Origin of the sequence: Dyadobacter jiangsuensis, assembly GCF_003014695.1 — a bacterium.
In the GTDB taxonomy this organism is placed as follows: Bacteria; Bacteroidota; Bacteroidia; order Cytophagales; family Spirosomataceae; genus Dyadobacter; species Dyadobacter jiangsuensis.
In genome coordinates this window covers 173,014-230,684 of record NZ_PYAS01000006.1, presented here as the reverse complement: position 1 = coordinate 230,684, position 57,671 = coordinate 173,014, and the positions used below count along the sequence as shown (strand labels likewise).

At 50.2% G+C, this 57,671-nt stretch carries 43 protein-coding genes and 1 pseudogene (2 of these 44 only partly in view); 28 read left to right on the top strand and 16 right to left on the bottom strand.

What is annotated here, in order from left to right; genetic code table 11:
* The 13 genes from CLV60_RS14295 to ppk1 all read left to right on the top strand — a co-directional run.
* Positions 1-752: the 3' end of a SusC/RagA family TonB-linked outer membrane protein gene (locus CLV60_RS14295; RefSeq protein ID WP_106596043.1), read on the top strand. It extends 2,341 nt beyond the left edge of the window; the window shows 752 of its 3,093 coding nt (coding positions 2,342-3,093); the start codon falls outside the window, past its left edge; the stop codon is at positions 750-752.
* 17 nt (positions 753-769) lie between these two features.
* Positions 770-2,320: a SusD/RagB family nutrient-binding outer membrane lipoprotein gene (locus tag CLV60_RS14290; protein WP_106596228.1), complete on the top strand. Its 1,551-nt coding sequence runs from the start codon at positions 770-772 to the stop codon at positions 2,318-2,320.
* A gap of 110 nt (positions 2,321-2,430) precedes the next feature.
* Positions 2,431-5,724: a VCBS repeat-containing protein gene (locus tag CLV60_RS14285; RefSeq protein ID WP_106596042.1), complete on the top strand. Its 3,294-nt coding sequence runs from the start codon at positions 2,431-2,433 to the stop codon at positions 5,722-5,724.
* A 331-nt stretch (positions 5,725-6,055) separates the two neighbouring features.
* The gene (locus CLV60_RS14280; RefSeq protein ID WP_106596041.1) at positions 6,056-9,160 is read left to right on the top strand and encodes a SusC/RagA family TonB-linked outer membrane protein; all 3,105 of its coding nucleotides are present in this window, start codon (positions 6,056-6,058) and stop codon (positions 9,158-9,160) included.
* Between the two features lie 13 nt (positions 9,161-9,173).
* On the top strand, positions 9,174-10,751 hold the full coding sequence (locus tag CLV60_RS14275; RefSeq protein WP_106596040.1) for a SusD/RagB family nutrient-binding outer membrane lipoprotein: 1,578 nt from the start codon (positions 9,174-9,176) through the stop codon (positions 10,749-10,751).
* Positions 10,752-10,892: 141 nt separating this feature from the next.
* Complete coding sequence (locus CLV60_RS14270; RefSeq protein WP_211302241.1) at positions 10,893-14,207, top strand: VCBS repeat-containing protein; 3,315 nt, start codon at positions 10,893-10,895, stop codon at positions 14,205-14,207.
* Positions 14,207-15,520: a vanadium-dependent haloperoxidase gene (locus CLV60_RS14265; protein ID WP_106596039.1), complete on the top strand. Its 1,314-nt coding sequence runs from the start codon at positions 14,207-14,209 to the stop codon at positions 15,518-15,520. Before CLV60_RS14270 ends, CLV60_RS14265 begins: the two co-directional genes overlap by 1 nt.
* A gap of 120 nt (positions 15,521-15,640) precedes the next feature.
* Entirely contained in the window at positions 15,641-16,339 is a 699-nt protein-coding gene (locus CLV60_RS14260) for a porin family protein (RefSeq protein WP_229210970.1), read from the top strand.
* A 174-nt stretch (positions 16,340-16,513) separates the two neighbouring features.
* Complete coding sequence (locus CLV60_RS14255; RefSeq protein ID WP_106596226.1) at positions 16,514-17,395, top strand: ThuA domain-containing protein; 882 nt, start codon at positions 16,514-16,516, stop codon at positions 17,393-17,395.
* Between the two features lie 43 nt (positions 17,396-17,438).
* On the top strand, positions 17,439-20,603 hold the full coding sequence (locus CLV60_RS14250) for a PVC-type heme-binding CxxCH protein (protein ID WP_106596037.1): 3,165 nt from the start codon (positions 17,439-17,441) through the stop codon (positions 20,601-20,603).
* A 195-nt stretch (positions 20,604-20,798) separates the two neighbouring features.
* Entirely contained in the window at positions 20,799-22,493 is a 1,695-nt protein-coding gene (locus tag CLV60_RS14245) for a hypothetical protein (RefSeq protein ID WP_106596036.1), read from the top strand.
* 252 nt (positions 22,494-22,745) lie between these two features.
* Positions 22,746-24,701 (top strand): DNA topoisomerase (ATP-hydrolyzing) subunit B, encoded by a 1,956-nt coding sequence (gyrB, locus tag CLV60_RS14240; RefSeq protein ID WP_106596035.1) that lies wholly within the window; start codon positions 22,746-22,748, stop codon positions 24,699-24,701.
* Between the two features lie 169 nt (positions 24,702-24,870).
* The gene (gene ppk1 / locus CLV60_RS14235; protein ID WP_106596034.1) at positions 24,871-27,195 is read left to right on the top strand and encodes a polyphosphate kinase 1; all 2,325 of its coding nucleotides are present in this window, start codon (positions 24,871-24,873) and stop codon (positions 27,193-27,195) included.
* Positions 27,196-27,198: 3 nt separating this feature from the next.
* On the opposite strand, the gene CLV60_RS14230 is transcribed toward ppk1, so the two are convergent.
* Genes CLV60_RS14230 through CLV60_RS14220 form a run of 3 tightly spaced genes read right to left on the bottom strand, consistent with a single transcriptional unit; the run spans position 27,199 to position 31,701 of the window.
* Positions 27,199-29,673, bottom strand: coding sequence for a bifunctional UDP-N-acetylmuramoyl-tripeptide:D-alanyl-D-alanine ligase/alanine racemase (locus tag CLV60_RS14230; RefSeq protein ID WP_106596033.1), 2,475 nt, complete (start codon positions 29,671-29,673; stop codon positions 27,199-27,201).
* Positions 29,674-29,709: 36 nt separating this feature from the next.
* Positions 29,710-30,840: a magnesium/cobalt transporter CorA gene (gene corA / locus CLV60_RS14225; RefSeq protein ID WP_106596032.1), complete on the bottom strand. Its 1,131-nt coding sequence runs from the start codon at positions 30,838-30,840 to the stop codon at positions 29,710-29,712.
* A 9-nt stretch (positions 30,841-30,849) separates the two neighbouring features.
* Complete coding sequence (locus CLV60_RS14220) at positions 30,850-31,701, bottom strand: universal stress protein (protein WP_106596031.1); 852 nt, start codon at positions 31,699-31,701, stop codon at positions 30,850-30,852.
* Between the two features lie 477 nt (positions 31,702-32,178).
* On the opposite strand from CLV60_RS14220, the gene CLV60_RS14215 reads away from it, so the two are divergent.
* Both CLV60_RS14215 and CLV60_RS14210 read left to right on the top strand, forming a co-directional pair.
* Positions 32,179-33,579, top strand: coding sequence for a dicarboxylate/amino acid:cation symporter (locus tag CLV60_RS14215; protein ID WP_106596030.1), 1,401 nt, complete (start codon positions 32,179-32,181; stop codon positions 33,577-33,579).
* Positions 33,580-33,605: 26 nt separating this feature from the next.
* Complete coding sequence (locus tag CLV60_RS14210; RefSeq protein WP_106596029.1) at positions 33,606-33,962, top strand: ArsC family reductase; 357 nt, start codon at positions 33,606-33,608, stop codon at positions 33,960-33,962.
* Here the strand turns inward: CLV60_RS14210 and CLV60_RS14205 are convergent.
* Positions 33,955-35,181 carry a THUMP-like domain-containing protein gene (locus CLV60_RS14205; protein WP_229210969.1) on the bottom strand — a complete coding sequence of 409 codons (1,227 nt, stop codon included), beginning with the start codon at positions 35,179-35,181 and terminating at the stop codon, positions 33,955-33,957. The two genes, CLV60_RS14210 and CLV60_RS14205, sit on opposite strands and share 8 nt — an antisense overlap.
* A gap of 247 nt (positions 35,182-35,428) precedes the next feature.
* Here CLV60_RS14205 and acs point away from each other — a divergent pair, with 247 nt between their 5' ends.
* A complete protein-coding gene (acs, locus tag CLV60_RS14200; RefSeq protein WP_106596027.1) occupies positions 35,429-37,318 on the top strand; it encodes an acetate--CoA ligase in 1,890 nt (629 codons plus the stop codon).
* A 129-nt stretch (positions 37,319-37,447) separates the two neighbouring features.
* Here acs and CLV60_RS14195 read toward each other — a convergent pair whose 3' ends face one another.
* The 6 genes and pseudogenes from CLV60_RS14195 to CLV60_RS14170 all read right to left on the bottom strand — a co-directional run.
* Complete coding sequence (locus CLV60_RS14195) at positions 37,448-37,606, bottom strand: FeoB-associated Cys-rich membrane protein (protein ID WP_106596026.1); 159 nt, start codon at positions 37,604-37,606, stop codon at positions 37,448-37,450.
* A gap of 17 nt (positions 37,607-37,623) precedes the next feature.
* Entirely contained in the window at positions 37,624-38,160 is a 537-nt protein-coding gene (locus CLV60_RS14190) for a YfiT family bacillithiol transferase (protein ID WP_106596025.1), read from the bottom strand.
* A gap of 227 nt (positions 38,161-38,387) precedes the next feature.
* Entirely contained in the window at positions 38,388-39,182 is a 795-nt protein-coding gene (locus tag CLV60_RS14185; protein WP_106596024.1) for an inositol monophosphatase family protein, read from the bottom strand.
* Entirely contained in the window at positions 39,148-40,377 is a 1,230-nt protein-coding gene (locus CLV60_RS14180) for a lipoprotein N-acyltransferase Lnb domain-containing protein (protein WP_106596023.1), read from the bottom strand. Before CLV60_RS14180 ends, CLV60_RS14185 begins: the two co-directional genes overlap by 35 nt.
* Complete coding sequence (gene rsmI / locus CLV60_RS14175) at positions 40,367-41,071, bottom strand: 16S rRNA (cytidine(1402)-2'-O)-methyltransferase (protein ID WP_106596022.1); 705 nt, start codon at positions 41,069-41,071, stop codon at positions 40,367-40,369. Before rsmI ends, CLV60_RS14180 begins: the two co-directional genes overlap by 11 nt.
* Positions 41,068-41,319: pseudogene (locus CLV60_RS14170) on the bottom strand (4a-hydroxytetrahydrobiopterin dehydratase); the annotation flags it as partial. The gene rsmI and the pseudogene CLV60_RS14170, both read right to left, overlap by 4 nt.
* A 296-nt stretch (positions 41,320-41,615) precedes the next feature.
* On the opposite strand from CLV60_RS14170, the gene CLV60_RS14165 reads away from it, so the two are divergent.
* From CLV60_RS14165 to CLV60_RS14155, 3 genes are read left to right on the top strand one after another with little or no spacing between them, the layout of a single operon-like run.
* Complete coding sequence (locus tag CLV60_RS14165) at positions 41,616-42,044, top strand: OsmC family protein (protein WP_106596020.1); 429 nt, start codon at positions 41,616-41,618, stop codon at positions 42,042-42,044.
* A gap of 6 nt (positions 42,045-42,050) precedes the next feature.
* Positions 42,051-42,872, top strand: coding sequence for a thymidylate synthase (locus CLV60_RS14160; protein WP_106596019.1), 822 nt, complete (start codon positions 42,051-42,053; stop codon positions 42,870-42,872).
* Positions 42,873-42,885: 13 nt separating this feature from the next.
* Positions 42,886-43,494 carry a trimeric intracellular cation channel family protein gene (locus CLV60_RS14155; protein WP_106596018.1) on the top strand — a complete coding sequence of 203 codons (609 nt, stop codon included), beginning with the start codon at positions 42,886-42,888 and terminating at the stop codon, positions 43,492-43,494.
* A 115-nt stretch (positions 43,495-43,609) separates the two neighbouring features.
* On the opposite strand, the gene CLV60_RS14150 is transcribed toward CLV60_RS14155, so the two are convergent.
* Positions 43,610-44,515 (bottom strand): DUF2911 domain-containing protein, encoded by a 906-nt coding sequence (locus CLV60_RS14150; RefSeq protein ID WP_106596017.1) that lies wholly within the window; start codon positions 44,513-44,515, stop codon positions 43,610-43,612.
* Between the two features lie 76 nt (positions 44,516-44,591).
* Between CLV60_RS14150 and CLV60_RS14145 the strand changes: the two genes are divergently transcribed.
* Positions 44,592-45,131 carry an NUDIX hydrolase gene (locus CLV60_RS14145; protein WP_106596016.1) on the top strand — a complete coding sequence of 180 codons (540 nt, stop codon included), beginning with the start codon at positions 44,592-44,594 and terminating at the stop codon, positions 45,129-45,131.
* Here the strand turns inward: CLV60_RS14145 and CLV60_RS14140 are convergent.
* The 5 genes from CLV60_RS14140 to CLV60_RS14120 form a co-directional block, all read right to left on the bottom strand.
* Positions 45,118-46,782, bottom strand: coding sequence for a S8 family peptidase (locus CLV60_RS14140; protein ID WP_106596015.1), 1,665 nt, complete (start codon positions 46,780-46,782; stop codon positions 45,118-45,120). The two genes, CLV60_RS14145 and CLV60_RS14140, sit on opposite strands and share 14 nt — an antisense overlap.
* An 84-nt stretch (positions 46,783-46,866) precedes the next feature.
* Complete coding sequence (locus CLV60_RS14135; RefSeq protein WP_106596014.1) at positions 46,867-48,462, bottom strand: FMN-binding glutamate synthase family protein; 1,596 nt, start codon at positions 48,460-48,462, stop codon at positions 46,867-46,869.
* A gap of 24 nt (positions 48,463-48,486) precedes the next feature.
* Entirely contained in the window at positions 48,487-49,722 is a 1,236-nt protein-coding gene (locus CLV60_RS14130) for a 3-phosphoshikimate 1-carboxyvinyltransferase (RefSeq protein ID WP_106596013.1), read from the bottom strand.
* A 23-nt stretch (positions 49,723-49,745) separates the two neighbouring features.
* Positions 49,746-50,360, bottom strand: a complete 615-nt coding sequence (locus tag CLV60_RS14125; RefSeq protein ID WP_106596012.1) for a hypothetical protein — start codon at positions 50,358-50,360, stop codon at positions 49,746-49,748.
* A gap of 87 nt (positions 50,361-50,447) precedes the next feature.
* On the bottom strand, positions 50,448-51,071 hold the full coding sequence (locus tag CLV60_RS14120) for a DUF502 domain-containing protein (protein WP_106596011.1): 624 nt from the start codon (positions 51,069-51,071) through the stop codon (positions 50,448-50,450).
* Positions 51,072-51,152: 81 nt separating this feature from the next.
* Here CLV60_RS14120 and CLV60_RS14115 point away from each other — a divergent pair, with 81 nt between their 5' ends.
* The 8 genes from CLV60_RS14115 to CLV60_RS14080 all read left to right on the top strand — a co-directional run.
* Positions 51,153-52,232 carry an Ldh family oxidoreductase gene (locus CLV60_RS14115; protein ID WP_106596010.1) on the top strand — a complete coding sequence of 360 codons (1,080 nt, stop codon included), beginning with the start codon at positions 51,153-51,155 and terminating at the stop codon, positions 52,230-52,232.
* Positions 52,233-52,280: 48 nt separating this feature from the next.
* A complete protein-coding gene (gene mltG, locus CLV60_RS14110; RefSeq protein WP_106596009.1) occupies positions 52,281-53,318 on the top strand; it encodes an endolytic transglycosylase MltG in 1,038 nt (345 codons plus the stop codon).
* Positions 53,319-53,320: 2 nt separating this feature from the next.
* A complete protein-coding gene (locus CLV60_RS14105; RefSeq protein WP_090373563.1) occupies positions 53,321-53,740 on the top strand; it encodes an acyl-CoA thioesterase in 420 nt (139 codons plus the stop codon).
* 13 nt (positions 53,741-53,753) lie between these two features.
* The gene (locus tag CLV60_RS14100; RefSeq protein WP_106596008.1) at positions 53,754-54,686 is read left to right on the top strand and encodes a YihY/virulence factor BrkB family protein; all 933 of its coding nucleotides are present in this window, start codon (positions 53,754-53,756) and stop codon (positions 54,684-54,686) included.
* Positions 54,687-54,804: 118 nt separating this feature from the next.
* On the top strand, positions 54,805-55,797 hold the full coding sequence (locus CLV60_RS14095) for a glycosyltransferase family 2 protein (RefSeq protein WP_106596007.1): 993 nt from the start codon (positions 54,805-54,807) through the stop codon (positions 55,795-55,797).
* A gap of 31 nt (positions 55,798-55,828) precedes the next feature.
* Complete coding sequence (locus CLV60_RS14090) at positions 55,829-56,455, top strand: L-threonylcarbamoyladenylate synthase (protein WP_106596006.1); 627 nt, start codon at positions 55,829-55,831, stop codon at positions 56,453-56,455.
* A gap of 105 nt (positions 56,456-56,560) precedes the next feature.
* Complete coding sequence (locus CLV60_RS14085; protein WP_229210968.1) at positions 56,561-57,220, top strand: WbqC family protein; 660 nt, start codon at positions 56,561-56,563, stop codon at positions 57,218-57,220.
* Positions 57,221-57,286: 66 nt separating this feature from the next.
* Positions 57,287-57,671, top strand: partial view of an ATP-dependent Clp protease ATP-binding subunit gene (locus CLV60_RS14080; protein ID WP_106596004.1) — the 5' end (the start) only. 2,156 nt of this gene lie beyond the right edge of the window; 385 of the gene's 2,541 nt are visible here — the first part of the coding sequence; its start codon is at positions 57,287-57,289; its stop codon lies off the right edge, out of view.

Sequence of the window (57,671 nt, the reverse complement as noted above, 5' to 3'; positions counted from 1 at the left end):
TGAATTATGCGAGAAATGTCAATAAAGTTATCAAGTTGTCCGACCGGCTTTCAACCCTGCCGCTAACCAACGACTTCATGAACTTTGTGCGGGCAGAAGAAGGAAAGGCCCTGGGCCAGATTTACAGCCGGGGTTTTCAGCGGGATGAACAGGGACGCATAAAAGTTAGCGATAAGGGAGTTCCCCTGGTAACCTCGGGAACAACTGTGCCGCTTGGAACGTCGCGGCCGAAATGGACCGGCGGTGTCAGCAATCGTTTCAGCTATAAAGGAATAAATCTTAGTTTCCTTGTAAGTGGTCGGATAGGCGGTGTAGTGACATCCTTTACGAATGCGGTTATCTATGCAGATGGCGTGACAGAAGAAACCCTGGCCGGACGTGATGGTATGGTAGTGGACGGGGTACAGGCTGACGGCAGCAAAAACACCATAGCCACCACCGCGGAGGTATACTGGAAAGCGGTTGGAGGTCGTAACGCTCCCATTGGTGAGGTCTTTACTTACAGTGCCTCGAATATCAGGTTGAGAGAAGCAACGCTGGGATATAGTCTTCCACAAAAAATGATTGGAAAATCTCCGTTTCAGACCGTTTCGCTTTCCATTGTAGGACGAAACCTGTTTTTTCTGATGAATAAAGCAAAAGGTTTTGATCCTGAGTTGGTTGCTGGTTCTGCTAACACGACGGTAGGTCTCGAGTCGTTCTCGATGCCTTCGACCCGCTCTCTGGGTTTGAACCTTAATCTGACATTTTAATTGTAAACATGAAACAGATGAAAAGGAGTTATAAATCAATATCACTCGCTCTCCTTGTGACCGTGGCGGCTGGCGCATATTCCTGCACGGACAACTTCGAGGAGATCAATACAAACAAGACGAAACTGACCTCACTGGATGAGTCGGGTACGGAAAATGCTTTTGCGGCAGCGCAGTACCGCTCCATTCAGGCTAGTTGGCAGACTTATCAAAGCCTTTTTGCCGATTTGCAGGGCCAGTACTTTGCGAACATAGCCCAAAACTTTGCATCGGATCGGAATGTCATGGTGGGTAACTGGTTGAACGGAGCCTGGAATGGGTTTTACGGGACTGCTGTTCCTGCCTTGCTCGGGGTTTTGGAAAACACGGGTCCTGGCGGCAAATATGAGAACGCAGGGAAATTTGCGATCGCCAATATCTGGAAGGTATATATGTACCTTCCCAGGACTGACTACTGGGGCCCGATTCCATACTCCAAAGTAGGTAGTGGTGAGGCCTCTGTACCTTACGATTCGCAGGAATCCATTTACAAGGATTTTTTAGCTACGCTCAAAACTTCCACGGCTACCCTGGAAGGACTCAAAGGTTCGACCGTTTTTGGGACTGTTGACCAGATTTACGCGGGAGATGTAAACAAGTGGATATTGTTTGCTAACACATTGCGCCTGCGCATTGCCATGCGTATGTCGAAAGTGGAACCGGCTTTGGCTAAAACCGAAGCGGAAGCAGCCGTTGCGGGTGGAACGTTGGCAACCAATGCTGACGATGCGTTTTTAAAGGTGAACGCCAACTCGTTTAATCCTATGAACCAGGCGACGGCATGGAATGAATTCAGGATGAGCGCGGCAATGGAGAGTGTGTTGAAAGGCTATTCGGACCCCCGGATCAGTAAGTATTATGCACCTGTTCCAGGGACTGTCAATACCTTTAAGGGGCTAAGAAATGGCTATACCCAAGGCCAACTCGAGGCACCTGAAAACAAAGCCAATGCGACATCCAATGTTGCTGATGCGTTTCTGCCGGCTGTTCAGGCTTCGAATCCGTTCGCGATTATGTACACATCCGAAGCTTATTTCTTAAAAGCGGAGGGCGTTCTGAAAGGATGGAATATGGGAACTGGGACCGCGAAAGAATTCTATGAAAAAGGTATCGAAACCGCGTTTAAGCAATGGGGGATTGCCGATGCAACCGTAATCTCGAGTTATATTAACGGAACGACGCCTCCGGCTGCTTTGGCTGATTTTTCTAAAACTCCTGCTTTGTCGGACATACCGGTCAAATTTTCCACAGACCCTGCAAAGCAACTGGAACAGATTATTACCCAAAAGTGGCTGGCTAACTATCCTAACGGCCACGAGGCATGGGCTGAATATCGGAGAACCGGCTATCCTAAACTGTATGCGCGTATTAACTCGGAGAATCCCGATACTCCCAAGGATGCGGTATTGAGAAGGACGCCTTTTGTGATTGGCGAGCAGCAAACCAATGCGGCGGCTGTTACAGATGCCATCACCAAACTCGGCGGAGAGGACAAATCCAGCACACGCCTGTGGTGGGATAAGCCATGACCCCGCATTCATTGAAATAGTACCCAGTCAAACAAAAAGGCAGACCCCGCGTCTGCCTTTTTGCAATGCTGTATTTCATATCTTTAGCAAAGCATTATCCCGCTCCATCCATGCGAAAAATTCTACTCCTGATCGTCCTCATTTCCGGCTGCAAACAGGACGATACCCTTTTTACATTGCTCGATTCGGGTAAGACCGGGGTCGATTTTAACAACTACATCGATGAGGACGAAGAAAACAATGTGCTGCGATATGGCTATTTCTACAACGGCGGGGGAGTGGCGGCAGCTGATTTCAATAACGACGGGCTGATCGACCTGTATTTTACCGGCAATATGGTGGCTAACAAACTATATCTCAACCGGGGCGATATGGAGTTTGAGGATGTTTCGGAGAAATCGGGCACAGGGTTGAACGAGGGGTGGAAAACGGGGGTGTCACTGGTAGATATCAACGACGACGGCTGGGTGGACATTTTCGTGTCCCGCGCGGGTGCAGCGGATCCGCGCCTGCGTACGAAGCTGCTTTACATTAACAACGGCAAAACCGCTGACGGTATCCCGACTTTTACCGAAAAGGCGGCTGAATACGGGCTGAACGATGCCTCGTACACCACGCAGGCCGTGTTTTTCGATTACGATCGGGACGGTGATACCGATTGCTTTCTGCTCAATCACTCATTGCAGGAATATGCCGGATTCAGCAACTTACTGGCGAATTATCGGCAGCAACGCAACGAGGCTTACGGCAACAAATTGCTGCGGAATGACGGCGGCCGGTTTACGAATGTTACTGATTCTGCGGGCATTGTTTCCAATGTGCTGAGTTTTGGTTTGGGGGTGAATGTGAATGATTTCAACAATGACGGCTGGCAGGATCTCTACATCGCGAATGACTACAATGAGAATGACTACCTCTATTTGAATGAGCAGAATGGCAAGTTCAGAGAGGTAATCCGGGAATCGATGGGGCATGTGTCGCTGTTTTCGATGGGTACCGATGCCGCCGACATCAACAACGATGGCCTGATGGACGTCCTGACGCTGGATATGCTTCCCAGCAACAATGAGCGTATCAAACTCACGTCCGGCGACGACAACTACGACAAATACCAGCAGCTGCTCCGGGCAGGATTCCACGACCAGAGTATGCGTAACATGTTGCAGCTCAATAATGGGGTGAATCAGAAGGGTATCCCGGTTTTCAGCGAAATAGGGCAACAGGCGGGCGTTTCGAATACCGACTGGAGTTGGGCGGCATTAATGGCCGACTTCGATAACGACGGCTGGAAGGATATATTCATTTCAAACGGCTATGCACGGGATTATACCAACATGGAGTTCCTGAAATATTCAGCCGACAAGCAGGTGCAGCAAAACCAGGGAAGTAGTGCGCCCAAGCAAATGGAGATTATCGCGCAGATGCCGCCCATCAACGAGCCGGATGCTATTTTCCAGAATCAGAAAAATCTTACGTTCGCGAAAAAGACCAAGGAATGGGGTTTTGAAAAGAACAATCAATCGAATGGTGCCATCTATGCCGACCTGGATAATGACGGTGATCTGGATCTGGTGACAAACAATGTGAGCCAAAAGGCATTCATCTACCGAAACAATGCGGAAAAATTGCTAACGGGCAATACCTCGCTTCGCATCAAATTGGCGTCTCCTAAATATGCTTACCTGGCTGGGACGAAAGTGACGGTATATGGCGATTCCGTTACTCAAACACAGAATTTCATTCCCGTGCGCGGGTTTCAGTCGGCGCAATGGGATGCGCTGCATTTCGGATTGGGTGCAAACAGCCGGATAGATTCGCTGGCTGTACAATGGGCGGACGGGAGCCGGCAGGTCTTGAAAGGAGTGACGGGCAAGGAAATTACAATGCGGTACGCCGATGCCCGGAAGGCTTCCCAGGCATCGCCTGGCCAGATGCCCTTATGGGAGCCAGCCTCGCTTATGGACTTTACCCATACCGAAGATTCCCGCAACGATTTCCGGATTCAGACATTACTGCCGAATATGCTTACTTACCAGGGACCGCATTTGGCACAGAAAGATATTAATGGCGACGGCGTCGACGACTTTTATATCGCCGGTGCGCGCGGTCAGGCGGGGGCGTTGTTTCTGAGTAGTAACGGCGCCTTTCGCAGATCCGCGCAGCCGGCATTTGAAGCAGATGCAGCATTTGAAGATGCGGATGCTGCGTTTTTTGACGCCGATGGGGATGGTGATCAGGATTTGCTGGTGACCAGTGCGGGATACGAGCTCAATGCAAACGATCCGTTGCTTGCGCCGCGGCTCTATCTCTACGATCGGAATGGTTTCAAAAAGGCGCCGTTCCCGGCGGTTGGGCTGAATGCGTCGACGGTGGCTGTTGCCGATGTGGACAAGGATGGCGACCTCGATATTTTCCTCGGTTCGCGGGTTACACCGGGCCGTTTTCCGGAAAGTCCGGGAGGTGTACTGATGGTTAATAATGGTAAAGCCGGATTTTTGGACCAAACGGCAGCACTTGCCCCAGGGTTGAAAGAGGCTGGGATGGTGACTGATGCGTTATTTGAAGACTTTGAAAAAGATGGTTTTCCTGAATTGGTATTGACTGCGGACTGGATGCCTGTGCGGATTTTTGCCAATAATGGAGGGAAATTGACCGATGTGAGCGAAAAGTGGGGCACGGGCAATTTACATGGCTGTTGGAACGTGATCCGCCCAGCCGATCTCGATGGGGATGGCGACACGGATTTTGTGGTTGGGAACATGGGTACAAACTGGCAGTGGAATGTAACCTCACCAGGAGGTTTGTTACTCTATGCTGCTGATTTTGATAATCTTAACAGGATAGTGCCCGTCGTGGCCATTACAGAGCAGGGTAAACAGTATCCCTATGCCAGTCGCGACGAGCTGCTGGATCAGATCCCCTCATTAAAAAAGAAGTACACCGACTACGTCAGTTACTCCAAAGCGACGTTGCAGGAAATGCTTCCCGCTGAAAAATTGGAGGCGGCTAAGCGGTTCACCGTCAATGAGTACCGAACTGGCATTTTGGAAAATGCGAACGGGAAACTGGTGTTTCATGCGTTGCCTGTGGAGGCCCAGTTCGCACCGGTATATGCCATTGCGGTCTACGACATGAATGGGGATGGAAAACCGGATATCACGCTCGGGGGAAACACAACGCAGACGCGGGTAAGAATGGGCAAAAACGACGCCAGTCATTTGCAGGTGTTTTGTAATAAAGGAGCTTTGAAATTCAGTTATTTACCACAATCAAAAAGTGGATTTTATGTGACCGGTGATGTGCGTGATCTTGCCATTTTACAACTTGGCAACACGCAATTTATGGTAGCTGCAATGAATAATGCGCCGCTGATAACACACCGTTTTAAGCCGGTTAAAGAATAATTTTTGCTTAAAATTTATTAGAGGCCCGGATTGCGCGTTTTGGTGCGATCCGGGCATTTTTATGACTTTTTGGATGAAAACAATCTGTAATTGGATTGTATCCGATTGTTTACGTACACGAAAATCATAGCGCTATTAAGACGAATGATTTGTAAAATCTTTATCCAATTTATTATTGAAATATTAAAAATATAATTTAAGTACAAAGCGTTTTTAAAATTATTTAAATACAAATTACTTGATGATATTTGCCGTGAACCGTTTTTGGCAATGCTAAAATTCGGTCTTTACCAAATTTAACCTATTTAAAATTTACTAATTTATCTAACCTATGAAAGAAAAGTTACGCGTGGTCCTGGGGAAGGGGATTTTCCCTCTGGGACTATTTCTGCTTTTTGCATCGCTGACCGCCTTTGCGCAGGAACGGACCGTTTCGGGTAAGGTCATCGACGAAAAAGACCAGGGACTTCCTGGTGTCGCAGTAACGGTGAAAGGAACAACGAAAGGTACCAACGCGGATGTGGAGGGGAATTTTTCGTTAGCGGGTGTGAAAGACACCGATGTACTGGTATTTAGCTCTATCGGCTATTTGAAACAGGAGCTCGGTGTGAATGGTCAGAGTACGTTGAATGTGAAGCTGGTTCCGGACGTTGCGAACCTGGAAGAGGTAGTTGTAACGGCGCTAGGTATTTCGAAGGACAAAAAGGCACTCGCATATGCGGTTACCGAAGTGAAGGGTAGCGATTTCACACAAGCCCGCGAAGTGAACCTGGGTAATGCACTGTCCGGGAAAATCGCTGGGGTGAATGCAACCAGCACCGCAACAGGTCCCGGTGGATCGAGCCGGGTTTTGATCCGTGGTAACGGTTCATTGAGCGGAAGCAACCAGCCTTTGTACGTAATTAACGGTGTGCCTATTGATAACACCAACGTAGGAAGCGCGGGTATGTGGGGAGGCTTCGATACGGGTGATGGTTTGAACAGTATCAACCCCGACGACATCGAGTCCATGACGGTTTTGAAAGGAGGTACTGCCGCAGCCCTTTACGGCTCACGCGCTGGTAACGGTGTGATTTTGATCACCACCAAAACCGGTAAGGGAAGCAAAGGTATCGGCGTAGAGTACAACGGTACCTACACTTTCGAAAAGGTGAGAGACCTTACCGACTGGCAATATCTGTATGGTTCCGGAACGCAGGGCGTAGCGCCCACGTCAAAGGACGAAGCGCTGGCAAATGGTGCTGTTTCGTGGGGCGCGAAGCTGGACGGATCACCAGTGGTTCAGTTCGACGGCGTTTCAAGACCGTATTCTGCCCAGAAAAACAATATTGAGAACTTCTACCGTACGGGAAGCACGTTCTCCAATACTGTTGCGATTTCAGGCGGTGATGAAAAGATGAACTTCCGTTTCTCAGCATCCAATGCGGATTCGAAAGGGGTGGTTCCGAATGCTTCTTTCAACAGGAAGTCGTTCAACCTGAGCGTGAATGCCAACCTGGCGAAGAAATTGATTTTCGAAAGCGTTGTGCAGTACAATATCGAAGAGGGCAGAAACAGGAGCTTCCTTTCGGATACCCCTAAAAACCCGAACTTCGCAGCATATATGATCGCCAACAGCGTGGATATCCGTAACCTGGCTCCGGGTGTCGACAGCCGGAACTACGAATTGCTCTGGAATTCGAATGTGTATGCGCAGAACCCGTATTTCGCAACGGATTATGTGAAAAACAGCGATGACCGTAAGCGTTTCCTCGGATCGTTCAGCCTGCGCTACAATCTTACCGACTGGCTTTACGTGCGCGGACGTGTGGGAACCGACCTGAATACAATCGATTTCGAAAGCATTGAGCCTACCGGTATTGCCTATGCGACCGCCGGTTCGATGGGTACCAACGTTCGTAAGATCAACGAGACCAACGGCGAGCTTTTGCTGGGTTTCACAAAAGATATCGGCGATTTTAGCCTGAATGCGATCGTAGGTGGTAACCAAATGTACCGCGTCAACCAGAACATGTACATCGGCGGCAGCCAATTCGTGATTCCTTTCAACTATTTCCTGGGTAACCTCACCAGCAGCGACCGGAATATCGAATACAAGCCGTTTAAAATCAATTCATTGTTCGCTTCTGCGGATTTGAGCTGGCGGAATATTTTGTTCCTTACCTTCACCGGCCGTGAAGACTGGTTCTCGACATTGGCTCCTGCCAATAACAGGATCTTCTATCCTTCGGTTGGTTTGGGTTATATTTTGTCGGACGCGCTTTCCGACAAGCCGAGCTGGCTGACCTACGCGAAAGTTCGTGGTTCGTGGGCACAAGTGGGTGGTGGTTATCCCGATCCTTACGCGCTCAACCTGACTTACACCTTGCAGGGTAACCCATATTCAAGCTACCCGCTGATGAACATCGGAACGAGCACGATCCCGAATCAGAACCTGAAACCGAATACTTCGACGACGACTGAATTTGGTATCGAAACCAAATTGTTCCAAAACAGGATCGGTCTCGACCTTACTTACTATGACCGCGTGACTACGAATGACCCTGTGAAGGCGTCAACTTCAAGTGCAAGTGGTTATAACGATGTGTTGCTGAATGTAGGTAAAGTTCAAAACAAGGGTATCGAGATATTGCTGAGCGGCACACCTGTGAAGACGCCGGGCGGATTTAACTGGAACGCTAGCTTCAACATGGCGTACAATGCCAACACGGTTGTTAAAATCGCCGATGGCCTGCCTACGCTTTCATTGGACGAGTCGCGTACCCGTAATGCATATATCTACCATTTCGAAGGACAGCCATATGGTATGATTGCCGGTTCGAGAATGAAGCGCGATGCAAGCGGTAATGTGGTTTACAACAAAGCGACCGGCTTGCCGGTGCAAGGTGACTTCGAAATGCTGGCCCGTGGTGTTCCGCCATTGACGATGGGTTTGACGAACACCGTGAGTTACAAAGGCGTTTCACTGGGCTTCCTGATCGACGGTAAATTCGGAGGCTACATTTACTCTGCTACCAATGCATTCGCGATGTCGCGTGGTCTTTCACAAGTTACGACCGATAACAACGTGCGCGAAACGGGCGTAACCGTAACGGGTGTGGACGAGCAAGGCGAATCGTTTACCAAAACATTATCTGCGCAGGATTACTACTCAGGTATTGCCACTACGATCACCGACCAGTCGGTTTATAAATCCGACTTCCTCAAACTGCGTCAGATGACTTTGGGTTACAGCATTCCTAAAAGTGTTTTGGGCAAAATGCCGATCCAGTCTGTAAGCCTGTCGTTTGTAGCCAGAAACCTTTTCATTCTCTACAAAAAGGTGCCGAATGTTGATCCTGAATCAACTTACAATAGCGGAAACGGTCAGGGCTTGGAAATGTTCGGTGTACCGCCGACCCGCAGCTACGGTCTGAACCTGATGGTTAAATTCTAAATTGATTTGTGAAATGATAAAATATATCAGAAATACCAAGCTGGCGATTATCGGTGGTGTCCTTACCGCCGGGCTCGTCACCACTTCCTGCGACAAGGGGTTTGTAGAACTGAATACCAACCCGAATGCAGTTACAGACCCGATCCTGGAAAACCTTTTTACCTATAATGTGGTAAAAACGGCTGGGACAGGTTATGAAAACCACCGGGGCAACCTTATTTACGCCGGGGCAATGGTGCAGCATTTTGCTTCGCTGACAACCTATTGGTCGGGGGACAAATACCTGTCGAACGTAGAATACTACTCGGCGTTTTTCGAAACTGCCTACACCAATCAGGTGAAGGAAATCGAGCAGATTATCGCATTGACGAAAGACAAGCCTGAGCTGAGCAACAAATACAACATCGCGCGAATCTGGCGGGCATTCATTTACCACCGCATTTCTGATTTGTATGGCGATATTCCCTATTCGGAGGCTGGTCAAGGGTATCTGGACGGCATTCTGTCGCCCAAATACGATACGCAGGAGACTATTTATAAGGATATGCTGAAAGAGCTGGAAGAGGCTGGTGCAGGGCTGGATGCGGCAAAAGTGAGCTATGGTGCGGCGGATCCTTTGTATGCGGGTGACGTTGTGAAGTGGAAGAAATTTGCGAACTCCCTCATGCTCCGTCTCGGAATGCGTATGACGAAAGTAGACGCTGCTTCCGCTGAGACTTACGTGAAAAAAGCGATTGCCGGAGGTTTGATGACGAGCAATGACGATGTTGCAAGATTGCTGCATTACGATACCAACGACAACAACCGTAACCTCGACGCCAATACGCTGAAAACGCAGGAGTACGACGCGGCTAACCTGAAAGGCAAAGCGAACAGCAAGTTGAGCAAAACGTTGGTTGATTTCTTACAAACCAACGATGATCCGCGTTTGCCGTACATCGCGACTTTGTGGCAAGGTAATGCCGATAGAAACCAGCTCCCGACTGCGTCAGCACCGGCTGCGCAGAAAGGTTTGCCGAATGGCTACGATCCTACGACGATCAAGACATTGATCCCTTCATGGAACGATAATTCGCTGGCTACCTATTCGGAAGCTAACCTGAACTACATTGCGAGCAATGCAGCGCCGACAGTATTCCAGTCTTATGCGGAAGTAGAATACCTCCTTGCCGAGGCCGCGTTGCGTGGCTGGGGCGACGGGGCTGCTGCGACCCACTATAACAAAGGGGTAACGGCTGCGATGAGTTTGTTCTCGATCTACGGCGCAACGATCCCGGCGGCATCGATCACCGCTTATCTGACGGTACATCCATTCGCTACTTCCGGAATGACCGCACAAATGGAGCAAATCCATACCCAATACTGGGCGGCAACTTTCCTGAATTCGTACGAAGCTTATGCCAACTGGAGAAGAACGGGTTATCCCGCATTGAAGCCTACCAATTATACAGGTAATGCAACTGGCGGAGTAATCCCCCGCAGATTGAGATACCCGGCTTCGGAAACGTCCAAAAATGCCGTCAACTACCGTGCGGCAGTGGCCATTCAAGGTCCGGACGACTTCCTGACCCGCGTATGGTGGGATAAGTAAATAATACAAAAGCGCCAGGAAATATTAATTTTCCTGGCGCTTTCTTCCCAAAGCACTGCACTAAGTTTTAACTTCAACTTTTGGTTGAAGTTTTTTATTTTAGTACAAAATCTTCCTTTCTAAATCGGTACTGCACTTTCAATGAATCACAAAGGTCGCCTCTTTTACCTGCCTGCTATTTTACTGCTGACATTACAAGTTACGGGCGTCAGGGCGCAGAATACAATGTTCCGCTTACTTGAAGGCAAGCAGACCGGGATCGATTTCGTGAACCCGATTAGCGAGACTGAGAGCCAGAATGTAATGTCCTATGAATACTATTATAATGGCGGCGGCGTAGCGGTAGGGGACATTAACAACGACGGTTTCGATGATCTTTTCTTTACGTCCAACATGGGCTCTAACAAGCTGTATCTGAACCTGGGCGCGAAGGGTGAGAAAATGAAGTTCAAAGACATTACCGCGTCGGCGGGCAAGGGGCTCGAAGGTCGCCGGGGTGGCTGGAAAACGGGTGTAACGATGGCCGACGTGAATGGCGACGGCTTGCTCGATATCCACATTTGCTACTCGGGCAAGGTGAAGGACGAGGATCGCAAGAACCAGCTTTTTATCAATCAGGGTAATCTCAAATTCGTCGAGCAGGCGAAGGAGTACGGGCTCGACAACATCAGTTACAGCACCCAGGCCGCTTTCTTTGATTACGACAACGATGGCGATCTGGATATGATGTTGCTCAACCATACGACCAAGAAGATCGACAACATGGAGCTCGCGAAGTTCCGTACGCAGACGGACGAACTCGCAGGTAATAAGCTTTTTGAAAACCAGAAAAACCATTTTGTGGAAGTTACCCAAAAGGCAGGTATTCACCAGTACCCGCTCACGTTCGGGCTCGGTATCGCGATCGCGGATGTGAACCAGGACGGATGGCAGGATATTTACGTCACCAACGACTATAACGAACCCGATTACCTCTACATCAATAACCACGACGGTACGTTCAGGGACGTGACGCGCCAATATTTCAGGCATTTGGCGCAGTTTTCGATGGGTATTGATATCGCGGATTTCAACAACGACGGCCTGCCCGATATCATGTCGCTCGATATGCTGCCGGAAGACAATCAGCGCCAGAAGCTGCTTCAATTGCAGGAAAACTATGAAGCCTTCGAACTGATGGTGCGGCAGGACCTGCAAAAGCAATACATGCGCAATATGCTGCAACTCAATAACGGCGACGGCACATTCAGTGAGATCGCCCAGTTTGCGGGCGTTTCCAACACCGATTGGAGCTGGACGCCGCTTTTTGCAGATTTCGACAACGATGGTTTCAAAGATCTCTTCGTCTCAAACGGTTATCTCAGGGATTATACCAACAAGGACTTTTTGAAATACTGGGGCGATTACAAGATCAAGCGGGCAGTCGACAAGGAGCCTTTCCAGCTCATGGACCTGGTGAAAGCGATGCCTTCCACCGCATTGGCCAATTACATTTTTAAAAACAACCGCGACCTCACATTTACCAAAATGCAGCAGCCCTGGGGCCTGGAACATGCATCGGTTTCGAGCGGCGCGGTATATGCGGATCTGGACAATGACGGGGACCTCGATCTGGTCGTTAACAATATCAACGAGCCCGCATTTGTGTACCAAAATACAGCCAGTGAATCCAAAAACGGGCATTGGCTGCAATTGAAACTGAAACAAAACGGCGCGAATGCCGCCGGCGTGGGAGCCAGGGTTTATCTTCAAAACAAAGGTGCATTACAATATCAGGAGGTGAATCCTAACCGCGGGTATCTTTCGTGTACGCCGTTGCGCCTGCATTTCGGGCTTGGTGAGGCGGTGACGGTGGATACCGTGAAGATCCAATGGCCGGATGGTACGAGCCAGATCGTCGAAAATGTGAAGGCTAATCAGTTGCTCGTGGTCGAAAAGTCGGGTAAAAAGGCCGATAAGTCAGAGAAGGAGCGCGTTTCGAGTGCACTGTTTCAAAAGCAGACCCCGGCAATCACTTACCAGCACGAGGGTTTCAGCGAAAACGATTTCAAGCGCCAGCCGCTGATGCTCTCGATGTATTCACAAACGGGCCCGGTGGTGGCGAAAGGCGATGTGAACAAGGATGGCCTGGATGATATTTTCGTAAGCGGCGATCAGAACAAGCAGGCCAGAATATGGTTACAGCAAAAAGACGGAGCGTTTCGCGAAATGCCCGGCTTCGCGATCGGTGATGAGAATACATCTGCCATTTCGGCAGCGGTGTTTTTCGATGCCAATGGCGATGGTTACGATGATTTATACATTGCCAAAGGCGGCTATTCGCTTTTTGAGCCTAACATGGTTTCGCTGCAAGATGAAATTTACCTGAGCGACGGAAAGGGCGGCCTGAGCTTGTCGGTACTCTCGGTCCCGAATTTGAAGGCCAGCAGTAAGTCATGCGCACGTCCGTTTGATTTTGACAAAGACGGCGACCTCGACCTGTTCGTGGGGGGGCGCATTATCCCCGGCAGGTACCCCGAGGCCCCGGCGTCGTTCTTATTGGTTAATGATGGAAAAGGGCGTTTTGAAATACGGGAATCGCCGTTTTTTAAAATAGGTATGGTTACCGACGCACAATGGGGAGATTTGAACGGCGACGGCAAACCGGAGCTGGTGATAGCGGGTGAAATGATGCCGGTAAAGGTTTTTACCTACAACGGGAAAGATTTTGAAGACAAAACAATGGATTTCTTCCAGGTTGAAGAAAGCGGCTTTTGGAATACCATTGAGATAGAAGACCTGGACAATGACGGCAAGCCCGACATCCTTGCGGGTAACCTTGGGCAGAATTCGCAGATCAAAGCCTCCGAAAAGGAGCCTGCGGAACTGTATTTTGCCGATTTCGACAAAAATGGCTCGGTCGACCCATTCTTCAACTTTTATGTGCAAGGCAAATCTTACCCGTTCGTGAGTCGCGACGAGCTGAACGATCAGATTTACCCTATGCGTAAGAAATTCGCCTACTACCGCGACTACGCCAATGCGACCATGCCCGAGATCATCCCGGCAGCGGAGCTTTCGAAGGGGGGCAGGCTCGAAGCGCGCGAGCTCCGTACCGTTTGCTTTATGAACCGGAATGGCAAATTCGAGAAGTTTTCAATGCCTGCGCGCGCGCAATTCGGCCCCATAAGCACGATCCTGACGGGCGATTATAACCATGATGGATTGAAAGATCTGCTGCTGTTGGGTAACAAAACGGATAACCGCCTCAAACTGGGCAGTATGGATGCGAATTACGGTAGCCTTTTTGTCGGCGACGGTAAGGGCGGCTTTCGTTTCGTGGAGCAACCGGAGACCGGGTTGTCGGTGATCGGTGATGTGAAAACGGCCGTGCAGGTCCATATCGGTAACCAACCTTTTGTAGTGATTGGCGCATTCAATGAGCCATTGCAGTTTTATAAAAATTCCAGAAAGTAATGCGCCGGATCCTTCTCTTCCTTTTGATTTTTACCCAATCTGCTTTTGCAAACCCTGCCAAAGAGGAGCTGCGGAAGCATTTGCAGCCGGCTGTTTTCTCGGTAACCATGGTGATGATCCATGATGTCGTGAACCCGCCCGCGGCCAGCCGATTTTACACCTATTGCCTGATGGGCGCACACGAGATCGTGGCGCGGAACAACAAGCAAATCGTCGCCCCGACGGTTTTTACGAAAAGCATTAATCCGGTCAGTATCGACGCGAAGCATTATGATTACCAGATTGCCGCATTGTATTGCATTCTGGAAACGGGGAGGCTCATCATCCCGTCGGGGTATATGCTGGAAGAAGACCAGAAAAAGTTGATTATTGCTTTGCTGCGTGAAGGGCATTCGCAGGCGACGATCGACGAGTCGATTGCCGTGGCGCAGGATGTGGCCAGGAAAATTGCCGCCGATGCCGCTACCGATGGTTATCTCAAACTCAGCACACGTTTGCGGTACCGTCCTAAAAAGGGGGATGCCTATTGGTACCCGACGCCGCCAGGCTATATGGAAGGCGTTGAACCAAATTGGAAAACGATCCGCCCCGTGCTGATCGACTCATGCGGCCAGTTTGTACCAAAACCACCCGTCGAGTTCAGCAAAGATAGTACGAGCGCGTTTTTTAAACTCGCGAAGGAAGTTTATGATGTAGGTAAAAACCTGACGGAACAGGAGCGCTTCATTGCTTCCTACTGGGATTGCAATCCGTTTGCGATCAACACCTCGGGGCATATGAATATCGGTTTCAAGAAAATCAGTCCGGGCGGGCACTGGATGAACATCACCGGTATCGCCACTACCAAGGCTAATCTGGATCTCGATAAAGGTGTTATGGTACATTCGCTGGCGGCCGCCACACTGATGGATGCGTTCATCAGTTGCTGGGACGAAAAGTACCGCAGCAGCCGGGTGCGGCCGGAAACGGTGATCAACCGGAGCATCGACCCGAAATGGCAGCCGCTCCTGCAAACCCCGCCTTTCCCGGAATATACCAGCGGTCATAGTGTGATCTCGACAGCCGTGGCCGAAACACTCACCTTTTTGCTGGGCGATAATTTCGCCTTCCGCGACGATACCGAAGTGATATTCGAGTTGCCGACGAGGGATTTCAAATCGTTCAGGCAGGCTTCGGAGGAAGCGGCTATTTCAAGGCTTTACGGCGGAATCCACTACCGCGACGCTATCGAAAATGGCCAGGCGCAGGGCAAGGCATTAGGGGAGTTCATTGTGGAAAAACTCAAAAAAGCAGGCGTCAAAGGGGCAATCTGACAATTTCTGAAATACCGGAAGCTGAATATGGCCCGAAAATAGTAGTTTTGGGTTCTTAAAAACTCGCGCGTTCCGCAGATAATGATCAGATCTTTTGCCGCTTTATTCATGTTTTTGGGTATGCTTGTGCACAGTGCCAGCGCCCAGGAAGCTTCCATCACCGAATGGAAGAAGGACCGCGAAGAGGCGTTCGATCAGCCTTCGAAACCCGCGCTGCGCAAAAAGAATACCGATCAGCCGGACCTTCCGCGTTGGAGCGTCGGCCTGAATGGCGGCTATGCCTACCGGCTGTTTCGTGCGGGTAGAGTGAATACCCACGACGAGCAGGAGTATATCAAAGACCTCAAATCCGGGATCGCATTTGGTGGAGACATTGCCTACTTCCCCTGGAAGCATGTTGGCTTTGGTGTGCGCTATGAAATGTACAAAGGCAAGGCAAACCTGGACAGCCTGCAAAGTGAAAAAGTGACGATCCAGCACCTGAGCGGCGCGTTGATTCACCGCTCTTTCCTAAGAAACGGCAAAACGGCCATTCTCACTTCCCTGCTGCTCGGCTACCAGCCTTATGAAAATAAAAGTGTCGTAGGTGCGGAGCAATTTACTTTTTCGGGCAAAACAATGAACTGGGGCGTCAGCGTGGGCATCGAACAGCCCATCAGTCCCAAATTCGCCCTCAACCTCACCGGCACCGCCATGATGGGTGCCATCTACCGCCTCCAGCGCAAAACCGAATTCAGTACGGAGACATTACATTTATCGAAGGATGATAGCGTGGATTTATCACGCTTTTCACTGACGCTGGGATTCCGGTTTTTGTGATAGTCAGGTAGTTCGCAATCCGAGGTAATAGCGGGCACCTCGCCGGTGCTCCCGGAACAGGACAACACAGGATGCATTATATTTCGTTTATAATTAACTAGGGGAAAAATTGCATTAAACAGTCTTCCTTATATACCCCTTTACTTACAAAGCTTGAACCTTAATCCATTCATCATGAAATTGAAACAGTTCTGCATTTGCTTCCTTTTTGCGGCATTTGCAGTAGTGGCCGTTGCACATGTCGCGACGGCGCAATCGTCTAAAAAAGACAAAAAATCTCCGCTCGTTGTGTTTGTTACGGGCGACCATGAATACAGTGGCGAGGAAACGTTGCCGATTGTTGCCGCGGAACTCGAAAAGAACTACGGCATGCGTACGATCGTCCTCAAAGCCTACCCCGATCACAATAGCGAAAAGAATATCCTTGGCCTGGAAGCATTAAAGGACGCAGATCTGGCGGTTTTTTACCTGCGCTGGCGTCAGCTGCCACCCGACCAGCTGGCATTGATCGAAGCCTATCTGAAAACCGGTAAGCCGGTAATGGGCTTTCGCACCACTACCCATGCATTCAATTTCCCGAAAGGGCATGAAAGCGAAAAATGGAACGCTTTCGGCGAGTTTGCGCTGAATGCACCTCCGGGATGGGGCGGCGCAGCCAAGCATACGCATTATGGGCACAACAGCAGCACCGATGTGACGGTGATTCCAGAGCAGGCTAAAAACCCGATCCTCACCGGCGTGAAAGGCCCGTTCCATGCCCGCTCGTGGCTGTATCGCGTGCTGCCCGATTATCCTACAAAAGGCTCTACCTGGCTGCTGATGGGTAAATCGGTCAATCCGGACAAGGAGGCGATCGAGAACCCTGTGGCGTGGACAGGCACCAACTCATTCGGAGGAAAAGTATTCATGACCACGCTCGGGCACCCCGAGGATTTCCGGCTGGAACCTTTTCAGCGGCTTGTCATCAATGCGATCCATTATGAGCTGGGTTTGAAAATCCCGAAAGAATGGAAGGGCAAAATGGATATCCAGGTGCCTTACCGCGAAGCCAAATAACTTTACATAACGCTACCTAAAACCCAATCTAAAACCTTTTCAGATGTCTAAACCCAAAAAAATCAGCGTTTATTTTTCGCTTATTGCCTTTGGACTGGCAGTCATTGCATTCAGCGCATTCCAGTTGAACCAGCCGGTGCCGGTGAAGATCGGTAAGGGAACGCACATTTCACTTATCGGTAACAACCTGGGTTCCCGAATGATGAATTACGACAACTTCGAAACGGAGTTGTATATGCGTTACCCGGACGATAACCTCATTATCCGCAACATGTGCGATGGCGGTGACACGCCAGGCTTCCGCCCCCATGCGAGCCGTAACACGCCCTGGGCGTTTCCCGGGGCCGAGAAATTTCAGACCGAGCTGGCGAATCCTTCCCAAAGCGAAGGGCATTTGGAAACGCCCGATCAATGGCTCACTCGTTTGAAAACCGACGTGATTGTTTCTTTTTTCGGGTATAACGAGTCGTTTGAAGGCAAAGCTGGCCTGGCCAATTATAAGGCGGAACTTGATGCATTCATCAAATGGACATTGCAGCAGAAATACAACGGTACTTCCGCACCGCAGCTGGTCATCGTTTCGCCAATCGCTTTTGAAGACCTCTCGGCTAAGTTTGACCTGCCGAACGGTAAGAAGGAGAACGAAAACCTCCTTTTGTACACCAAAGCCATGAAGGAAGTGGCGGACCAAAACAAGGTACTTTTCGTAGATGCATTCGCCCCTTCGCAAAAGTGGTATGCCGAAACGAAGGAAGACCTGACGATCGACGGATCGCAGTTGAATGCGGAAGGCTATAAAAAGCTGGGTGTTTTACTGGCAGACAAAATCTTCGGAAAAGCGCCCGAAAAAGCCAAGAACCGGGAGCTGGTACATGCGGCTGTCGACGAAAAGAACTGGATGTGGCACAACGATTTCAAAATCCCGAACGGGGTACACGTGTATGGCCGTCGTTACAATCCTTTTGGGCCTGATAACTATCCTGCTGAGATCGAGAAGATTCGTCAGCTGACCGACGTTCGCGACCAGGCGATATGGCTGGCAGCTTCGAAAGGGGAGAAAATGGACCTGGCTGTGGCCGACAAGACGACCCGCACATTGCCGCAGGTAAAAACCAATTTCAATCCCGACAAAAACGGTAGCCTTACCTATTTGTATGGAAATGACGCATTGGCGAAACTGAAAGTGCCGGACGGTTATAAAATCGAGCTTTTTGCCTCGGAGCAGGAATTCCCGGATCTGGCGAAACCGATGCAGATGTCTTTCGACAACAAAGGACGTCTCTGGGTAGCAACCATGCCGAGTTATCCGCATTACAAACCGGGCGACTCGAAGCCGAACGACAAGATCATCATTTTTGAAGATACCAACAACGACGGCAAAGCCGACAAGCAAAGCGTTTTCGCGGATGGCCTGCATTTGCCGTTGGGCTTTGAAATTGCCAAAGAGGGCGTTTACGTTTCGCAGGGTACCAACCTGAAATTGCTCACCGACACCAATGGCGACGGAAAAGCGGATAAGGAAGAGATCCTGCTGAGCGGCTTCGACGACCATGATACGCACCATAACAGCCATGCATTTACGGTAGACCCGTCAGGGGCTATCTACTCCGGTGAAGGGGTGTTCCTCCATACCAACGTAGAAACATCGTATGGCCCTGTGCGTGCTACCAATGGCGGTTTCTATCGTTACGCGCCTCAGCTGAAAAAACTGGAACGCACCGCCCAGCTTTCGATCCCGAACCCGTGGGGTATCGCATTCGACGATTGGGGGCAGCCGTTCTTTGCAGAAACATCGAGCCCCGACGTGCGCTGGATGCTGCCGGGCAGCGTTTTGCCTCGTTATGGGGAAGCAACCCACAAATCGGTGCAGCTCGTGGAGGATAAGCACCGCGTGCGTCCGACTTCCGGCCTGGAATTTGTGTCGAGCCGGCATTTTCCGGATGATATCCAGGGCGATTTCCTGATCAACAACACCATTGGTTTCCTTGGAACCAAAGAGCATACACTCACCGACGACGGTACCGGCTACAAGAGCCACCACCGTCAGGACCTCGTAGTGAGCGATGACCGCAACTTCCGCCCGGTAGATATGGAATTTGCGCCGGATGGCTCGTTGTACGTGATCGACTGGCACAATATCCTTATCGGGCACATGCAGCACAATGCGCGTGACCCGTTGCGTGACCACTCGCATGGCCGTATTTACCGCATTACCTATCCGTCGCGCCCGCTGGTGACGCCTGCGAAAGTGGATGGAGCAAGCATTGATGAATTGCTCAATAACCTCAAATTGCCCGAATACCGGACACGCTACCGCACGCGTCGTGAGCTGCGCGGCCGGGATGCTTCGCAGGTTTTGGCCAAACTGAACACCTGGGTGGCTAATCTGGATAAAAACGACCCGCGTTACGAGCATCATTTGCTGGAAGGCCTGTGGGTAAGCTGGGGTATGAACAAAGTGGATCAGAAGCTTTTGAAACAGGTATTGAAAGCGAAAGACTATCATGCACGCGCAGCAGCCGTACAGGTGGTGCGTTACACGGGTCACCAGGTACCCGACCAGGCGGATCTGCTCATGCAAGCGGTACGCGACGAGAATAGCCGCGTGCGTCTGATGGGTATTGTGGCAGCATCGTGGATCGGTAAGGAAAAAGGATTGCCGATTTTGGCGGAAGCCCGGAAAAAGCCGCTCGATGACTGGATGATCCACGCGCAGGAAGCTGCCGAGGCACACCTGAAAGGCGAAAATGTGAAGCGGGAGAAACAGAATGTGGCTACTACGAGCTTGAAAGGCAATGACCTGATCCTGTTCAACCAGGGACGGCAGATTTACGCCAAGGAGGGTTATTGCGGTACTTGCCATCAGCCCGACGGCAAAGGGCTGGAAGCATCAGGTTTCCCGCCGCTCTCGGGCGCCTGGGTTACCGGAAGCGACGAGCGTTTGATCAAAATTGCATTGAATGGGCTGCTCGGGCCGATTGAAGTGAATGGTAAGAAATATCCCGGCCAGGTTCCTATGACGCCGTTCGCAGGTTTGCTGAAAGACGACGAAGTAGCCGCGGTGCTAACCTATGTCCGCAATTCATTTGGAAACAAAGGAGCGGCCATCTCGCCTGAAAAGGTGAAGCAGGTACGTGCTGCTACGGAGGCTAAAAAGGACTTTTACTCACCGGAGCAACTTTTGAAGGACCATCCGATGGAAAAATAGAGAGTCTGGTACGATAATTGCTGTACATTTTGAGAGCGGAGATTTTTTCTCCGCTCTCTCTGTTTTTATCGCAATTTATTCGTGGATTTTCGGTTACTAAGAAAAGCAAACTATCTTACGAATCGAGGCGATAAAGATTTAGATTTGCTTATAACTCATCCGAATCTATCACATAACACACGTTACGGCTTTATCATGCTTCGATTTTTACCAATTGTCGCCATCACTACCGTTATCCTGTTATTTTTTCTTTATAATCTCCATTTTTCGGTCGATTTCCCCTATCAGGACGATTTTTTGTTTATTCAATTCATTGAAGCAATCACAGGCGATGATAAAAGTTTTATCAAAGTGATTGAAGAAATGTTCCGCACATTTAATGATCATAAAGCGGCGGTTCCAAGATTTGTTTCTTTAATCGATTATGGACTTACGGGCTATTTGCATTTCCGGTTTTACATTATCCTCGGAACATTAGCGCTGATTTACATTTGCTATTTTCTTTACGTCAACTTTCGTAAAGCAGGGATGCCGCTTTACTATTTTATTCCGGTGCCTCTCGTGATCTTCCAGCCCATGTACTACGAGGTTTCCAACTGGGCACTTACAAGCTTGCAGCATCCTTTCCTGACGGCCTTTCTGGCCGCTGCCATCCTGCTTGTCTCCCGCGGGACAAAACCCGCCTTTTACGGGGCAATATTGTGCTGTTTTCTGGCCACATTCACGCACGGAAACGGGATTCTGACCTTTCCTGCAATCCTATTCTTCTACTTGTGCCACAAAGACTTCCGCAATGCGATTCTGACGGGCGTTTTTATGTTTGCATGTCTCTGGCTTTACATGTCGGGTTATGAGTCGGGGCAGGCGGTGAATCTGCCTAAAAACGGATTGCAGTTCTTTACGTCGCTTTTTGGCTTTGTGGGTGCTTCCATGTCGCTTTGGGCTATGCCGGAGCTGTTGTCGGCAATATGGGGTTTCCTGATCATCGCATTTATGATCCTGGTGACGATCCGGGTTGCCAGCGTTTATTTTAAAAAGCCGATGCGAGTCAAGCCGGGTACAATCGAATTACTTTCGTTTTTCGCATTCATTTTTATTTCAAGTACCGTTGTCGCGTTATTCCGGTCCTGGGCGGGTAGCACATTGGCCAGCCGCTTCCAGATGTACGCGGCACTTTCGACGGCTATTTTTTACATTCTCCTATTGTTTTATACCAATTGGCTGCGAACAAAATGGGTATTCACAACAGTTCTAGGTTTCAGCGTTTTTTATTGGGCTTATTGTTACTACCGGTTTACCGGAACTGTGGCGCGTCAAAGAACTTCGCTGCTCGCTGATGTTTACAATTGGCAAAACAATCGAAGTATGTTTTCCGTGGAGAAATCGATTGTCGATTATGGAAGTTTTTATCTGATTCCCGGATATGAAAAAGGTTACTTCCAGCTCCCGAAACCGGTGGTAGAGAAAAAGGAATTGGATGCAATGTTTGCGGAAAAAGGGCCGGTGAAGGATAACGAGCTCTACCTCGAAACCTGGAACATCCATCGGGTGGCTCGGGAAAGAGTAGAAGAGCTGACTCACTATTTTGTATCCAGCAATGTTTCGCCGCAGCGGAAGCATTTTTGGGATGATCGTTTCCTGGCGATGAAAAACACCGCCACCGATTCGACTTACCTCATCAATGCGAATCCGAAAATAGAAGCGCGAAAAAATATTATCACGGAAGCGCATTACTACAAGGGCGGCTTCAATACCATGCTACGTGAAAATGATCTTGGTCCGGGTACCTACGAGCTCGGTATTCTGGATGTTTCCGGAGACGGCAAGAAGACTTTTTACCGCCTCGACAGAGACCTCATATCCACGGGCGACGGGTACTCGCTGCGCTAACTCTCCGGTGTCGGATGCTCATTCGGCTGAGGCACTGGAGAATACACATTAGCAGGCTCCGGCAGTTATTCTACAACTCAGAAATATCATATTTCGGCGTCTTGCGCCCCCTGGCCGGTATTAGCTCCTGAGGGCGCGTCGGATGGCAGGTTTGCGATAGGTTTTGCTAGGTAAAACCATAAAAAATTCGTATCTTTACGTGCTTAAAAAGCCAGATAATGGTTCTTTTTATCCAAGTGTAAAACAAACTATATGTCAAACGAAGCAGTGCTAGAAGTAAACAGCTATTCGGCTGAAAATATCCAGGTTCTTGAAGGTTTAGAGGCCGTTCGTAAACGTCCGGCGATGTATATCGGTGACACTGGCTTCAAAGGCGTTCACCATTTGATTTGGGAGGTTGTCGATAACTCTATCGACGAGGCGATGGCGGGTTACTGTGATACGATCAACGTTACCGTAGAGCCCAATAACTCAATCACTGTAAAAGATAACGGTCGCGGTATCCCCACCGGAATGCACCCCAAGGAGAAAAAGTCCGCTTTGGAGGTCGTATTGACGGTATTGCACGCTGGTGGTAAGTTCGACAAAGACACATATAAGGTTTCCGGTGGTTTGCACGGGGTAGGGGTATCCTGCGTGAACGCGCTTTCTACGCACCTGCGTGCGGAAGTGCACCGCGAGGGCAAGATATTCGAGCAGGAGTTCAGCGAAGGAAAGCCGCTTTACCCGACCCGCGTGATCGGTGAAGCGGAAGATACCGGAACGATCATCCACTTCCTGCCGGATGCTACGATATTCTCCGTAACGGAATACAAATACGAAACCATCGCAACCCGTTTGCGTGAGCTTTCTTACCTGAACAAGGGCATCCGCATTACGCTGGAAGATAAACGTGAAGAAGACGAGAACGGCAAGTTCCGCGGCGAGGAGTTTTATTCCGAAGTAGGTCTGAATGAATTCGTGACTTACCTCGACGCTACCCGTCAGCCTCTGATCCCTGAGCCTATCCACATGGAAAGCGACAAAGGCGCTATCCCCGTGGAAGTGGCGATGATGTACAACACATCGTACAGCGAGAACGTGTTCTCGTACGTGAACAACATCAATACCATCGAAGGTGGTACCCACGTTTCCGGTTTCCGTGCCGCATTGACGCGTACTTTGAAAAACTACGCGGAGAAATCGGGGATTCTGGCGAAAGAAAAGGTGGAGATCAGCGGGGACGACTTCCGTGAAGGACTTACTGCGGTTATTTCCATTAAAGTGGCCGAGCCGCAATTCGAAGGTCAGACCAAAACCAAACTCGGTAACGGTGAAGTAACCGGTGCTGTGAGCCAGGTAGTGGCCGAAATGCTCGAAAGCTACCTCGAAGAGCACCCGAAAGAAGCCCGCGTGATTATCGACAAGGTGATTCTTGCCGCCAAAGCCCGTATCGCTGCGAAAAAAGCACGCGAAATGGTGCAGCGCAAAAACATCCTTACCGGTACAGGCTTGCCCGGAAAGCTTTCCGACTGTTCCGAAACCGATCCGAACGTCTGCGAACTATACCTCGTGGAAGGGGACTCGGCGGGTGGAACTGCCAAGCAAGGCCGTAACCGTGCATTCCAGGCGATCCTGCCATTGCGTGGTAAGATCCTGAACGTAGAGAAAGCACAGGAATACAAGATCTACGAAAACGAAGAGATCAAGAATATGTTCACGGCAATGGGCGTGCAGATCGGTAAAGACGGCGACGAGCGTGCATTGAACATCGATAAGCTGCGTTACCACAAGATCGTAATCATGACCGATGCCGATATCGATGGTAGCCACATTCGTACGCTGATCCTGACGTTCTTCTTCCGTTATATGAAGATCCTGATCGATAATGGCTATATCTACATCGCCCAGCCGCCATTGTACCTCGTGAAAAAGGGCAAGGAAGAGCGCTACTGCTGGACCGAGCAACAACGCGAAGAAGCGGTGCGCGAGATTTCCGGCGGTAAGGAAGACTCGGTGAACGTGCAGCGTTACAAAGGTCTTGGTGAAATGAATGCCGAGCAGCTTTGGGAAACAACGATGAACCCCGAGCGCAGAAGTTTGAAACAGGTTTCTGTGGAATCTGCTGCGGAGGCCGATCACCTGTTCTCGATGCTGATGGGCGACGAGGTAGCTCCCCGCCGCGATTTCATCGAGAAAAACGCGAAATACGCCCGCGTCGACGTGTAGTCATTAGCTTAAACCGCAATATGGGAACGGATGGCTGTGAAACACGGTCATCCGTTTCTTTTTGGAACGAAAATTTAACACAAACTTCATCGACCCGAAAACAATAGATTGTTTAGATTCGTTGAATTTTTATTGCCATCCTGATACACCTTTTTAATAGCATAACGTTATGTCCGGCTCATCCGACAATATATATAGCAATGAAAAACGAAGTAAGCTGACCAATTTGTTCGCATTGTTCAAAAGTCCGAAGGAACCGGCGGCGGCAGAGGATGCCAAGGCGGTCAGTTCGTCGGAAAAGGCCAATAACCAAATGCAGCAAAGCGACCTGATCAGCAGGGACCTCAGCTGGATGAAGTTCAACGACCGCGTGCTCGACCAGGCTACCAACGAAGAGCGTAACCTGTTCGACCGGCTCAAATTCCTGGCCATCACTTCTTCCAACCTCGACGAGTTTTTCACGATACGCGTAGGCAGCCTTTACAACTACCTCGATTTCGGCAAAGAGCGCCTCGATTACTCGGGCCTGCGCGAGATTCCTTTCCGCAAAGTATTGATGAAGGAAGTGCACGATTTTGTGCGCCGGCAGAACGAATGCTACAAGAACCAGCTGATGCCGCTTTTTGCGAATCATGGGTTCCGCATTATCGGGATGGACGAAATTACCAGCGAAGAGCACGTTGCGGTGGAAGAATACTTTGACCGCACGGTGTATCCGATGCTGACACCGATGCTCTTCGATTATACACACGCATTTCCCGTCCTGCTCGCGAAAGTGCTTATCCTGGGTGTGATCACGCAAGTGAAAGGTACCACCTCCGAAGAAGACAGAAAGCTCTCATTTGTGCAGCTTCCACCCAACTTGCCGCGTTTCTACGTGATCGAGCGGGAGGAGGAACTGTTGTTTTTGCCCATTGAAAACATCGCAAAGGCGCATATCAACAAGTTGTACCGGAATGTCGATATCGTTTCGGCGAACCTGTTCCGCATCAGCCGTAACGGTGATTTTACCCTGGAAGAAAGCGACGATATCGAAGCGGATTTCATCGATGAAATCAAGCAGAAGATTAAAAGCCGCCGTTTGGGTAGGGTAGTGCAGGTTTCGATTGAACCTGATGTGAACCCTGATTTGCTGAATCTCATCAAAAAGCGTTGGGAGATCGACGACCACAACGTGTTCATGATCGACGCGCTGATCGATTTCACGGCACTGTGGGGCATTATCAAACATCCGGAATTCAAAGACCAGATCCCGCCAACCCGCCCGCCGGTGCCGCCGCTGGGACTGGAACGCGAACGCATTCCCGATATTTTTGAGGTAATGCGGGAGCGGGATATCCTGTTGCACCATCCTTACAACAACTTCGAGCCGGTATTGCAGCTGCTCGAACAAGCGGCGGAAGATCCCAAGGTACTGTCGATCAAACTGACGATTTATCGCCTCGCGAAAAACTCGCGCGTGACGGAAGCACTTCTGCACGCGGCCGAGAACGGCAAGCACGTAGCAGTATTGTTCGAGGTGAAGGCACGGTTTGATGAGGAGAATAATATCAAGGAAGCGCAGCGTTTGCAAAAAGCGGGCTGTTTCGTGATTTATGGTATTGGTTTGCTAAAAACGCATACCAAACTGTTGCTGATCGTTCGTAATGAGGGCAACCGGGTACTGCGTTACGCGCACTTGTCGAGCGGTAACTATAATGAGGATACTTCCCGTTTGTACACCGATACTGGCCTTCTGACGTCCAATGAAGAGTATACCCACGATATTTCGGAATTCTTCAACGTCATTACGGGGCATTCGATCCCATCGGAATACCAGAACCTGATTACCGCCCCACGTTACATGCGTGCGAAGCTCATCGAGCTCATCCAGCAGGAGGCCGAGAATGCGAAGGCAGGTTTGAAGAGTGGTATTTGTATTAAAATAAATTCCCTGGAAGACCGTGACACGATTTATGAGCTGTACAAGGCTTCCGAAGCAGGTGTGCCGATTAAACTGATCGTACGCGGCATGTGCTGCTTGCGCCCGCAGCGTAAAGGATTAAGCGAAAATATCACCGTCCGCTCGCTGGTAGGCGACTTTTTGGAACACTCCCGCATTTTCTATTTTCATCAGAACGGCAACCCGCTGGTTTACGGAGGTAGCGCCGATGCCATGGTGCGCAGCTTTGACAAACGCATCGAGTCGCTTTTCAAGCTGGTTGACCCTCGCGTGCGCCAGGAGGCGATCCATATTTTGTATTACAGCCTGAAAGACAATGTGAACGCCTATGAATTGCAGGAAGATGGTAACTACATCAAATGCGAGATCGAAGAAGGCAGCGAACCGCTGAACGTGCATCAGGCATTCTACGACGTTACGCTGGACCAGGTAATGGCTACACATTTGTTCGAGGAAGAGGACCTGCGCATTGAAAACAAAGAGAAAGAAAAAAGCGCTACTCCCGAATCTGACGATGCCGAAGTAGCGCAGCAAGCCGAAACCGGCCAATAAGCTTTATTCTTTAAAAAATACACGCTTGACGCGGTCACCAATGCCCGTCAGGATCTCGTAGGGGATGGTGTGGATGGTTTTCGCGAGTTCTGTAATAGGGACTTCCTTACCGAAAACGATCACTTCATCCCCTTCTTCTACCTGGGCATGCGTGACGTCGATCATGGTCATGTCCATGCACACATTACCGATAGTAGGGCATAATGTGCCATTAACCCACACCTTACCTACACCATTTCCGAGGCCGCGGTCGTAACCGTCGGCATAGCCGATCGCGAGTGTAGCAATGGCCGAGTCGTGATCGACGACGCCTTTGCGGCTATATCCCACGGTTTCACCCGATGTGAGGTATTTTACTTGCGAGACAATGGTTTTCAGCGTGCCCACCGACTGCAACGAACGCTGGTCCTGCCCGGTAGCTTCCACGCCGTACAATCCGATACCCAATCGCACCATATCGAGGCGGTATTCCGGGAAACGCACGATTCCGGCCGAGTTCAGGATGTGTTTTATGGTTTTGTAGCCCAAAGTCTGCTCGATCAGCTCTGCACCTTCGATAAACTGTGCATACTGCTTTCGGGAAAACTCATTGTGGACACCTTCATCGGCACCTACCAAATGGGTGAAAATGCTTGCGACTTTCAATGCGGGGTTCGCACGAAGCTGCGTTACCAGCCATTCATAATCATCCTTCACGAAACCGAGCCGGTGCATACCCGTATCGAGTTTCAAATGCACGGACGGCGTATTGGCAGGTTCGCCTTTCCTCGAAATATATTCGAGCCAGTCGGTGAGGATGCGGCGGCTGTAAATTTCCGGTTCCAGCTTATACTGCCACAAGAGGTCGAAAGTGGGCAGCGTCGCATTCATGACCATGATCGGTAAGGTAATGCCGCTTTGGCGCAGCATCACGCCCTCGTCGGTATAGGCTACGCCGAGGTAATCGACACGGTGGTATTGCAGTAATGCAGCCACTTCCGAGCTGCCGCTGCCATAGGCGAATGCTTTTACCATCGCCATGATTTTTGTGCCCTGTCCGGCTCTCGCGCGGTAGTAGTTCAGGTTGTGCACCAATGCATCCAGGTTGATTTCGAGCACGGTGCCATGAGCCTTCTGCTGAATGCGGTGTACGATTTGCTCGAAAGAAAATGGTCGCGCGCCCTTCACGAGCACGAGCGTGTCAGCCAGCGTGTGGAAGGCAAATGTTTTGAGGAAAGTGTCGGTATCGTCGTAAAACTCCTGCTCCGGAATATCGAACAGCGATGCCTGGCTGCTGATCTGTTTTCCAATACCAATGAGGCGATCAATGCTCTTTTCACTCAGCAGGCGGGCAACCATTTTGTACAACTCAGTCGGGGTCTGGCCGGTTTGCAGCACGTCCGACAGGATTACGGTTTTGCGGTTCCGCTGCTCTTGCTGCGCGAGAAAGTTCAGCGCCATCGAAAGGCCCTGCAAATCATTGTTATAAGCGTCGTCGATAATGTAGGAGTGATTGATGCCTTCTTTGAGTTCCAAACGCATGGAAACCGGTTTGAGCAGCAGCACTCTCTCCTGGATAACGGCCGGTTCGAGCCCGAAATCGAGAAGGAAAACGATGCAATGCGTCAGGTTTTCAAGCGAAGCATCGTCGCGGAAGCCGGTTTCGAAACTATGGTTGCCAAGCTTTCCGGTAAGGGAAATGACGGTTTTGTCTTTCTGCGGCGTGTAAGTCACCTGCACATGAGAACCGGAATAGTTGCTTCCCCAGCTCAGTGTTTCGAGGAATGCATTCACCGGTTTCAGGATCAGGCTGATCTCCTCGTCTATTTCGTGGTAATCTTTTCTATAAATAAGCTTTTTGACCTTCGTAAAAAGGCGCAGCTTTTCGGTGATCTTCTGTTTGCGGCTTCGGAAACCATCATCATGCGCAGGCCCGATATTGGTGAAAATGCCGACCGTAGGCTGCATGACCGGTTGCAGGTATTCCATTTCGTGTGCCTTGGAAATACCCGCCTCGAAAATCGCCAATGAATGCTCCTTGCTCAGATTCCATACTGAAAGTGGTACGCCGATCTGCGAATTATAGCTCTTCGGGCTGGCTACAATGCTGCGGCCGGGCGATAGGAGCTGTACAAGCCACTCTTTTACGATCGTCTTGCCATTACTTCCCGCAATACCCACCACCGGAATATCGAATTGCTTTCTTTTAGATGCCACGAGTTGCTGCAATGCACGAATGCTCGAAGCTACTACCCAGATTTGCGCGTCGTCCCACGTGGCGGCGGTTTCACGCAGTTCGCCGGTGAATGCCGCTTCTTCCACCACAAATTCCCGCACGCCTGCGGCATATAGCTCAGGCAGGAAACGGTGGCCGTCGTGGCGCTCACCTTTGATGGCAAAAAAGATACTCTGGCCTGGGAAAGAAACCTGACGGCTGTCGGTCAGGATGTACTGGGCTTGTGTGGTTACAATGGGGGATGTATTGACGGTAAGACTCATTCCAATGCTCGTTAATCAGAGCACAAAGGTATCAATCTACATCCATTTTTTAGTTTTGAAATAAAATATCATCCCTATCGTGACGGCGGCCATCAATCCCCAGACATAGTAGTAGCCATAGGGCTCTTTCAGCTCGGGCATAAACTCGAAATTCATTCCGTAAACGCCCACTATAAACGTCAGCGGCATGAAAACGGCCGAGAAGATTGTCAGCGTTTTCATAACCTGGTTCATACGGTTGCTGATCGTCGATAAATGTACGTCGACAAGGCTCGCTACGAGTTCGCGATAGGAGTCAATAGTGTCGAGTACCTGCATAATGTGGTCGTAAAGGTCACGGTAGTAGGGGATTACCTCCTTACTGATCTGCGTGTTATCCTCGCGGATGAGCTGGTTGACCATATCGCGCAGCGGCCATATCAGCCTGCGGGCCAGCGTGAGCTCGCGTTTCAATGCGTACATATCTTTGAGTGATAGCTCCTGCACGCCGCGGATCACCTGGTCTTCGGTCGCGTCGAGTGCATCGCCAAGTTTTTCCAGGACGATAAAATAGTTGTCGACAACCACGTCCATCAATGCAAACAGCAGGTAGTCGGGTCCATTTCGGCGGGTTTTGCCTACGGAAGCTTCCAGCCGGTTTTCGACGGTGGTGAAAATGTCGGAAGTAAGTTCTTCCTGGAACGACAGTACGTAGTTTTTGCCTAATACAAAACTCACATGCTCGGAAGAAATGCTGATCGGCGATTCCGAATCGACGTGCAGCATTTTCAGGGTCAGGAACAGATGTCCGGTGTCGTACAATTCCAGTTTCGGCTTATGCTCGGTGTTCACAACGTCTTCGAGCAGCAGCGGGTGCAAATGGTATAATTTTCCCAGTTTCTCAATGAGCTGAATTTCGTGAATACCGTCTACATTCAGCCACGTGGTAAAATTCTCGCCATTTTCGGCAGACCGGCATTCGTCCAGCGACTTTACGGCCTCTTCCTTGTACATATGCTCGCTATACCGGATCCTGCGGATTTTGGTCTTCAAGCCAATGTCCGGACCGATATAGGTAAGCGTGCCCGGCGAAGTGAGCAGGCCACGCTTACGGTACTTTCTGGATTTTCTGCCGCCGTTCCGGGTGCTGCTGCCCCCGGCGGGTTTGCCGCTTTCTGTCCCGTTCAAACCAATTTGTTATTTGAGGTGAAACACCAGCAAAGGTACGTGTGTATCCACAACGAGCTTGCGTGTAATGCTCGGATTGATCAGATATTCTTCAATAAATGATCGTTCACGCGTAGACATGATCAGCAGATCGGCCCGCACCTCGTCGCAATAGGCCTCGATGCCGTCGAGCACGTGCTTTGCTTCCCGAATCACGATCTGGCCTTCGCGGATCGTGAAATGCGACTTGATGTCGGCGATGTACTGGTTGTCGGGCTGGATATCCGGCTGCGTATCCGAGTTGATTTTCAGCAGCGTGAGGTCGGCGCCGAGGTGATTCATCAGCACGAACACCTCGCGCAGGATATTGTTTTCTTCGTATTCGAACTGGGTCGCATACACCACCTTCTTGAATTCCGTTGGCTCGGTTTGCGGAGGTACTACCAGCACCGGGCAAGGCGAGTTGAGCGCGATGTGCGTAGCAGAGCTGCCGATCAGCTTGTCGAGGAAGCCGCCGGTGCCCGTACGTCCGATCACGATCATATCCGGCACATGGTCGTTGATTGCCTCTTCAATGGCCGATTGCACGGTGCCGAGCGTCCATATGGCCTTCGCATTGTAGCCTTCTGCAACCAGGCTGGCCGCATAGTCGTCGAGCCGTTTATGAAACTCTTCTTCCAGCTCAGTGGTCATCGTCAGAAAATCGGCCCCACCGATGCCGGGCATCACATTGCCGGGTGTTACGTTTACATCGGCTATATAAGGTTGGTAGGCGTGCAGGATCAGCAATTCGGTCGCATCTTTTTCGGCGATCAGTTTTGCTGCGGCCAAAGCACGCTCGGCATTTTCTGAAAAATCGATGGCAATCAGGATACTTCTCATGTCGGGTAGAGTTATGTTTTGGGTATGGATTGTCCTAACATATTGATTTTAGCAACCTGAATCAAGGATTTTCATCATCTTTTGGTCGCAAACAGAGCTCCGGGCACAATTTCAGACGGTCCCGGACGCGGTTTGGAAAGATTTAATGCTGGGTTAATATCGGACGTTTCAAATTTTGTGCCAAATTGTATCCAGATCCGCCGCGGCAACCCGATCTTCCATGAATAGCACTCGGCGGTCGATCCACTGGCCCGGTCGTCCAGCTTTGCATTTGTCCAATAGGTTCGCGGTTTTGAAGTAAACGATTGTTTATTTTATTTTTTCTCTTCTGTTTAGTACAAACATTCATTCTTTTTATTCAAGACATAAATTAAATTCTGTGTTTTGGGTAAAATGCATTGGTTGTGTTGACAATCATTAATTTGATTTTTTATAAGTTTACCGTTACAAACTAATCTAGGATACCAAATTCTCTGTATGAAGAGCAAGATTACCATTATCAATATCGTGCTGGTTACCATTGCCGCGATAGCCTCCGTTTTAAGTGCTTACGGTCTCCTGCCGTTATCTGATAGTGTGCTCATAGGCCTGCGCTGGCTGGCGCTGGCGAGCCTGGTCGTATACGCGATCCTGAAAAAGAACCTTACTACCTCGATCCTGATCTCGATGCTCGTAGGAACGGAGATCGGTTATGATTTCCCGAAGATGGGGACCGAGCTGCATTTCCTGCGGCAGATATTCCTTCAAATGATCAAAACGGTGATCGCGCCGCTGCTTTTCGCAACGCTAGTGACCGGTATAGCAGGCCATTCCGACCTGAAACAGGTGGGCCGCATGGGCTGGAAATCACTGTTGTATTTTGAAGTTGTTACCACATTTGCATTGATCATCGGGCTGGTGTTTGCCAATTGGTTCAAACCGGGCGTCGGTATCGTACCGCCTGAAAGCCTGAATGCAACCCTGCCGAAAGTGAACCAGCAAACATGGCAGGAAATCGTGCTGCATTCATTTCCGGAGAACGTGGCCAAATCCATTTATCATGGTGAAGTGCTGCAAATCGTCGTTTTCAGTGTGCTTTTCGGCATTAGCCTTGCATTGCTGCCCGCGGCGAAGAAGGAGAAGTTCGTGCATGGCGTGGAACTGCTTGCAGAGGTGATGTTTAAGTTCACCAAAATCATCATGTATTTCGCGCCGATCGGGGTGGGAGCGGCCATTGCCGAAACGGTAGGCCACATGGGGATCGATGTCTTGAAAAACCTGGCATTATTGCTCGCTACATTATATTGTGCATTGATTGTCTTCATTTTGATCGTATTCGTGCCGGTCGCGATGATCGCCAGAATCCCGGTGATCAAATTCGCGAAAGCCATTTTCGAGCCGGTTTCCATTGCATTTGCTACTACCAGTTCGGAGTCCGCATTGCCCAAGGCGATGGAGAAAATGGAGAAGTTCGGCGTGCCGCGCCAGATCGTTTCATTCGTGATGCCAACGGGTTACAGTTTCAACCTCGACGGTTCAACGTTGTACCTCGCGCTCGCGACGGTGTTCGTAGCGCAGGCGACAGGTACCGAAATGTCGATCGGGCAGCAGTTTACAATGGTGTTGCTGCTCATGCTTACGAGTAAGGGCGTGGCCGGTATCCCGCGTGCTACTTTGGTGATATTGTTGGGCGCGATCGCTAACTTTGGCATGCCCGAATGGCCTGTATTGCTGATCATGGGGATCGACGAACTGATGGATATGGCACGTACCTCTGTGAATGTGACCGGTAACTGTCTCGCAACCGCGGTTATCGCCCGTTGGGAAGGCGAACTCGATGATGAGAAAATGCACAATTCGGACAAGGTTGTGGAAGAGCCCGCAGCTACCGAAGTTTAATCCAGTCATTTTCAGAGTAAATTTTTATGTTGACCCTTTACGGAATCCCGAATTGCGATACCATTAAAAAAGCCCGCACCTGGCTCGAAAAAAACAAGGTGGCTTACCAGTTTTACGATTACAGAAAGGACGGCATCAGTCCGGAGAAAGTAAGCAGCTGGTTCAGCGAATTCCCGTGGGATAAAGTCCTGAATAAGGCTTCCACCACCTGGAAAGAGCTTAGTGAAGAGGAGAAAGCGAAGGTAACCGACGCGAAATCCGCTGCGAAACTGTTGTCATCGAACCCTACGGCGATTAAACGCCCCGTTATCGAGGATGAAAACGGCAAGGCCCTGACGCTGGGTTACAATGAAAAAATCTACGAAGAGACCTACCTCAAATAGGTTTCACGCAAACGATCACGACTTTCGATTGATCGGCAAGGGTAGTGGCGAACAGGTAATGGTCGCCACCATCTTTGATTTTCCACTTCTTCCTTAATTCTTCCGGTTTTGCAGGAAAATTGCGGGTGGTGATATTGGCTTTATCGCCTGGGATGTGCTGCGAAATATCCCGGATATCGGGCTTGCAAACGGCCACGACCTTAAAGCTGCGGCCAGGGAACGCATCAACGTAATTCTCGGAGGTGTATAATTGGCTGTGCATGGCCAGTTTATCCACCTGGAACCGCGGGCAGAGGGTTTTGAATGCGCCCGCTTTCAGTATAGCGGCATGCGGTTCATACAAATAGGCCAACGGCTTGGAATAACCTACTAATGCATTCCGCTCTTCTTCACGGTCAAAATCCAGTTGGTGAATGGGCCGCCCGGCAGCGTCGATCATGCGAACTTTGATCTTGAAATCCTGCTCCGGCATTTCGCGGTCGAGTACGAAAAGCAGTTCCTTACACTCCTGTTCGTAACCCATTACGTGCACCTCTTTCAGCTTTTGGAGCTCTTTCGATGCCAGGTCAATGTCAAGCAGGGGAGAGGTTTTGATTAAAATGTTTGGGGCTGCATTTAAAAGTAATGCTGCATTTCCGGCGACGTCGGGTGTACAATCGGCCAGGCGCACAACTTTTTCCTTGTTGGCGTCACGGCGGGCCGGGTCGGCGTAGAGCCAGTCGGCAGTGAGGCCGCCCTGCAATGCGGTCAGCGACTCGCTTGCGTGTACGTGTATGCGTGTGGCGCCCAGCTGTGCAAAGTTGTATGCGGCTGCGGAGGCTACCTGGGGTTGTTGTTCAAAATAGTGGGTTTCGGTAAAGCTGCGGCTCATGTAGTAGCAATCGATACCCATGCCGCCGGTGATGTCGATGAGCGTTTGGCCGGAGACAATACCTGCCTTGTAATGCGCCGTGGCTTCCGATGAGCATTGTTCCACAGACAGGGCGGGCGGGAAAATCAGGTTTTCATTGGCGGACCATTCCGGCAGTTTTTTCAATGCTTTCTGGCGCGACTGGATCTGTGCCGCGAGCTTCTTCACATCCACCCCTTTGAACTTGCCGGCTTTCAGGATCAAATCACCGGGATTATCGTACAAATGTTCACGGATGAACGTGATTTCCGCTTCCGTCAATCTTTCCTGCATATCGCCGTTCATTGCCATTTCTTGCCCTTTGCTCATTTGCTCAATTAGTTCGAAGCCCGAAAGTACATCTTTTTGCCCAGTGGCGGTAATAGCGGTGCCGCGTGAAGGGATTTTGAAATATTATTAGAATGATAACAATTGCTGATCTTCTGCTATCGATTGATTATCAATAAAATGGCCTGCAAGTGTCCGTAATACTGTTTCTGTGCAAGTAGGACTAACCAAATGAAAATTATAACTTCACAGCCAAATCCTAAATTTCCTGTTAAAACCTTTATTTATCATGAGAATTAAGACCTTTGAAGAGTACAAGGTTGCTTACCAACAAAGTGTAGACGATCCCGAAGGTTTCTGGGCGGAAGTAGCCCAACAATTTCAATGGCGTAAACCGTGGAAGAAAGTGCTTAGCTGGGACTTTCAGGAAGCGCGTACAAAATGGTTCGAAGGCGGTGTGATGAACATCACCGAGAACGCTCTCGACCGTCACCTGGCCGAACGCGGCGATCAGCCCGCGATTATCTGGGAGCCCAACAATCCCGAGGATCAGGCGGTGACGCTTACCTACCATGTTTTGTTTGAACAGGTTTGCCGTTTCGCCAACGTGCTCAAAAAGCACGGCGTGAAAAAGGGCGACCGCATTTGTATATACCTGCCGATGGTACCCGAGCTGGCGATTGCCGTGCTCGCGTGTGCACGTATCGGTGCGGTGCATTCGGTGGTTTTTGGTGGTTTCTCCGCGAAATCCATCGCTGACCGCATTAACGACGCCGAATGTTCGATGGTGATCACTTCCGACGGTGCATTCCGTGGGTCGAAAGTGATCCCGATGAAGGATACCGTGGACGAGGCATTGGTACAATGCTCGACGGTGAAAAAGGTGATCGTGCTCACGCGCACCCGCACCCCTGTGCACATGCTGAAAGGCCGTGACCTGTGGTGGGAAGACGAGGTGAAACAAGTGAACTCTGTATGTCCGGCCGAGCCGATGGACGCCGAGGATATGCTGTTCATTCTCTATACGTCCGGTTCGACAGGCAAGCCGAAAGGGGTGGTACATACCTGCGGTGGCTACATGGTTTATGCGACCTACACGTTCGCGAATGTGTTCCAGTATGAGCCCGGAGAGGTGCATTTCTGTACGGCAGATATTGGCTGGATCACCGGTCACAGCTACATCGTGTACGGCCCGCTTTGCTATGGTGCTACTTCGGTGGTATTCGAAGGCGTTCCTACCTACCCGGATGCAAGTCGTTTCTGGAAAATCGTTGAAAGACATAAAGTTAATATCCTTTACACCGCTCCGACGGCCATTCGCTCGCTGATGGGCTTTGGTTTGGATTATGTAAAAGGACATGATTTCTCTTCATTGAAAAAACTGGGTTCCGTAGGAGAGCCGATCAACGAAGAAGCATGGCATTGGTACAAAACCAACATCGGCGGCGATCACTGCCCGCTGGTAGATACGTGGTGGCAGACCGAGAATGGTGGTATCATGATTTCCCCACTCGCAGGTGTTACGCCTGAGAAACCGACATTCGCGACATTGCCATTGCCGGGAATTCAACCAGTGTTGGTGGACGAAAGCGGCAATGAGATCGAAGGAAACGGCGTGAGCGGTAACCTTTGTATCAAATTCCCGTGGCCGGGTATTATCCGCACCACCTACGGCGACCACGAGCGTTGCCGCCAAACCTACTTCTCGACTTACCCAGGCAAGTATTTCACCGGCGACGGATGTTTGCGTGACGAGGATGGTTACTACCGCATTACCGGTCGTGTGGACGACGTATTGAACGTCTCGGGGCACCGCATTGGTACCGCGGAGGTGGAGAATGCGATCAATATGCACCTCGGCGTGGTAGAATCAGCGGTAGTAGGTTACCCACATGACATCAAAGGTCAGGGTATTTATGCATACGTGATCACCGAGCACACGCCGGAGGACCCCGAAATGTTCCGCAAAGATATTTCGGCTACGGTTTCCCGCATTATCGGCCCGATCGCGAAGCCCGACAAGGTTCAATTCGTATCCGGTTTGCCTAAAACGCGCTCAGGCAAGATCATGCGCCGCATTCTGAGGAAGATTTCGGAAGGGGATGTAAGCAACCTGGGCGATACATCGACGCTGCTCGATCCAGCGGTGGTTGACGAGATCAAGTCAGGTGCATTGTAAGATTTGGATGTGCATATAAGTGAAAAGGCCCCGATTGGGGCCTTTTCACTTATATGCTTTGACAATTGACGACCGACCGCCGATTGCATGAAGTTACAACAAAAGCATTCGGCGGTCAGTGGTCGGCGGTCAACGTTCGGCAGTCCGCGGTCTCACTTTATCGGCAGCACAACCACACCCTTTCGCGCATCCGCCGCTATTGCGCCGGTCGAATGCTTTCCAGATCCGCCAGCCCATGTAGCCGGCCGCGATCAGAAACAATGCCCAAATGATGATTTGCTGCTCCATAGTTCTTTAACTGCATTTTACTGCCAATTGTTCCGCTGTGCCAGCCTGAAAGCGTGCTGGTAATGGTGCTCGCTATGCCACGCGTAATTGGCAATGACCTCATCGAGGCGGAACGACTTTTGCGAACCGGGGTGGAAATAAGTTCTTGCCAGATCGTTTTCATCCAGCGAATTGAGCAGTAGTACCCAACGCAAATGCACATAGCGCAACAATTGCAGCGATAGTTCTACCTGCGCTGCCTTGGCATCCGGCAGCTCAGCCCACAAATGTTCTTCATAAGGTTTGATCGTAGGGTTATCCTCCGTCAAGGCCAGCCTGCAACGGGTGTAGGCATTGATATGGCTGTCGGCCACGTGGTGGATCAGCTGACGGACCGTCCAGCCATCCGGCCGATAGGGCGTGTCGAAACGATGATCATCCCAATTGCCCAGCAGGTTGATGAACTTGGACGGCAATGCGCTGATAATCTGTATATTCGATTTGACCTCGTGCGGCGTGTAACTTTCCTGCGATTGGAATTCGCCGATGGGGTAGCGGAGTTCGTTTTGGTTCATGGTACGGTACTAATGAGTGAATGCGTGATGGGTAATTTATAGTCAGGTGTAGTCACGTGTTGTCATGTGTAGTCAGGTGTAGTCAGGTGTAGTCACGTGTTGTCATTTGTAGTCAGGTGTTGTTTTTAATTTGAGTACTGCTCTGCTAGTGTCTATAAATGACTAAACATGACTATAAATGACAATTCTTGACTCCTTGACTTCCTGGCCTCTTGACTTTTAATCGTTCAAAAATTTTCACTTATTACTTGGACGAGTTCGGGATGTGCGCCGGGTGCGGCTGCAATAATATCACCTCCGAAAAGGTAATTATCGCCGCCATTGAAATCCGTTACAATGCCGCCTGCCTCTTTAATGAGTAGCGTTCCTGCGGCCATATCCCAGGAGTTCAGGTTGTATTCATAAAAACCGTCGAAACGGCCTGCTGCAACATAGGCGAGATCCACGGCCGCGGCGCCCATACGCCGAATGCCGTGCGTCCTTTGCATGAGCAGTTCGAGAATGTACATATAGCGTTTCTGCTTCTCGAACCGGTAATAGGGAAAGCCGGTTGCCACCAGGGCGTCGGCCAGTTGCGGTACCGTGGATATTTTGATGTTTTTCCCATTGCACCAGGCGCCTCCGCACTGCCAGCCGTAGAACATTTCGTTCAGGCTCGGCTCGTGGATTACGCCAATCAGCAACTCTTTGCCGCGGGCGAGGCCCACGCTCACGCAATACACGGGAATGCCGTGGATGAAGTTGGTGGTGCCGTCGAGCGGATCGATGATCCAGTTCAGTGCATCCGGATCGGGCTCCTGGCCGGTGGTGCCTTCCTCGGTAATGAAGCTGGCTTCCGGGAGGACTTCCTTCAAGCCGGCTACAAGCAGCTTTTCAGCCTCTTTGTCAACATAGGAAACGAGGTTGTTGAGGTCTTTGTACTCGATTTTGTCACGCGAAAAAAGGGCTGCTTCCTGCTGGATAAATGAGGACGCCTGCCTTACTATTTCAATGGTTTTTTGTGTCAGCAACTCCAGATCCATACGCAATTTCCTTTTGGGGAATTTTTGAAAGTGAATTGTTAATATAGTAAACCCTGATGATCAGCATCGCCAGGATGGGTATTAACACCAGGTTATGCTTTGCGAGGTTACCCGTTGCGCAAAGTAAGAGGAATGCATAAAAAATCAACAGAAATTGAAACCAACTTGGTTTCCGCTTTTTCGAAAGGGAGAAAATGAGCGGCATCCAAAGCGGAAATGCCCAAAGCACATCGTAATTCCAGCTGGTGACGCCGTGGTTGGTGCCAAACCAAAGCAGCAGAATAATCCATCCCGCAATGCCGGCAATGCCGAAAAGTACTTTATCAAATACAAAATTGATACGTTCGGTGCGGATTTGCCAATAGGTAAATGCCAGTGTCAGGATCGCGAGCGACCAGAATACAACCGTGGGTGTAAGGGGGCTTGGCGGCGGAAATGGGGCGGCGGTGAATATCGGTCGGGTCGATGAAACGAGCGGTGCCGTACCGGTGGCCGTTTTTACTTTTGCGTCGGCAAATGCGGTGGCGAGGTTATCGGGCAGGAAAGTGGCCTGCTCCGGTGTCGCGATTTCGTCGGAAGGAGCGCCAATGGCAAGGTCCATTCCGAAATCAGCCCAGGGATTTTGTTTGAACGCGTACAGGTCGATCCACTGCCGGAAACTCCGCTTTTCTTTGGTATAACCATTGTAAATCAGGCTGTCGCCCACGGCCGCCTTCAATGCGACGGTCATGCGGGTGGCGCAGTTGTCGTAAAAGAACTTGTATTGGTATTCCCGATTCTCGGGGAGGTAGTTGTTTTCAAGAAAGTTGTACAGCCTTTGTTTTTGGGGAATCGAAAGATTCAAGACTTGCTCGGAAATGGAGCGGTTTTCTTCCTGATAATGCGCGATCTGATAGGAAAGCGGCGAAACAGAGACGCTATAAGGCAATGTGCCTCTCAGGAATTTAATGTAAAAATTACCTTCCTGAAAACTGAATGTACCATAGTTGAATGCCCGGTCGACGCCGGTCATGGGGTCGTAAACCCATAATACGCTATGCCCGAAGCCGGAATAGAGCTGCTGTCCGGGGGCCACGGTAACCAGACTGATTTTTGCCGACGGACTCAGAATACCAAATTGGGCCCGAGAAACGAGCGGCATGGCAAGCCAGACAAGGCAGATTAATAGGGTTAATCTTAAATGTTTAATCCTCATCTTCGTCGTTCGATTTTCTTTTTTCATCGGCTTTGCCAGCCACTACAATTACGATTTCACCTTTTACAGGCTTATCACCGAAATGTGCGATGACCTCGGTCACAGTCCCGCGCACGTTTTCTTCAAACATTTTACTTAATTCCCTTGAAACTGAAACTTGCCTGTCGGCGCCGAAATGCTCGGCGAACTGCTGCAATGCTTTCACGAGCCGGTGCGGCGATTCGTAGAAAATCATCGTACGTTCTTCACTAGCCAGGTTTTGCAGGCGGGTTTGCCTTCCTTTTTTGTGCGGCAAGAAGCCTTCGAATGTAAACCGGTCGCTGGGCAGGCCGGAGTTGACGAGCGCAGGCACAAATGCCGTGGGCCCGGGCAGGCATTCCACGAGTACGCCCTCGCGGATGCAGGCGCGCACGAGCAGGAAGCCCGGGTCGGAAACGGCGGGAGTGCCTGCGTCGGATACCAGCGCCATCGTCTCACCTTTGCGGATGCGCTCCACCACGCGTGCGACGGTCTGGTGCTCGTTATGAATGTGGTAACTGTGCAATGGCTTGGAAATGCCCAGGTGTTTGAGCAGGTTCCCGGATGTACGGGTATCTTCCGCCAGGACCGCGTCAACGCTTTTCAGTACGTTGATAGCCCTTAATGTAATGTCTTCGAGGTTGCCGATCGGCGTGGGTACTATGTAAAGTTTCATGCGTTATAAATCCGGTCGATCGCCGCGGCCAGCTTATGGTCCTTTTCGGTTACGTCGCCGCCGGCATCATGGGTATTCAATTCAAAACTGACCTTGTTGTACATATTCGTCCAGTAGGGATGATGATCCATTTCGTTCACCACATCGGCCACTTTGTTCATAAAGGCAAAAGCTGCCCGGAAATCCTTGAATGAAAAGCTCTTTTTGAGTTTGTTATCTTCTTCCTGCCACATGGTTTTCGGTGTTTTGTTGAGTTGGTTTTGCCAAAATACTTATGCCAGGGCTTGCCGCATTACTGGCGGCAGGCTGGATTTCTGCACCCGAATATAAGGCTATTCTTCGTGAAATTGCACGCCGACTTAGCCCTTTCAAGACCGATCGAGTATATTTGAACTTTGGCCGGTTGTAAAAGCTTTAGAGATGGTAGGGGCGGTTGGTCATGTCGGCCAGAGGCCTCCGCATAGTGGGCACGAAGCGGGAGCTTCGCGCCAGTCGCGCCATTCATTAATAATTAACGAGCCTTTCGATAAAGAAGGCAAACATTATGAAAGTAGAACTAGTCCGCGTAGATGACGCCTTCCATTTCGAAGGCACCGGTTCCTCCGAAGTAAAAGTACATACCGATGGCTCGCCCGAAATCGGTGGCCAGAACCTCGGCGTGAGGCCGATGGAACTGTTGTTGATGGGTCTTGCAAGTTGCAGCGCCATCGATGTGGTGCTGATCCTCAAAAAACAGCGTCAGGAAATCACCGATTTCCGCATCGTGGCCGACGGTGACCGTGAGCAGGAACCCGATACCCAGCGCAAGCCGTTCCGGAAAATCCATTTGACATTCAAATTCGCGGGTGTGAACCTCGACGAGGCCAAGATCCAGCGTGCGATCGGCCTTTCGATGGAGAAATACTGCTCCGCAACCGCTCAGCTGGAAGCGCTGGCGACCATTACCTATGACGTTGAAATCGCCTCAGTTTAAATAAACATGCAACAATACCACGACCTGCTGCGCCACATCCTGAAAGAGGGCGTCAGGAAAACCGACCGGACGGGCACCGGCACGATCAGCGTGTTCGGTTACCAGATGCGTTTTGACCTGAAAAAGGGTTTCCCGCTGGTGACGACCAAGAAGGTACATACCAAATCGATCATCCACGAGCTCTTGTGGTTTTTGCAGGGCGATACCAATATCGGCTACCTGAAAGAACACGGCGTGTCGATCTGGGACGAGTGGGCCGACGAAAACGGCGACCTTGGGCCGGTTTACGGCAAGCAATGGCGGAGCTGGGAAGGCCCGAATGGCCAGTCGGTAGACCAGTTGCAGGAGGTTTTGAAACAACTCAAGAACTCGCCGGATTCGCGCCGCATTATCGTTTCGGCCTGGAATCCGGCAGAGCTGCCGCAGATGAAGCTGCATCCTTGCCACGCTTTGTTCCAGTTTTATGTGGCACCACCCGATACCGAGGCTGGTGAAACGAAAGGCAAACTTTCCTGCCAGCTCTATCAGCGGAGTGCGGATGTTTTCCTCGGCGTGCCATTCAACATTGCCAGCTATGCATTGCTCACGATGATGATCGCCCGCGAATGCGACCTCGACCTGGGCGATTTCGTGTGGACAGGCGGTGATACGCATATTTACCTCAACCATTTGGAACAGGTAGAAACGCAACTCAGTCGCGAGCCGCGCGAATTACCACAAATGATTTTGAATCCGGAGGTGAGGAATGTGCTGGATTTCCGTTTCGAGGATTTCGAACTTCGGAACTACAACCCTTGGCCGGGTATCAAGGCCCCGGTAGCGGTGTAATATTCGTCGCGGGATGAGCATTCAATACATATTAGAGATCGTCGGGACGTTCGCATTCGCGATTTCCGGCGCATTGGCTGTGAAGGATCAGAAGCACCAGGATTGGTTTGGTGCGAGCTTCACAGCCTTTATTTCTTCCATCGGTGGCGGTACGCTGCGCGATGTGCTGCTGGACAGTTACCCGCTGGTGTGGATCAGTGATATCACGATCATCCACGCCATTATCCTGGGTATTATTGTCACATTTATTTTTTACAAATTCCTGCTCAGGCTGCGGAAAACGCTGTTCCTGTTCGATACTTTCGGAATTGCACTTTTTACGTTGGTAGGGACCGAAAAGGCCTTGAATTTGGGCGTAAGGCCGGAGATTGCGGTGATCATGGGCGTTTTTACGGCCACTATGGGCGGGGTGATCCGGGATGTAATGACAAACGAAATCCCGATCATTTACCGGAAGGAAGTGTACGCGACCGCGTGCTTTACGGGCGCGTGCGTGTACCTGATCCTCGACAGATTCGGTGTGGAGCGGAATACCACATTCATTTTGTCGGCGATGGTAATCATCGTGATCCGCATTCTGGCAGTGCGCAATGGATGGAGCGTTCCCCGCTTTTTCAGATAAAAAGGTAAGGCTGTATCAAATGCGGCTAAAATGTCACGCTGAGCGGACGGGGCCGCCCGGCGGTCGAAGCGCGGTACCGTACCGGCCTTCGACTCCGCTCAGGCTGACAGTCTAATTATTTCTTCTTCTTTTTAACGGTTGAAACCGCTTCTTTTACCGGTGCGGCTTTGGCTTGCATTTCGGCAATGGCTTTTTCAACTTGCGGCTTGTAGAAGTTGTAAGCGCCGTCGGGAGCTGCTGCGCCTACTGTCAATGCTCTTTGTGCTACGGGAATTGCTTCGGCGGTTTTGCCCAGTTTGTTCAAAATCTGCGCTTTGGTCCACAATGCACCGAACGATTCTTTCAAGCCGATCGCCTTGTCGGCCAATGACAATGCTACCTGCAAATCTTTGCCTTTTGAAAGCATGTAAGCGGCCGTGCTTTGCAATGTGGCTACATCCTCGGGTTTCTCGGCTACGGCTTTGTTCAGCGCTGTCATGGTGAGCGACTCGGTATTGACCGCAAGAGGAACGGGGATATTTACGGACGACCACGACAGGTTCAGGAATGCCGTGCTGTCGGTTACGGGCTCGATTTCGATTTTGAATGCTTCGTTGAACTCACTCGAAGTAGGTACTACCATAGTACGCGCAACATCCTCCGATTCTTTATAGGTGTCGCTGCCGCCCTGGTTGTAGTCTTTGTTCAGAATAACCGTCCAGGCTGCACCATTCGGAATCGAAAACAATGCGTATTTGCCTGCCGGTACCTTTTTGCCGCCGAATGTGAACTCGGTACTTGCTTCGAAAACGGTTGCCATGTTGGCACCGGTGCGCCAGATCTGGTCATACGGAGCGAGCGCCGAGCCATCGGCGAATACCTTACGGCCTTTGAGGAACGGACGGGAATATTTGACGGTGAAATCGGTTACACCTACGGTTTGCATTACTGTGGCTGCGGGGCTCGGAGCCGGCACGCGCTGTGCCATTGCACTGGTTGCCAGCAGGGCAGCGAGGGACATGGATAATAGATACTTTTTCATTTTCGAATAAGGTGGTTTATTGCTTTCAGTTGTTAAACTTGTGGTGAAATTAGAACGAAAAAACCAGATAGTCTAAATGAAAAGGGACAGTTTGCTCGCATTGCTCGCATCATACGAACCGGAGCAGGGCTTAGAGGCTGAAATGCATCATGATACGGTCGATTTTGTGAAACAGCATCCCGAGTGTTTCGAACGCAGCCTGCTGATCGGGCACATTACGGCTTCCGGCTGGGTGCTCTCGCCGGGAAAAGACGCGGTACTTCTGATGCATCACCGTAAGCTCGACCGCTGGTTTCAGCCGGGCGGCCATTGCGATGGTGATCCCGACGTGCGCGAAGTAGCAATGAAAGAGGTAATGGAAGAAACCGGTATTTCCGACCTGCAAGCATTGAAAGACGGAATTTTCGACGTCGATGTGCATGTAATTCCCGCCAACAAAGAAATACCCGAGCACTACCATTACGATATCCGCTTCGCATTCAAAGCTGTGGAAGGACAGGAGATTGTGCTCAACAGCGAATCCAAAGACGTACAATGGGTACCTGTTTCCGAGGTACAGCATTCCAACGACTCTGAGTCGATTATGCGGATGGTCCGGAAAACTAGCGCTTTATAAACTTCAACGTTCTTTCCTGGTTGTCCACTTTGAGCCGGACGAGGTAGAGGCCGGATCCCAGATAGCCTGTGGCGATGGTGTGCTTTCCCGTAAGGCGGGTTGAGGCCGTATGCATGGTTGCCCCGCTTGCTGCATATACGCTTACATGCGCTGTTTTACCAATCAGGGTTTGCGGAATGGTGAGCGTCACTTCATCCTGCGCCGGATTGGGCGAAAGAATGACGGAGCTCAGGAGCTCTCCCTCGGTACCCAGTGGGGAAAATTCATTTTGAGCGATTTCCTGTGCTTTAATCAGATTAGGTACGCCATAGCCTAGCATATTGTCGGGTGTCGCCGCCAGGTGCCCTGATTTTTTTAGTACATAAATAATCTGCTGCGCTGTCAGATTCGGAAATGCCTGCCAGAGAATAGCGGCAACACCGGCGATTTGCGGAGCTGAAAATGAAGTGCCGTAACCGCTGGAAGCGCCGCCGGTGAGGTCACCTATGACGGCTCCCGCGCCTACCGCTGATACATCGGGTTTCTGCACCCCGGCGGAGTTAGGCCCCACCGAACTCAACGACGCGTAACTACGATCGGTGTTCGTCGCCCCGACGGTCAGTACCGAATCCACATCGGCCGGCGCGCCGATATAGTGCCAGCTGTTGTTTCCGTCATTACCCGCCGAATTTACCACCAGAATGCCCTTACGCGTGGCGTAACGCGCTGCGCGGCTCACGATTGTCGTTTTGCCGTCCATGTCCTTGTAGGTATGGTTGTAGGCGGGCGAGTCGAATTCGTCGTCGAACGTGGTGTAGCCAAGAGAAGAGTTGATCACGTCCGCGCCGAGGCTATCGGCACGTTCGGCGGCCATGAGCCAGGTTATTTCCTCATAGGGTGATTCACCGGCATTGTTTTCTGTTACATATAATGCAAATGAGGCTTTGAATGCGGTACCTACCAATGTGCCGGGCAGATAACCGGCGATCGTCGACATCACATTCAGACCATGAAAGCCATCGTTGTAAATATTGCCGTCGCGGGCCACGAAATCGTGGGTGTCGATAATGCGTTTTTCATCGCGCACCTGTTTGAAATAGGGGACTTCATCGCCTTTGGCAAAACCATTATCGAGAATGGCAATGAGCATACCTTCGCCCTGGAAGCCTTTTTTGTGCATATCGGCCACTTCCATGAGCGCGAGCTGCGTATTCATTTTGCCGTAATCGATATCGGCGGTTGTGCCTAATTTTTGATGCGTAGCTGCGGTGCGCGCAATGCCGGGTGATTTAGAAGTAATATTGGCCACCGGCAGGTTTAGCTCGATGCCCTTGTAAAATGGCATGGCCTTGATTTGCGCCAGCTGAGCGTCGGAGGCTTCAATCAATGCCCCATTGAACCAGCGGGTCGGGTAGATGATTTTTCCGCCAGTCTGGCGTATCAGGGAAAGATAAATTTGCTCTACCGGCAAGTCGTTTTCGGTGATGGCGATATTTTGTTTTTTACGACGCTCGACAGCACGCTGCGACAGGAATTCGGTAGGCTTATCAAGCGAATAAGTTCCCTCGGATTTTTGCTTAAACAGGACCAGATATCTCGGATAACTCTGTGCGAAAGCGGTAGCCTGGGCTAAAACGAATGTAAATACGGTAAGCAGTAAAGTTTTTTTCATGGACACGGTTTTTTGAAAGCAACGTTCATTGCTTCTTTTTCCATATACTTCTCCAAAGGCAAAATTGTGGCGGTTATCCTGTGGCTAGGCTACTTTTTCGCCCGGTATATCGCGGCCGCCGAGGTGGTCGCATTCGAGCAATGCTTTGATGCCGGGGAAGGGCACGACAGTTTTGAGATAACCATAATTATCGGCCAGAGTAATGGTCCGGTTGTTATCTCCCATTGAAATATCGATGTCTTTCATTCCAAACTGGCAGGGATGCTCGTAGCCCGAAGCATGCGTGATTTCGATAATCTCCTTCGCGAGCGTCTTCATGTAGTTATTGAACCGCTCACTTTTCAATGTCGGGTCGATACCGGATTCCAGCCATTTGTTGTTCGTGGCAATACCGGTAGGACAGCGGTTGGTGTGGCAGCTCTGCGCCTGAATGCAGCCGATTGAGAGCATTGCCTCGCGGGCCACGTTAATGATGTCGGCGCCCATAGCGAAGGCCATCACCGCCTGCGCAGGCAAGCCAAGTTTGCCCGAAGCAATAAATGTGATCTTGTCGTTGAGGTTATGTTTCTGGAATATTTTATAAACTGTGCTGAATGCAAAAACGAGCGGCAGCGACACGTGATCTGCAAATGACGGAGGGGCAGCGCCGGTACCGCCTTCGCCGCCGTCGATGGTAATAAAGTCGGGGCCTTTGCCGGTTTCGACCATGAGGTCGGCCAGCTCTTCCCACATTTCCGTTTTACCTACCGCCGATTTGATGCCTACCGGCAAGCCGGTTTCGGCAGCCATGGCTTCAATGAAGTCAATCATTTCACGCACATTCGAGAAAGCACTGTGATACGGAGGCGAAACAACATCCTTCCCGATCGGTACCCCGCGGATTTCGGCGATTTCGGCTGTAATCTTGCTGGCCGGCAGCACGCCTCCTTTGCCGGGTTTGGCGCCTTGAGACAGTTTCAGCTCAATCATCCGAACGGTAGGGTTGTTCTGCATCAGCTTCACGAGCTTTTCCATGACAAAATTCCCTTCATCATCCCGCACGCCGAAATAGGACGTACCCATATTGAAAACCACGTCCGCACCATATTTGTGGTAAGGCGAAAGCCCGCCCTCGCCGGTATTATGGTAGTTGCCGAATTTGAAAGAGCCTTTGTTTAGTGACTCAATTGCACGGGCAGAAAGCGATCCGTAGCTCATCGCGCTCACGTTCACGACCGAGCGCGGGCGGTAAGGCCGCTTGCGTTGGTGGTACGCGCCAATGACTTTGGCGCTCGGAATGGTATAATGGTGGGGATCGTTGCCGTTTTTGACGTGGTGGCTGTGAGTGGAATCCACGCGGTAAGGCAGCATGGAAGGCTTAATCAGCACATAACCCGCTTCCTGCATATTCTGGTCGGTGCCGAAGCCCTGGTAGTTGTTCTCCTTCTTGGAAGAAGCATAAATCCAGGAGCGCTGCCGGCGGTTAAACGGCAGCTCCTCCCGGTTGTTGGCTACAATGTACTGGCGCAGCTCCGGCCCGATCGTCTCGATCATATACCGGAAATGCCCTACCAATGGAAAGTTATGCTGAATGGTGTGCCGCTTCTGTAAAACATCCCTGAGCGCGATAATGGCAGCGATAGCCAGGATAATATAGAGCCAAACAGGCACTGATGCCAGGAAGGACCAGACAGTTTCCATAAACAATTCCAAATGGTGAATATTCTAAACTTCTTCCCAGGTGGTAACCTTCGCGAGGTCTTTCCAGTAGCCGGGGTAGGATTTTACGACCACGCCCGGTTCTTCGATCAGGATGTCGCTCACCATGCCTACGGGCGCGAACGCCATCGCCATACGGTGGTCGTCGTAGGTGTGAATAGAGGGTACCGGATCAGTCGGGATGTCGGTAAGGGTCGTTACTTCGTATAAATGGTCTTTTTCAATTTCATTCAATTCAGCGCCGAGCTTTTTGAGCTCCTGCTGCAATGCAAACACGCGGTCGGTTTCCTTGATTTTGAGGCTTTCGATGCCGGTAAGCGACAAGCGGATCTTTTTAATGGCAGCAATAACTGCGACGGTTTGCGCCAAATCAGGGCAGTTGGTGAAATCCCAGCCGAGTGATGCTTTTGCAGGAATTTTGGTCAGAAGCACGCCGCGGTCAGTGAATACACTTTCCACGCCCAGGTGGCGCATAATGTCGACGATTGCGCTATCGCCTTGCAGTGAGTTTTTCTTCAATCCCAGCAATTCGACTTCCGCATCTTCGGCCAAAGCCACAATGCTGTACCAGTAGCTCGCACCCGACCAGTCTGACTCGATCGCATAGGGTTTTGGCTGGTATTTGAATGGCGGGATAGTCAATACATTGTGTTCCCAGTCGGCGATGTATTCGATTCCGAAATGCGCCATCTGGTTCAAAGTCATTTCAATATAGGGCCTTGAACCAACTTCGCCTTCGAGTTTGATTTTCAGACCAGCGGGTAACTGCGGCGCGATCATCAGCAATGCTGAAATGTACTGGCTGCTCACGTCGCCGCGCATAGTCAGTTCATTGTTTCCCGAGTAATTGAAACCATTCAGCTGGAGCGGCGGGTAGCCTTCCACTTTTTCGTAGGTGATATCCGCCCCGAGCTTGCGCAGCGCATCCACCAGGATCCCGATCGGGCGTTCGCACATGCGTGGCGTGCCCGTCATGGTTTTCTTCTGGTTAGTCACCGCGAAATAGGCCGTCAGAAAGCGCATTGTCGTTCCTGCATCGATTACGTCCGCCACGGCGTCGTCGGAATTGAGCAGGCGGAGCATGGTTTGCGAGTCGCGGGCTTCGGAAATGTTGGTCAACTCGGACTGGAAGCCGGTAAGCGCATTGATGATCAGCGCACGGTTACATTCACTTTTGGATGCGGCAAGCTGTATTTCAGCACGTATGGGTTGTTGGGGGGGATGAACGAGAATGGATTTCACTTTTCAGATATGGTGTTTCGCAATTAATAGGTTTCAAGCACTTTCAGCTTATTCCTGGAATTGATTTTCAGGGAAGCGAATGTGAATTTATAACAAATATACCCCGCAGCCATGAGCGAGCCGCCAATAACGAGCGTGGAGGTATCGGTTGTGTAACGTTTGTTATCGACGCCCTTATTGAAGAAATCGGCTCCGATGAAGATCAGACCGGCCAACGGAAGCAACGGAGCAGCCTGGGAAACGAAGGGTATCCTCCTGGAAACTTTCATCAGGCGGATATCTTCGAGCAATATGCGCTGGTAATCCATCCGGCCGACGGCCTCATTCACTACCCCGATGGTAAATGCGGAGTCGTCTACGGAAGCGATCGTTTCGTTGAAGCGGATCGTTTCGTTCTTCATCCTGAACCTGATATTATCTCCCGGAAAGAAGCGGTACCGGTGGAAACCGCCGATGAAAGGGGAGGCGTCGAGTACCAGATATTTTTGTCCCGGCGTGGCGATTACCCGGCTGCTGCTGCCCTGTTTCAGAAAGAGTTCTTCACTGGAAAGGGTTTTCTTAGGGTCATAATGGTCTTGCGACCATGCTTTGATATTCCCCAGGAACAGCAAAACGACAATGGGAAGGAGTTGTCTCATAGTACTAAAAGAATGGTTCAAATATAGGGAATCATTCTCTTAAACGGGCACAACTGTTGCATTGTTGCCCATTAAAAACGGGTTAAACTAGTCGTCCTCAGCCGTTTCTTCCTTCGAAACCTTCACAGATACACCACCGGACACAAGCATCTTCATCACATCCGTGGCTTTGGCATCAACCGGCGTTACATTCTCAGCCGGAACTATGAAAAGCTCACCCGAAAGCGAGTAGGAGAGCGGCATATACACCGCCACATGGTCGGCGATTTTGAGGTGACTGAGGTCTGTCTGGGTGATGAAACCGATTTTTTTGATATTGGTTTCTTTATACATCGTCACCAGTACAGGTTGGTTAAACTTCTTTTTGTCCCCTACAAATGCAAGAATAAGGTCCTTGATGGAATAGTAGATCAAGCTCACCAGCGGAATGCGGCGCATGATGCTTTCGGTGAACTTGAAAAACGATTGCGGGACGATCGTCGAGAACAGGAAACCGAGCAGGATAATGCCGAAAATGATGATCAGCACGCCCAGGCCGGGCAGGTAAAGTGTCTGCTGGTTGGAAATATTTACTTCAATGGGGAGGATATTGTCGAGGTACTCGACGCCCGACCAGATAATCAGGACGGTCGCATACAACGGCGCCACCAGCACGAGCCCCCGGATGAAGTAGCTGATGATGCGTTTGAGGAATGAGTTTTTAATTTCCATATTTGCACGCCGGGCGCGGCACGCGGTGCACGCTGGTTGGCGGTAGGGCAAAATTAGCAAGAAGTTCATTATTTGACGTATATGTATCAGGCCAGTTATTTAAAACATTTTACTGAGCAAGTTTTTCTGGCGATTGGATGTTCTCAGGAAGAGGCCCGGCTGGCCTCCGAAGTGTTGGTCAGCGCGGACTTGCGGGGTGTGGATTCCCACGGGATCGCCCGTTTGGCGGGTTATGTAAGACTTTACGACCACGGTCGTTTGAACCCGAAACCGAATGTGACCGTCGCCTATGAAACGCCGAGTACGGCTGTGGTGGACGGAGATCGCGGATTAGGATTGGTGGTGGCACCGAAAGCGATGGAAATTGCGATGGAAAAGGCCGAGAAAGTGGGCTCGGGCTGGGTATCGGTGAGAAACTCGAATCATTTTGGTATTGCGGGTTATCATGCGATGCTGGCATTGCAAAAAGATATGATCGGTTGGACGATGACGAATGCGGCCCCGCTTGTTACTCCAACTTTTTCATTGGATAAATTATTAGGTACAAATCCCATTGCCGTTGCGGTGCCGGCATTGACGGAACCTGCCTTTGTGGCAGACTTCGCGTCGACGGCAGTAGCTTACGGTAAATTTGAAATATTACAAAGAAAAGGCCTTCCTGCACCGCTGGGATGGGCACAGGACGCGGATGGTAACCCGACGACGGATTCCAATGCCGTAAAAAGCGGAGGCGGTTTGCTGCCGCTGGGCTCCGACCGCGAGCATGGCAGCCACAAAGGTTATGGCTTAGGTGCGATTGTCGATATTTTTTCCGGAGTGCTTTCAGGTGCTAACTTTGGGCCGTGGGTGCCGCCGTTCGCTACCGCTGGTTTCATGGGCGTGCAGCAGAGCGTAGGACTTGGTACCGGGCATTTTGTGGGCGCAATGCGCGTCGACGGCTTCCGACCGGCCGATGAGTTTAAGGCAGATATGGACAAATGGATCGGTGCATTTCGTAATGCGCGGGCTGTGGATGGCGAAAAGGTGCTTATTCCCGGCGATCCTGAAAGAGAAATGGAAGCTGAACGCAGCGTGAACGGTATCAAACTGCTCGAACCGGTAGTTTTGTCACTCGATGAGCTGGCGAAGCGTTTCGGCATACCATTTGAAATTAATTTATAAATAAAACAAAGCTGACGGCCGACAGCCGACAGCCGACTGCTGAAACATATGTCGCGCAATTTTAGAATAGGATTGTTTATCACCATTGCGATCCTCGTCACTACCTTCTCCTTCTATTTCTGGCAGATCTTCCGGACGCCGAATTTGCAGGTTGATAAAAAATCGAGCTTCGTGTTGCTCGTGCCTGAAAACGCTACTTACAAAACGGTATTGGACTCATTGAACCGTTATGAGGTGATCAACGACCATATTTCGTTTCAGTTTCTGGCCAAATTTTTGAAATACACTGAAAAAGTGAAGCCGGGCCGGTACGTGATCAAGCCGGAGAGCAACAACTATGAAGTGTTGAAAAAGCTTTCGTCGGGTAATCAGGATGCGGTGAAGCTGACATTCAACAATATCCGCCTGAAAGAAGACCTGATCAAGCGCATCGGTGCGCGTTTTGAATTTGGGGAGGATAACTTCCGCAAGGCACTGAACGACCCGGCGGTTTGCAATAAATATGGTCTTGATACATTGACAATCGTCTCGATGTTCCTGCCCAATACCTACGAAATCTATTGGACTACCGGCACCGAGAAGTTCCTCGACCGGATGCATAGTGAGTATAAGAAGTATTGGTCCGACGAGAAAGTGGCAAAGGCTAAGGAAATCGGGCTGACACCCGTTCAAGTCTCGATTCTGGCTTCGATTGTGGAAGAAGAGCAGGCGCGCAAAGTGGACGAGCGCCCGCGCGTGGCTGGCTTGTACATCAATCGCCTGCATGCTAATATGCCGCTGCAAGCGGACCCGACCATCAAATTTGCATTGCAGGATTTCGCGATCAAACGCATTCTCAACCAGCAACTGATGATCAAATCGCCTTACAATACCTACATTAACACCGGTTTGCCTCCGGGCCCGATCCGCGTGGCGGATTTCAACTCCCTGGACGCGGTTTTGAATTACGAAAAGCACGATTATACCTATATGTGTGCCAAAGCTGACCTTTCGGGTTATCATGCTTTTGCCACCAACTATACCGACCACCTCAACAATGCGCGCCTCTATCAGGCTGAGTTGAACCGGTTGAAAATCATGAAGTAAGGATGTTTGTTCACGAAGTTAAGGGCATCAGGGTGCGGTATGCCGATACCGACCAGATGGGATATGTGTATTACGGAAATTATGCCCGGTACTATGAGATCGGCAGGGTAGAGGCATTGCGCAGCCTGGATTTTCATTACAAAGCGATGGAAGATTCGGGTGTGATGATGCCGGTTTATGAGTGCCATTACAAATACCTGAAACCAGCCCGGTACGACGACGAGCTGAATATTCTGGTCAAAATTGAAGAATTGCCTGGTGTGCGGATCCGTTTTGCCTATGAAATCCGTAATCAGGAACGTGTTTTGCTCAATACCGGGGATACCACATTGGTTTTCCAGCGAATGGATACCGGCAAATTATGCCCGGCGCCCGATAAACTGCTGGAAAAACTGAAACCCTATTTTGAACCAAAGGGATAACACGCGGCCGGTTATGCTTGAAAAACTGCTGATAAACCGCCACATCAAGCGCATTATTATCTGGTTGCAGCAAACGATGCTCTTCCGGGGGACGGTGTCGTTATATGATATTCTCCTGAACCTGGTCAACAGCAATAAGAAACACGAGATCGACCAGCGTGCCTCGGCGGTGGCTTATAGCCTCACATTGGCTGCATTTCCGGGAATAATATTTCTCTTTACACTCATTCCCTACATTCCGATCGAGAACCTCGATCAAATGATCTTCGCATTACTTCGCGACAATATGCCGCGCGGTACGTTCGAGGCGGCCGACCAGACGATCCTGGACATTGTCAGCCGGCCACGTTCCGGTGTGCTTTCGCTCGGTTTTATCTTCGCGATGATTGCTTCCACCAATGGAATGATGTCGCTCATGCGTGCATTCGACATGGTGTATGACGACACTGAAACGCGTGGCTTCCTGGCTATCCGGGGCATAGCCATGATGCTTACGCTGCTTCTGATAGTCGTACTCTTCCTTTCTGTGGTTTTGCTGATTGTCGGGGATGCGGTGATGAATATCATTGGAGACTGGCACATTATCCGCGACAATTGGCTCATTGCCTTGCTTAATATCCTGCGGTATGTGATCAGCTTTGGCTCGCTCATGCTGACGATCTCGATTATCTACCGGTTCGCGCCCTCGCACGGGCACCAGTTTACGTTCGTGAATGCGGGCTCCATAATCGCCTCTTTTTTGATTCTCGCCGCTACTTACGGATTCTCGTTCTACCTTTCCCGTTTCAGCTCCTACAACAAGCTTTACGGTTCCATCGGTACGATGATCGCGCTGATGATCTGGATTTACCTGCTTGCATTTGTGATTATTCTGGGTTTTGAAATCAATGCGAGTATTAACCGGGCACGCGGTCGGCTGACTTCCAAGCGCGAGGTAAATCGGTGATTTGCCGGATAATAACATTATCGGCATCTCCGGTTTGTTGTTGGTAATTTTGTGGTGCGGTGCCCTTATCCCCTCCGAATACACACCGTAAATGAAGGGACCGCATGGAGCGCACGACATGACAAACTTGGAAAAACCACTCGTTACAGTTATCCTGACGGCATACAATCAGGAGAAGTACACTGAGGAAGCTTTGACTTCCGTTTTTTACCAGACTTATCCATACATCCAGCTGATCGTCATCGATAATGCGAGCAAAGACAATACGCTGGGTGTGATTGAGAGTTTCAAAGGAAAGGCGCCCGCCTTTCAGGTAATCCGCAACCGCCATAATGTAGGCTTGTGCCGGGCATTTAACCAGGGCTTAACTATCGCGCAAGGCAAATACGTGATTGACCTTTCCGGCGACGACGTAATGATCGCCGACCGGATCGAAAAGCAGGTAGAGGCTTTCGAAGCTCTTTCAGAGGATTACGCCGTGGTGTTCACCAATGCGCGGTATATTGGAAAGGCCGGCCAGCAACTGCATTACCACTATGAAACCGATAATAAAGGGAAGGCTGCCTGTCAGGTGCCGTCGGGCGATGTTTACAAGAACATCCTCGAACGGTATTTCATTTGCACACCTACTATGATGATGCGAACGGCCGCATTGCAGCTCCTCGGCGGCTACGACGAGACGCTGGCGTTCGAGGATTTTGATTTCTGGGTGCGGTCGTCGGTCCGTTTTAAATACTTCTACCTTGACGAGATCCTGACGAAAAAGCGGGTTCTGAAAACTTCTCTCTCCACTGGTGTTTACAAAAAAGGCAGCGGGATGTTGCAGTCCTATTATGCTGTTTGCAACAAAGCCTATGACCTCAACCGCGATCAGAAAGAGTTCGATCTTTTGGCCGCGCGTATACGTACATTCATTCGTAAATGTCTGTACGCGCAGGAGTTCGAACTGGCCGTGCGATTCCGCCGGTTATTGAACTATATCGAGAATCCGGGCTTGCAGACAGAGCTGATCGTATTGATGTGCAGGCTGCATTTGCCGGTGAATTTCGCTTACAGGTTCTACATCGAAAACTTAAAAAAATTGACGCCGCAGGAAGGATTTGCATTTTGATTTTGTTAGGTCAAAAAGTTAAATTTCCCTTATGCCTGCTGAGTTTGTTAAAATTTATCCTCAAAACCCTGACGAGCGTCGAATCCGTCAGGTAGTGGACTGCCTCCGCGACGGAGGTTTGGTGATTTACCCGACCGATACGGTGTATGGTCTCGGCTGCGATATTTACAACACCCGGGCAGTCGAGAAAATAGCTCGTATTAAAGGCATCAAGCCCCAGAAAAACGACTTTTCATTTATCTGCTACGACCTGAGCCACATTTCCGATTTTGCGAAAGTGGGCAATACGGCTTTCAAAACCATGAAAAGGGTGCTTCCCGGTCCGTACACATTCATTCTGGAAGCGACGAGCAATGTTCCCAAGCTGTTGAACACCAATAAAAAAACGGTGGGAATCAGGGTGCCGGACAACCTTATTCCCCGTTTGATCGTAAAGGAGTTAGGGAACCCGATTGTGACGACCTCCATTCGCGACGACGACGAGATTATCGAGTATTCAACCGATCCCGAACTGATTTTCGAGAAGTTCCAGCACCAGGTGGATATGGTCGTGGACGGAGGTTACGGAGGTAACGTCGCATCCACCATTGTGAAGGCGGATGGCGACGATTTTGAGATCATTCGGGAAGGCTTGGGCGATGTTAGTATCTTCCTTTGAGGTCAAAAATTGTAATGATTTAAGTTGCTGTTGAACATTGTTGACTGTGCAAAATAATTATTATAAATTTTTTGATAATATCATAAGCCTTTACCATATTTGATAGTGTCGGATTTTTTAGTTAAAGAGGATCAGTCCACGGAAGTACGGATTGAATTGCAGTATCTGCCTTGTTTAGAGTATTTTACTTGTATTTTACAGTACGACCGGGTCTACATTGACGTTGAGGAGAGGTATGTGAAGCAGACTTATAGAAATCGCTGCAATGTACTCACTACCAATAAAATAGATACGCTGACGATCCCTGTGAAAGGGTATGAGGCAGCGAGCTCCACGAAAGATATTTTGATCGACTATAACCAGGATTGGACGCGGCGCCATCTGGGTTGCCTGCAGTCAGCCTACGGAAAGTCTCCTTTTTACGAGTATTACGTCCATGAATTTGTGCGTGTTTACGAAAAGAAGTTGGCATACCTCGTCGATCTTAACTATGAATTGTTGACAATTTGTCTTAGATTGACTGGTATAAAAAAGGACATTAAGTACAATTTGTCAGGTGAAATAATAGCCGAAAAAGACGTTGTAAATGATATTTCACTCATAAACAACCGAAAACAGCCGGATTTGCATAAATATTACAACCCGACACCGTACTATCAGACCTTCGGGAATGATTTTGTGGGGAATTTAAGTATTGTTGATTTACTGTTTAATATGGGGCCGGAAGCAAAAAGTGTCTTGTTAAGATCCTGTAAGTCTCAATAAAGCTATTTTGAACAAACGGGGATCAAGTAGCGTTTAGAATACATAAACACTTTTTATTGCTACACAATGGAAGCAAAATTTTCGAATAGAGTGAAAGAGGTAATCTCAATGAGCCGGGAAGAAGCCCTCCGCCTGGGTCACGATTACATTGGAGCAGAACACTTGTTATTAGGAATGATACGCGAGGGTGATGGTGTAGCCATAGGGTTGCTTAAAAAACTCGGCGTGTCGCTGGACGATGTCCGCCAGACGATCGAGCAGGCGACAAAAGGTGCGGCCACAAACAACGTTAAAAATTTACAAAATATCCCTCTGACGAGGCAGTCGGAGAAGGTATTGAAGATTACATATCTGGAAGCCAAGATTTTCAAAAGCACGCTCATCGGAACTGAGCATTTGCTTCTTTCGATATTGCGTGACGAAGACAATGTAGGTACCCAGATATTGCATA

Coding starts and splice junctions, on each gene's coding strand:
- CLV60_RS14290 (WP_106596228.1), top strand. CDS start 770: ATGAAAAGGAGTTATAAATCAATATCACTCGCTCTCCTTGTGACCGTG.
- CLV60_RS14285 (WP_106596042.1), top strand. CDS start 2,431: ATGCGAAAAATTCTACTCCTGATCGTCCTCATTTCCGGCTGCAAACAG.
- CLV60_RS14280 (WP_106596041.1), top strand. CDS start 6,056: ATGAAAGAAAAGTTACGCGTGGTCCTGGGGAAGGGGATTTTCCCTCTG.
- CLV60_RS14275 (WP_106596040.1), top strand. CDS start 9,174: ATGATAAAATATATCAGAAATACCAAGCTGGCGATTATCGGTGGTGTC.
- CLV60_RS14270 (WP_211302241.1), top strand. CDS start 10,893: ATGAATCACAAAGGTCGCCTCTTTTACCTGCCTGCTATTTTACTGCTG.
- CLV60_RS14265 (WP_106596039.1), top strand. CDS start 14,207: ATGCGCCGGATCCTTCTCTTCCTTTTGATTTTTACCCAATCTGCTTTT.
- CLV60_RS14260 (WP_229210970.1), top strand. CDS start 15,641: ATGCTTGTGCACAGTGCCAGCGCCCAGGAAGCTTCCATCACCGAATGG.
- CLV60_RS14255 (WP_106596226.1), top strand. CDS start 16,514: ATGAAATTGAAACAGTTCTGCATTTGCTTCCTTTTTGCGGCATTTGCA.
- CLV60_RS14250 (WP_106596037.1), top strand. CDS start 17,439: ATGTCTAAACCCAAAAAAATCAGCGTTTATTTTTCGCTTATTGCCTTT.
- CLV60_RS14245 (WP_106596036.1), top strand. CDS start 20,799: ATGCTTCGATTTTTACCAATTGTCGCCATCACTACCGTTATCCTGTTA.
- gyrB (WP_106596035.1), top strand. CDS start 22,746: ATGTCAAACGAAGCAGTGCTAGAAGTAAACAGCTATTCGGCTGAAAAT.
- ppk1 (WP_106596034.1), top strand. CDS start 24,871: ATGTCCGGCTCATCCGACAATATATATAGCAATGAAAAACGAAGTAAG.
- CLV60_RS14230 (WP_106596033.1), bottom strand. CDS start 29,673: ATGAGTCTTACCGTCAATACATCCCCCATTGTAACCACACAAGCCCAG.
- CLV60_RS14220 (WP_106596031.1), bottom strand. CDS start 31,701: ATGAGAAGTATCCTGATTGCCATCGATTTTTCAGAAAATGCCGAGCGT.
- CLV60_RS14215 (WP_106596030.1), top strand. CDS start 32,179: ATGAAGAGCAAGATTACCATTATCAATATCGTGCTGGTTACCATTGCC.
- CLV60_RS14210 (WP_106596029.1), top strand. CDS start 33,606: ATGTTGACCCTTTACGGAATCCCGAATTGCGATACCATTAAAAAAGCC.
- CLV60_RS14205 (WP_229210969.1), bottom strand. CDS start 35,181: ATGAGCAAAGGGCAAGAAATGGCAATGAACGGCGATATGCAGGAAAGA.
- acs (WP_106596027.1), top strand. CDS start 35,429: ATGAGAATTAAGACCTTTGAAGAGTACAAGGTTGCTTACCAACAAAGT.
- CLV60_RS14195 (WP_106596026.1), bottom strand. CDS start 37,606: ATGGAGCAGCAAATCATCATTTGGGCATTGTTTCTGATCGCGGCCGGC.
- CLV60_RS14190 (WP_106596025.1), bottom strand. CDS start 38,160: ATGAACCAAAACGAACTCCGCTACCCCATCGGCGAATTCCAATCGCAG.
- CLV60_RS14185 (WP_106596024.1), bottom strand. CDS start 39,182: ATGGATCTGGAGTTGCTGACACAAAAAACCATTGAAATAGTAAGGCAG.
- CLV60_RS14180 (WP_106596023.1), bottom strand. CDS start 40,377: ATGAGGATTAAACATTTAAGATTAACCCTATTAATCTGCCTTGTCTGG.
- rsmI (WP_106596022.1), bottom strand. CDS start 41,071: ATGAAACTTTACATAGTACCCACGCCGATCGGCAACCTCGAAGACATT.
- CLV60_RS14165 (WP_106596020.1), top strand. CDS start 41,616: ATGAAAGTAGAACTAGTCCGCGTAGATGACGCCTTCCATTTCGAAGGC.
- CLV60_RS14160 (WP_106596019.1), top strand. CDS start 42,051: ATGCAACAATACCACGACCTGCTGCGCCACATCCTGAAAGAGGGCGTC.
- CLV60_RS14155 (WP_106596018.1), top strand. CDS start 42,886: ATGAGCATTCAATACATATTAGAGATCGTCGGGACGTTCGCATTCGCG.
- CLV60_RS14150 (WP_106596017.1), bottom strand. CDS start 44,515: ATGAAAAAGTATCTATTATCCATGTCCCTCGCTGCCCTGCTGGCAACC.
- CLV60_RS14145 (WP_106596016.1), top strand. CDS start 44,592: ATGAAAAGGGACAGTTTGCTCGCATTGCTCGCATCATACGAACCGGAG.
- CLV60_RS14140 (WP_106596015.1), bottom strand. CDS start 46,782: ATGAAAAAAACTTTACTGCTTACCGTATTTACATTCGTTTTAGCCCAG.
- CLV60_RS14135 (WP_106596014.1), bottom strand. CDS start 48,462: ATGGAAACTGTCTGGTCCTTCCTGGCATCAGTGCCTGTTTGGCTCTAT.
- CLV60_RS14125 (WP_106596012.1), bottom strand. CDS start 50,360: ATGAGACAACTCCTTCCCATTGTCGTTTTGCTGTTCCTGGGGAATATC.
- CLV60_RS14120 (WP_106596011.1), bottom strand. CDS start 51,071: ATGGAAATTAAAAACTCATTCCTCAAACGCATCATCAGCTACTTCATC.
- CLV60_RS14115 (WP_106596010.1), top strand. CDS start 51,153: ATGTATCAGGCCAGTTATTTAAAACATTTTACTGAGCAAGTTTTTCTG.
- mltG (WP_106596009.1), top strand. CDS start 52,281: ATGTCGCGCAATTTTAGAATAGGATTGTTTATCACCATTGCGATCCTC.
- CLV60_RS14105 (WP_090373563.1), top strand. CDS start 53,321: ATGTTTGTTCACGAAGTTAAGGGCATCAGGGTGCGGTATGCCGATACC.
- CLV60_RS14100 (WP_106596008.1), top strand. CDS start 53,754: ATGCTTGAAAAACTGCTGATAAACCGCCACATCAAGCGCATTATTATC.
- CLV60_RS14095 (WP_106596007.1), top strand. CDS start 54,805: ATGACAAACTTGGAAAAACCACTCGTTACAGTTATCCTGACGGCATAC.
- CLV60_RS14090 (WP_106596006.1), top strand. CDS start 55,829: ATGCCTGCTGAGTTTGTTAAAATTTATCCTCAAAACCCTGACGAGCGT.